At 58.5% G+C, this 56892-nt stretch carries 56 protein-coding genes and 1 pseudogene (2 of these 57 running past the window's edge); 32 read left to right on the forward strand and 25 right to left on the reverse strand.

Going from position 1 to position 56892, the window contains the following annotated elements; genetic code table 11:
* A protein-coding gene (apbC, locus tag EC915_RS07130; protein WP_133749828.1) for an iron-sulfur cluster carrier protein ApbC crosses the window boundary here: on the forward strand, positions 1–263 show its end. 832 nt of this gene lie to the left of the window's left edge; 263 of the gene's 1095 nt are visible here — the last part of the coding sequence; its start codon lies off the left edge, out of view; its stop codon occupies positions 261–263.
* Positions 264–464: 201 nt separating this feature from the next.
* Here the strand turns inward: apbC and EC915_RS07135 are convergent, their stop codons facing one another.
* Positions 465–674, reverse strand: coding sequence for a cold-shock protein (locus EC915_RS07135; protein ID WP_002554837.1), 210 nt, complete (start codon positions 672–674; stop codon positions 465–467).
* A gap of 312 nt (positions 675–986) precedes the next feature.
* Here EC915_RS07135 and dcd point away from each other — a divergent pair, with 312 nt between their 5' ends.
* Together dcd and EC915_RS07145 are read left to right on the forward strand one after the other, a co-directional pair.
* Positions 987–1553, forward strand: a complete 567-nt coding sequence (dcd, locus tag EC915_RS07140; RefSeq protein WP_133749829.1) for a dCTP deaminase — start codon at positions 987–989, stop codon at positions 1551–1553.
* Positions 1554–1663: 110 nt separating this feature from the next.
* Positions 1664–1885 carry a hypothetical protein gene (locus EC915_RS07145; RefSeq protein ID WP_133749830.1) on the forward strand — a complete coding sequence of 74 codons (222 nt, stop codon included), beginning with the start codon at positions 1664–1666 and terminating at the stop codon, positions 1883–1885.
* A gap of 64 nt (positions 1886–1949) precedes the next feature.
* Here EC915_RS07145 and pdeM read toward each other — a convergent pair whose 3' ends face one another.
* The 13 genes from pdeM to EC915_RS07210 form a co-directional block, all read right to left on the reverse strand.
* Complete coding sequence (gene pdeM, locus EC915_RS07150; RefSeq protein WP_133749831.1) at positions 1950–2606, reverse strand: ligase-associated DNA damage response endonuclease PdeM; 657 nt, start codon at positions 2604–2606, stop codon at positions 1950–1952.
* Positions 2603–5095: a ligase-associated DNA damage response DEXH box helicase gene (locus tag EC915_RS07155; protein WP_133749832.1), complete on the reverse strand. Its 2493-nt coding sequence runs from the start codon at positions 5093–5095 to the stop codon at positions 2603–2605. Before EC915_RS07155 ends, pdeM begins: the two co-directional genes overlap by 4 nt.
* Positions 5096–5311: 216 nt before the next feature.
* Entirely contained in the window at positions 5312–6076 is a 765-nt protein-coding gene (locus tag EC915_RS07160; RefSeq protein WP_133749833.1) for an ABC transporter ATP-binding protein, read from the reverse strand.
* 13 nt (positions 6077–6089) lie between these two features.
* Complete coding sequence (locus EC915_RS07165) at positions 6090–7208, reverse strand: succinylglutamate desuccinylase/aspartoacylase family protein (RefSeq protein WP_133749834.1); 1119 nt, start codon at positions 7206–7208, stop codon at positions 6090–6092.
* Between the two features lie 9 nt (positions 7209–7217).
* The gene (locus EC915_RS07170; protein WP_133749835.1) at positions 7218–7928 is read right to left on the reverse strand and encodes an ABC transporter permease; all 711 of its coding nucleotides are present in this window, start codon (positions 7926–7928) and stop codon (positions 7218–7220) included.
* Positions 7925–8653 carry an ABC transporter permease gene (locus tag EC915_RS07175; protein ID WP_133749836.1) on the reverse strand — a complete coding sequence of 243 codons (729 nt, stop codon included), beginning with the start codon at positions 8651–8653 and terminating at the stop codon, positions 7925–7927. The genes EC915_RS07170 and EC915_RS07175 overlap by 4 nt, the downstream gene beginning before the upstream one ends.
* 136 nt (positions 8654–8789) lie before the next feature.
* Positions 8790–9572, reverse strand: a complete 783-nt coding sequence (locus EC915_RS07180) for a transporter substrate-binding domain-containing protein (RefSeq protein ID WP_133749837.1) — start codon at positions 9570–9572, stop codon at positions 8790–8792.
* A gap of 438 nt (positions 9573–10010) precedes the next feature.
* Positions 10011–11726, reverse strand: coding sequence for an ATP-dependent DNA ligase (locus EC915_RS07185; protein ID WP_133749838.1), 1716 nt, complete (start codon positions 11724–11726; stop codon positions 10011–10013).
* Entirely contained in the window at positions 11723–12760 is a 1038-nt protein-coding gene (locus EC915_RS07190) for a ligase-associated DNA damage response exonuclease (RefSeq protein WP_133749839.1), read from the reverse strand. The genes EC915_RS07185 and EC915_RS07190 overlap by 4 nt, the downstream gene beginning before the upstream one ends.
* 256 nt (positions 12761–13016) lie before the next feature.
* Positions 13017–15503 carry a penicillin acylase family protein gene (locus EC915_RS07195; RefSeq protein ID WP_133749840.1) on the reverse strand — a complete coding sequence of 829 codons (2487 nt, stop codon included), beginning with the start codon at positions 15501–15503 and terminating at the stop codon, positions 13017–13019.
* A 173-nt stretch (positions 15504–15676) separates the two neighbouring features.
* Complete coding sequence (locus EC915_RS07200; RefSeq protein WP_133749841.1) at positions 15677–15880, reverse strand: SEC-C metal-binding domain-containing protein; 204 nt, start codon at positions 15878–15880, stop codon at positions 15677–15679.
* Positions 15881–16160: 280 nt separating this feature from the next.
* On the reverse strand, positions 16161–16412 hold the full coding sequence (locus EC915_RS25550) for a DUF1654 domain-containing protein (protein WP_133749842.1): 252 nt from the start codon (positions 16410–16412) through the stop codon (positions 16161–16163).
* Positions 16413–16636: 224 nt separating this feature from the next.
* Positions 16637–17287 (reverse strand): LexA family transcriptional regulator, encoded by a 651-nt coding sequence (locus EC915_RS07210; RefSeq protein ID WP_133749843.1) that lies wholly within the window; start codon positions 17285–17287, stop codon positions 16637–16639.
* A gap of 198 nt (positions 17288–17485) precedes the next feature.
* Between EC915_RS07210 and EC915_RS07215 the strand changes: the two genes are divergently transcribed.
* The 18 genes and pseudogenes from EC915_RS07215 to EC915_RS25025 all read left to right on the forward strand — a co-directional run bounded on the left by EC915_RS07215 (position 17486) and on the right by EC915_RS25025 (position 34839).
* Complete coding sequence (locus tag EC915_RS07215) at positions 17486–18190, forward strand: hypothetical protein (RefSeq protein ID WP_133749844.1); 705 nt, start codon at positions 17486–17488, stop codon at positions 18188–18190.
* 379 nt (positions 18191–18569) lie between these two features.
* Entirely contained in the window at positions 18570–18896 is a 327-nt protein-coding gene (locus EC915_RS07220; protein WP_133749845.1) for an MFS transporter, read from the forward strand.
* Positions 18893–19252, forward strand: coding sequence for a hypothetical protein (locus EC915_RS07225; RefSeq protein ID WP_133749846.1), 360 nt, complete (start codon positions 18893–18895; stop codon positions 19250–19252). The genes EC915_RS07220 and EC915_RS07225 overlap by 4 nt, the downstream gene beginning before the upstream one ends.
* Before the next feature lie 199 nt (positions 19253–19451).
* Positions 19452–19862: a phage tail terminator-like protein gene (locus tag EC915_RS07230; protein ID WP_133749847.1), complete on the forward strand. Its 411-nt coding sequence runs from the start codon at positions 19452–19454 to the stop codon at positions 19860–19862.
* A gap of 67 nt (positions 19863–19929) precedes the next feature.
* On the forward strand, positions 19930–20583 hold the full coding sequence (locus tag EC915_RS07235; protein WP_133749848.1) for a phage tail protein: 654 nt from the start codon (positions 19930–19932) through the stop codon (positions 20581–20583).
* 3 nt (positions 20584–20586) lie between these two features.
* Positions 20587–20970 (forward strand): phage tail assembly chaperone, encoded by a 384-nt coding sequence (locus EC915_RS07240; RefSeq protein ID WP_133749849.1) that lies wholly within the window; start codon positions 20587–20589, stop codon positions 20968–20970.
* Between the two features lie 62 nt (positions 20971–21032).
* Complete coding sequence (locus tag EC915_RS07245) at positions 21033–21281, forward strand: DUF1799 domain-containing protein (RefSeq protein WP_133749850.1); 249 nt, start codon at positions 21033–21035, stop codon at positions 21279–21281.
* A gap of 10 nt (positions 21282–21291) precedes the next feature.
* Positions 21292–22671 carry a phage tail tape measure protein gene (locus EC915_RS07250; protein ID WP_133749851.1) on the forward strand — a complete coding sequence of 460 codons (1380 nt, stop codon included), beginning with the start codon at positions 21292–21294 and terminating at the stop codon, positions 22669–22671.
* 2 nt (positions 22672–22673) lie between these two features.
* Entirely contained in the window at positions 22674–23012 is a 339-nt protein-coding gene (locus tag EC915_RS07255; protein WP_133749852.1) for a phage tail protein, read from the forward strand.
* A gap of 9 nt (positions 23013–23021) precedes the next feature.
* Positions 23022–23771: a phage minor tail protein L gene (locus EC915_RS07260; RefSeq protein WP_133749853.1), complete on the forward strand. Its 750-nt coding sequence runs from the start codon at positions 23022–23024 to the stop codon at positions 23769–23771.
* 2 nt (positions 23772–23773) lie between these two features.
* Positions 23774–24529, forward strand: a complete 756-nt coding sequence (locus EC915_RS07265; RefSeq protein ID WP_133749854.1) for a C40 family peptidase — start codon at positions 23774–23776, stop codon at positions 24527–24529.
* Positions 24530–24958: 429 nt separating this feature from the next.
* Positions 24959–25570 carry a tail assembly protein gene (locus EC915_RS07275; RefSeq protein ID WP_133749856.1) on the forward strand — a complete coding sequence of 204 codons (612 nt, stop codon included), beginning with the start codon at positions 24959–24961 and terminating at the stop codon, positions 25568–25570.
* A gap of 521 nt (positions 25571–26091) precedes the next feature.
* Positions 26092–26676, forward strand: a complete 585-nt coding sequence (locus tag EC915_RS07285; RefSeq protein WP_133749857.1) for a tail assembly protein — start codon at positions 26092–26094, stop codon at positions 26674–26676.
* Between the two features lie 58 nt (positions 26677–26734).
* Positions 26735–29624, forward strand: a pseudogene (locus EC915_RS25160) (host specificity protein J); the annotation flags it as partial.
* Between the two features lie 2408 nt (positions 29625–32032).
* The gene (locus EC915_RS25165; protein WP_256658683.1) at positions 32033–33070 is read left to right on the forward strand and encodes a DUF1983 domain-containing protein; all 1038 of its coding nucleotides are present in this window, start codon (positions 32033–32035) and stop codon (positions 33068–33070) included.
* On the forward strand, positions 33067–33447 hold the full coding sequence (locus EC915_RS07295; protein WP_133749859.1) for a hypothetical protein: 381 nt from the start codon (positions 33067–33069) through the stop codon (positions 33445–33447). The genes EC915_RS25165 and EC915_RS07295 overlap by 4 nt, the downstream gene beginning before the upstream one ends.
* Before the next feature lie 436 nt (positions 33448–33883).
* On the forward strand, positions 33884–34330 hold the full coding sequence (locus tag EC915_RS07305; RefSeq protein ID WP_133749861.1) for a structural protein P5: 447 nt from the start codon (positions 33884–33886) through the stop codon (positions 34328–34330).
* 29 nt (positions 34331–34359) lie between these two features.
* Positions 34360–34839 (forward strand): lysis system i-spanin subunit Rz, encoded by a 480-nt coding sequence (locus EC915_RS25025; protein ID WP_218568070.1) that lies wholly within the window; start codon positions 34360–34362, stop codon positions 34837–34839.
* A gap of 339 nt (positions 34840–35178) precedes the next feature.
* Here the strand turns inward: EC915_RS25025 and EC915_RS07315 are convergent, their stop codons facing one another.
* On the reverse strand, positions 35179–35664 hold the full coding sequence (locus EC915_RS07315; protein ID WP_133749863.1) for an LEA type 2 family protein: 486 nt from the start codon (positions 35662–35664) through the stop codon (positions 35179–35181).
* Between the two features lie 109 nt (positions 35665–35773).
* On the opposite strand from EC915_RS07315, the gene EC915_RS07320 reads away from it, so the two are divergent.
* Entirely contained in the window at positions 35774–36379 is a 606-nt protein-coding gene (locus EC915_RS07320; protein ID WP_133749864.1) for a hypothetical protein, read from the forward strand.
* Between the two features lie 72 nt (positions 36380–36451).
* On the opposite strand, the gene EC915_RS07325 is transcribed toward EC915_RS07320, so the two are convergent.
* Both EC915_RS07325 and EC915_RS07330 read right to left on the reverse strand, forming a co-directional pair.
* Positions 36452–36925 (reverse strand): YchJ family protein, encoded by a 474-nt coding sequence (locus EC915_RS07325; protein ID WP_133749865.1) that lies wholly within the window; start codon positions 36923–36925, stop codon positions 36452–36454.
* A gap of 10 nt (positions 36926–36935) precedes the next feature.
* Positions 36936–37433, reverse strand: coding sequence for a DUF6231 family protein (locus tag EC915_RS07330; RefSeq protein ID WP_133749866.1), 498 nt, complete (start codon positions 37431–37433; stop codon positions 36936–36938).
* A gap of 244 nt (positions 37434–37677) precedes the next feature.
* Here EC915_RS07330 and EC915_RS07335 point away from each other — a divergent pair, with 244 nt between their 5' ends.
* From EC915_RS07335 to EC915_RS07345, 3 genes are all read left to right on the forward strand, one after another.
* On the forward strand, positions 37678–38385 hold the full coding sequence (locus EC915_RS07335) for an OmpA family protein (RefSeq protein ID WP_133749867.1): 708 nt from the start codon (positions 37678–37680) through the stop codon (positions 38383–38385).
* Positions 38386–38581: 196 nt separating this feature from the next.
* The gene (locus EC915_RS07340; RefSeq protein WP_133749868.1) at positions 38582–38857 is read left to right on the forward strand and encodes a DUF1145 domain-containing protein; all 276 of its coding nucleotides are present in this window, start codon (positions 38582–38584) and stop codon (positions 38855–38857) included.
* Positions 38850–39623, forward strand: coding sequence for a collagen-like protein (locus EC915_RS07345; RefSeq protein ID WP_133749869.1), 774 nt, complete (start codon positions 38850–38852; stop codon positions 39621–39623). Before EC915_RS07340 ends, EC915_RS07345 begins: the two co-directional genes overlap by 8 nt.
* Positions 39624–39753: 130 nt before the next feature.
* Here the strand turns inward: EC915_RS07345 and EC915_RS07350 are convergent, their stop codons facing one another.
* Positions 39754–40218, reverse strand: coding sequence for a DUF2269 family protein (locus tag EC915_RS07350; RefSeq protein WP_133749870.1), 465 nt, complete (start codon positions 40216–40218; stop codon positions 39754–39756).
* A 125-nt stretch (positions 40219–40343) separates the two neighbouring features.
* Here EC915_RS07350 and dinG point away from each other — a divergent pair, with 125 nt between their 5' ends.
* The 6 genes from dinG to EC915_RS07380 all read left to right on the forward strand — a co-directional run bounded on the left by dinG (position 40344) and on the right by EC915_RS07380 (position 49008).
* Entirely contained in the window at positions 40344–42488 is a 2145-nt protein-coding gene (dinG, locus tag EC915_RS07355) for an ATP-dependent DNA helicase DinG (RefSeq protein ID WP_133749871.1), read from the forward strand.
* 244 nt (positions 42489–42732) lie between these two features.
* Entirely contained in the window at positions 42733–45075 is a 2343-nt protein-coding gene (locus EC915_RS07360) for a beta-agarase (RefSeq protein ID WP_133749872.1), read from the forward strand.
* A gap of 189 nt (positions 45076–45264) precedes the next feature.
* A complete protein-coding gene (locus tag EC915_RS07365; RefSeq protein WP_133749873.1) occupies positions 45265–46413 on the forward strand; it encodes a serine hydrolase domain-containing protein in 1149 nt (382 codons plus the stop codon).
* A gap of 151 nt (positions 46414–46564) precedes the next feature.
* On the forward strand, positions 46565–47668 hold the full coding sequence (locus EC915_RS07370; protein ID WP_133749874.1) for an OmpA family protein: 1104 nt from the start codon (positions 46565–46567) through the stop codon (positions 47666–47668).
* Positions 47669–47716: 48 nt separating this feature from the next.
* A complete protein-coding gene (gene pdxH / locus EC915_RS07375; RefSeq protein ID WP_133749875.1) occupies positions 47717–48364 on the forward strand; it encodes a pyridoxamine 5'-phosphate oxidase in 648 nt (215 codons plus the stop codon).
* A gap of 179 nt (positions 48365–48543) precedes the next feature.
* Positions 48544–49008 (forward strand): glycine zipper 2TM domain-containing protein, encoded by a 465-nt coding sequence (locus tag EC915_RS07380; protein WP_133749876.1) that lies wholly within the window; start codon positions 48544–48546, stop codon positions 49006–49008.
* A 105-nt stretch (positions 49009–49113) separates the two neighbouring features.
* On the opposite strand, the gene nhaA is transcribed toward EC915_RS07380, so the two are convergent.
* The 4 genes from nhaA to EC915_RS07400 form a co-directional block, all read right to left on the reverse strand.
* Positions 49114–50304 carry a Na+/H+ antiporter NhaA gene (gene nhaA, locus EC915_RS07385; protein ID WP_133749877.1) on the reverse strand — a complete coding sequence of 397 codons (1191 nt, stop codon included), beginning with the start codon at positions 50302–50304 and terminating at the stop codon, positions 49114–49116.
* Between the two features lie 246 nt (positions 50305–50550).
* On the reverse strand, positions 50551–52164 hold the full coding sequence (locus EC915_RS07390; protein ID WP_133749878.1) for an NAD(P)/FAD-dependent oxidoreductase: 1614 nt from the start codon (positions 52162–52164) through the stop codon (positions 50551–50553).
* A gap of 242 nt (positions 52165–52406) precedes the next feature.
* A complete protein-coding gene (locus EC915_RS07395; protein ID WP_133749879.1) occupies positions 52407–53087 on the reverse strand; it encodes a COG3650 family protein in 681 nt (226 codons plus the stop codon).
* A gap of 62 nt (positions 53088–53149) precedes the next feature.
* Complete coding sequence (locus EC915_RS07400) at positions 53150–53749, reverse strand: short chain dehydrogenase (protein WP_133749880.1); 600 nt, start codon at positions 53747–53749, stop codon at positions 53150–53152.
* Positions 53750–53853: 104 nt separating this feature from the next.
* On the opposite strand from EC915_RS07400, the gene EC915_RS07405 reads away from it, so the two are divergent.
* On the forward strand, positions 53854–54762 hold the full coding sequence (locus EC915_RS07405; protein WP_133749881.1) for a LysR family transcriptional regulator: 909 nt from the start codon (positions 53854–53856) through the stop codon (positions 54760–54762).
* A gap of 366 nt (positions 54763–55128) precedes the next feature.
* On the opposite strand, the gene EC915_RS07410 is transcribed toward EC915_RS07405, so the two are convergent.
* The 3 genes in view from EC915_RS07410 to EC915_RS07420 are tightly spaced (each overlapping or abutting the next) and all read right to left on the reverse strand, a layout consistent with a single transcriptional unit that may run on beyond the window.
* On the reverse strand, positions 55129–55830 hold the full coding sequence (locus tag EC915_RS07410) for an ABC transporter ATP-binding protein (RefSeq protein ID WP_133749882.1): 702 nt from the start codon (positions 55828–55830) through the stop codon (positions 55129–55131).
* Positions 55831–56598 carry a high-affinity branched-chain amino acid ABC transporter ATP-binding protein LivG gene (livG, locus tag EC915_RS07415; protein ID WP_133749883.1) on the reverse strand — a complete coding sequence of 256 codons (768 nt, stop codon included), beginning with the start codon at positions 56596–56598 and terminating at the stop codon, positions 55831–55833.
* On the reverse strand, positions 56598–56892 hold the final stretch of the coding sequence (locus EC915_RS07420) for a high-affinity branched-chain amino acid ABC transporter permease LivM (protein ID WP_133749884.1). The gene runs 968 nt beyond the window's last position; only the last 295 of its 1263 coding nucleotides appear in the window; its start codon lies beyond the right edge, outside the window — the gene reads right to left on this strand; it ends in the stop codon at positions 56598–56600. Before EC915_RS07420 ends, livG begins: the two co-directional genes overlap by 1 nt.

A 56892-nucleotide genomic window follows, 5' to 3' on the forward strand; every position in this document is an offset into this window, starting at 1 on the left:
AGTGTGGACATGCCGAGCATCTGTTCGGTGAGGGGGGAGGTGAGAAGCTGGCGTCGCAGTACGATGTCGAGTTGTTGGCTTCTCTGCCATTGTCCATGTTGATTCGCGAGCAGGCCGACGGCGGCAAACCCACGGCGATTGCCGAGCCGGAGAGCCAGATTGCCATGGTCTACCAGGAGTTGGCCCGTCATGTAGGCGCGCGCATCGTGTTACAGGAGGCGGCCTCGCCCGTGATGCCGAATATCTCTGTAAGCGACGATTGATTTACAAGATGGCCAGCGGCGGCGCTGGTCATGTGATCTGTCAAACCCAGGGGTAATGCGTTCGCGAGGCGTCAGGCAATGCATTGCCAGCGTTTGCCGAGTATTACAGGAATTTTCTCGATGTGCATGCGGAATCAAAACCTGCAGGCGTAAAAAACCCCGCTTTTGAGGGCGGGGTTTTTCAAAGCGAATCAGTGCAAGTTAGATAACTTGAACTTCTTCAGCTTGCATGCCTTTCTGACCGCGGGTAGCGATGAAAGAAACCTGTTGGCCTTCTTTCAGGCTTTTGAAGCCGTCGGATTGGATAGCTTTGAAGTGCACGAACAGGTCGTCACCGGATTGTGGGGTGATGAAGCCGAAGCCTTTTTCATCGTTGAACCACTTAACGGTACCAGTTTGGCGATTAGACATGGTGTATCTCCTTGGACAAAGTTAACTGCGACTCAGGAAGAACCCTGGCCGAGACTGAGTGCAAAGAGCAGGAAAAATTCTTGGAGATGGTTGGATCGAAATTCAACATCGTGTAGAGATTCTCAGTGACACAAGCAACACAGTGGACCCACCTTAACCGTTTTTTTTGCATGTGCCAATGCCCTTTTTCCGATTATTTCCACACAGGGGGATAAAGCCTGTGCAAGTGGCACTGCGCAATCTTTGAACCCTGAGCCCCGGCCCGGTAAGATGCCGGATATCTTTTTTCACCTCGCTATTCAGGACACCGCCATGAGCATCAAATCGGACAAGTGGATTCGCCGCATGGCGCAAGAGCACGGCATGATCGAGCCCTTCGTGGAGCGCCAGATGCGGGGCGAGGGCGCTGACCGACTGATTTCTTTCGGTGTGTCCAGCTACGGCTACGACGTGCGCTGTGCCGATGAATTCAAGGTGTTCACCAACATCAATTCGGCGACCGTCGATCCGAAGAATTTCGATGAAAAAAGCTTCGTCGACATCAAAAGCGACGTTTGCATCATCCCGCCAAACTCCTTCGCACTGGCCCGCACCGTCGAATATTTCCGCATTCCGCGCAACGTTTTGACCATCTGCCTGGGTAAAAGCACCTATGCGCGCTGCGGCATCATCGTCAACGTGACCCCGTTGGAGCCGGAATGGGAAGGGCATGTGACGCTGGAGTTCTCCAATACCACTACGCTGCCGGCAAAAATTTACGCCAACGAAGGCATCGCACAGATGCTTTTTCTTGAGTCTGATGAAGAGTGCGAAGTGTCGTACAAAGATCGGGGCGGCAAGTACCAGGGGCAGCGTGGCGTCACCCTGCCACGCACCTGAATTGCACCGTTGGTCGTCTCGAAACTGAATTAGTCTCGAAAAACGCACTCTATTGACTGAACTGTTCCCATCCGCACCATGCGGATGGGGCCAACGCTCAGGAGTGCCCTATGAAGATTCAAGTCAAAACCAGCAACAAGGAAGCCGACCCCGGACAGAATCAGGTCGGGTTGCTGGCGTGGTCGCTGTTAGCGCATCCTCATTTGAACAACATGGTCGCGGGCGGCATTCCGGGCCAGCCAGGTCCTGATGGTCCCAACGAGTTTCCCCAACCCGATGAACCAGGCGTTCCCACCCTTCCGGATGAGCCGCCTCCCGCTCCGGTTGCCTGACATCGATGCCTGCCGGTGCTCAGACATCGGCAGGTTTTTCTCATCTGGCCTCACTTTGCCTTTGCTATACGGCCTCCCAGACGGCCCCCTCGCCAACCACGAACACTCTGCTGTTATCAGCTCTGTCGATGTTCATCCCGCCGGTAAACGCGCCGAATGCAGGCAATAGAGCCATGTTCGATTGCAGGTAAAAACATGGCAGACGCAGACGTTGTCGGCCCTTTCCAAAAAGCCGATAGGCAGGGTGTACGTGACCTGCCAGGACGTGATGAGTCGGGTGTGGGTCAGGCTCGTGTTGCAGGGCAAAGGGGCCCAGTAGCAGCGGTTCCGGCACCACCTGAATGTGTAGACCCGCGGGCGGGTCACCGGCTCGTTTATCGTGGTTGCCGCGAATAAGGGTAATGGCCAGTGAGTGGTGTCGTTCGCGCCAGGCGTGGATCGCCGACAGCGTTCCGGCTGCATGTGATTCCGGGGCGTGCAAAAAGTCACCCAGAAAGATCAGGTGTTCACAGTCGTAGCCTGCCAGCAGGCTGTCCAGGCGTTGCAGATTGTCGTTAGTGGTGCCATGCGGCACCGGCTGGCCTAACTTGCGATAAGCTGCTGCCTTGCCAAAATGCGCATCGGCGATCAGCAGCGTGCGTTCAGCGGGGTAATACACGGCTTTCTCGGCAAGCAGCCATAGTTCTGTGCCGGCCAGTTGAATCGATAAATACGGTCTCACACGTTTACCTCAGGTCCTGCAGCTTTCTCCAGATCGCGCACCATGCGTGCGATCCGGTCAGAGAGTTTTTCGGTACTCAGGCTTTCGCGCATGCGCTCTACCAGTAGCGGAAACGCCATGGGCGTTGGTCTTTTTATCGTGTGCAGGTCCAGGGTACGCCCATTGATACGGCGCAAGGTCTGCTCCAGTCGGTCAACATCCAGCTCCTGGCGCATCACCTCTTCCTGAGCCTGACTGAGCAGCAGATTACCCGCGTCGTATTGCTTGAACACCTCAAAGAACAACCCGCTGGACGCCTGCAGCTGACGATTGCTTTTGGGGGCGCCGGGATAGCCGGAAAACACCAGGCCGGCGATCCGCGCGATTTCACGGAAGCGACGTAGGGCCAGTTCGCCCGCGTTGAGGCTGGCAATAATGTCGGCCAACAGGTTTTCTTCGCTGAACAACGCAGGGTTCAGGCGCTCAGACCAATCCACTGCTGTCGCGCTGAGTAATTCGAAGCCATAGTCGTTAACGGCGATGGAGAAGGTCAGCGGCGTGTCCCTGCTCAGGCGCCAGGCCAGCAGGCTTGCAAGCCCAAGATGCACATGGCGCCCGGCGAAAGGGTAAAGAAACAGATGCCAGCCTTCTCGGGACTTGAGTATCTCGGCCAGCAGCGTGTCCTTGCGCGGCAATGCCGACCATTGGCGCTGCACTTCGAGCAGCGGGCTGACCGTATGCATTTCCGGGCTTTCATAGCGTTTGTGGGCTGCCGCATCGAATTTTTCGACGACTGCGTTAGCCAACTCGTTGGAGAGCGGCATCCGCCCGCCATTCCAGCGTGGGACCGCAGCTTTTTTACTCGTAGCCTTTTTCACGTAAGCGGTCATGTTCTCTACCCGCACCAGTTCGAGCAGTCGACCGCTGAACAGGAAGCCATCCCCTGGCTTTAATCGCGCGATAAAGCCTTCTTCGACACTGCCCAAGGAGCCACCGCCGCCGCCCTTGCTCCAATATTTCACATTGATGCTGGCATCGCTGACGATGGTGCCGACGCTCATGCGGTGCCGACGTGCAAGGCGGGCATCGGGGACGCGCCAGATGCCGTGCTCATCGGGCTCGACACGGCGGTAGTCAGGGTAGGCAGTGAGGGAAAGGCCGCCGTGACGGACGAACGCCAGCGCCCATTGCCATTCTTCATCGGTCAGCTCGCGATAGGCCCAGGCGGTGCGGACTTCAGAAAGCAGTTCGTCAGGCAGAAAGCCTCCGCCCAGCGCCATGCTCACCAAATGCTGTACGAGAACGTCCAGAGGCTTATGGGGCGATTCCCTGGGTTCGATCAGGCGGGCGTTCACCGCATCGCGGGCAGCTGCCGCTTCTACTAACTCCAGGCTGTGAGTCGGCACCAATGTCACGCGAGAAGGGCGGCCTGGGGCATGGCCTGAGCGTCCGGCCCGTTGCATCAGGCGCGCCACGCCTTTGGCAGAGCCGATCTGCAGAACGCGCTCAACCGGTAGAAAATCTACCCCCAGATCCAGGCTTGATGTACAGACGACGGCTTTCAGGTGTCCTTCCTTCAAAGCGCGTTCGACCCAATCGCGCACTTCTCGAGACAGCGAGCCATGATGCAGGGCGATCAGTCCGGCCCAATCGGGCCGCGCCTCCAGCAGGGCCTGATACCAGACTTCCGACTGCGCCCGGGTATTGGTGAACAGCAGGCAACTGGTGCTGCTATCCACTTCGGCCAGCACTTGCGGCAGCATGCGCAGACCCATGTGGCCCGCCCATGGAAAGCGTTCGACGCCTGGCGGAATCAGTGTGTCGACGATCAGCTCTTTGACCACCTTGCCTTGCACGGTTGTGCCGCCGTCGCCCACCAGCACCTGTTGGGCGTGCTGTTGATTGCCCAGAGTTGCCGACAGCCCCCAGATGACCAGTTGCGGATTCCACTGCCGCAAACGCGCTAACGCCAGTTGCAACTGCACCCCACGTTTATTGCCGATCAGCTCGTGCCATTCGTCAACCACAATCATTTTCAGGGTCGAGAAGGTGGCCTGCGCATCGGCTCGCGTGAGCAGCAGCGTCAGGCTTTCGGGGGTGGTGATCAGCGCGGTCGGCAGGCGGCGACCCTGTTTGGCCCGCTCGCTGCTGCTGGTGTCGCCGGTTCGCAAGCCGACGCTCCACGGGATTTGCAGATCCGACAGTGGCGCCTCAAGGGCGCGTGCGGTGTCAGCCGCCAGGGCACGCATGGGCGTGATCCATAGAACGCTTAGCGGCGGGGGCGGGGTTTTGCGTTTGCCAGGCTTGGCGTCGATGGGCGTATCGACAGCCCTGGCGAAGCGATTGAGCGCCGCAAACCACACCGAATAGGTCTTGCCAGAGCCTGTGCTCGCATGTAGCAGGCCTGATTCGCCCCGTGCAACCGCCGACCACACGTCCTTTTGAAAAGCAAACGGTTTCCAGCCACGGGCGGTAAACCAGCGCTGGGCAAAATTGACGGTTTTGGGCATGCGCGGGCTCTGATGAGTGGTTAATTCAGAGACCGCCGGCGGAGGGGATTAGTTTGGTCGGGATGATTGTTTGTGTTGCTGCGCTGGGTGAACTCCTGTGGGGGTGAATTCATTCGCGACAGAGTGTTCAGGCGAAAGAGATCAGTCGACTGTATAGCCTCATTGCGAATGAGTTCGCTCCCACAGAGGGCCGCGCCCGTCTGCAGGTGCGACGGGTTACTTCAAATTCCCGCTGAGAAACTGTTTCAGCCGTTCGCTCTTGGGGTTGCCCAATACATCGTCCGGGTGACCGATTTCTTCGATCTGGCCCTGATGCAGGAACACCACCTGATTGGCGACCTTGCGCGCGAAGCCCATCTCGTGAGTCACCAGAATCATGGTGCGACCCTCTTCGGCCAGGCCTTGAATCACTTTTAGCACTTCGCCCACCAGCTCAGGATCAAGGGCCGAGGTCGGTTCGTCGAACAGCATGATTTCCGGCTCCATCGCCAATGCCCGGGCGATTGCCACACGCTGCTGTTGGCCGCCGGAGAGGAACGCCGGGTATTGATCGGCAACACGTGCCGGCAGTCCCACTTTTTCCAGATACTTGCGGGCACGGTCTTCGGCTTCGACTTTGGAAACGCCCAAGACGCGACGTGGCGCCATGGTGATGTTTTCCAGCACCGTCATGTGGCTCCACAGGTTGAAGTGCTGAAACACCATGGCCAGGCGGGTGCGAATGCGCTGTAATTCAGCGGGGTCGGCCACCCGCATGCCGTTGACGTCGCTAACCATGCGGACCTGCTGGCCGTCCAGGCTCATGGCGCCGTCGTTAGGTTGTTCGAGAAAGTTGATGCAGCGCAGGAACGTACTCTTGCCCGAACCGCTGGCGCCGATCAGGCAGATCACGTCACCGACGTTGGCCTTGAGCGACACGCCTTTGAGCACTTCGTGGTCACCGTAGCTCTTATGCAGGCCATCGATGGTCAGTTTGTACATGACTGGCAAATCCTTAAGGAGAAAGTAAGTAGCCGCTGCGGAAGGCTTCGGTGCCGGCGACATGGGCGACGACCATGCCAGCGGTCGCCATGCGTCGCAATGAGCGGGCGTACATTAGGCCGGCATTGGCGGCGTTTATCGGCGTTACTGCATCGCTGATCGGGTCGATGATTTCAGCGATCAGTTGCCCGGCCTCGACGTATTCGCCCGGCAGTGTGCAGAACACCAGCAGGCCGCCGACGGGCGTGGCGACCGGTTCGACCGCTGCCAGTGGCGTCGCCGGATAAATCAATTGGGGCTGGGGTGCCGGTTCCCCGGAAATGGCCCCGTACTGCATCAGGTAGCTGATGATCGCCTGGCAATCGCGACTGCCAAGGGCGTGATTCACATCGCCCTGACCACGCAATTCCAGCGTCACGGAAAAACTGCCGAGCGGAATCGGGAAGCGTTTTTCGAAGCGTTGCTGCAGCTGCCACCAAAGCAGCGTGAAGCATTCATCGAACGACTGCCCGCCGGAGTCGGTCGCCAGCAAGCTGGCCTGGGCGCCGAGGTAGCGCGAGAGCGGCTCGACCTGCGACCACGCCTCGGGCGTGGTGTACAGGTGTTCCACCGATTCGAAGTCGCAATGCAGGTCCAGCACCATGTCGGCATCGCACGCCAGGCGTTGCAAGGTCAGACGTTGCGATTCCAGTTGAGTCGTACCTGAACGTCCCCGAAGCGCGGCGAGCAGGTGCTTGCGGATCAAATCAACGTTGTGCTTTGGGTCGTCGCTCAGCAGCGACTCAACCTCGTCGCCTACCTGTACGCTTAGATCGACGAACCAACGATTGAAGTTCTGCCCGCTCTCCAGTTCGTAGCGGCCCAGCGGGATGTCCATCAGTACCTGTTCCAGGCCGGTCGGGTTGGCCACCGGCACCACGACGACTTCGCCCAGCAACTGGCCAGCGCTTTCCAGCTCGGCCAGGCGCTGCTTCAAGTACCAGGACACCAGCATGCCGGGCAATTCGTCGGCATGCAGAGACGACTGAATGTAGATCTTGCAGGCGCCGTTTTCCGGGCCGTAGTGAAAACTGTGAATCTGCCGCGCGGTGCCTGGCACCGGCGACAGCAAATCATGGGTCTGATGTCGCATGGTCAAGTCCTAGTGAGACGGGCCGAGGAAGGCCAGCCAGCGGCGTTCTGCCAGTCTGAACAGGCCGACCAGGATGAAGGTGACCGTGAGGTAAATCAGCGCGGCGATGCCAAACGACTGGAACGTCAGGAACGTGGCCGAGTTCGCATCGCGGGCCACCTTGAGGATGTCCGGCACGGTCGCGGTGAAGGCCACGGTGGTCGAATGCAGCATGAGGATCACTTCGTTGCTGTAGTAGGGCAACGAGCGACGCAGTGCCGACGGCATGATCACGTAAGCGTACAGACGCCAGCCGGTCAGGCCATAGGCCTTTGCCGCTTCTACTTCGCCGTGGTTCATGCTGCGGATGGCACCGGCGAAAATCTCGGTGGTGTAGGCGCAGGTATTCAGAGCGAAGGCCAGAATGGTGCAGTTCATCGCATCGCGAAAGAATGCGCCCAGCATTGGTTGTTCACGCACGGCGGCAATGCTGTAGATGCCGGTATAGCAGATCAGCAGCTGGATATAGAGCGGCGTGCCACGGAACAGGTAGGTGTAGAACTGCACCGGCCAGCGCACCAGCGGATTACGTGAAACCCGGGCGATGGACAGCGGAATCGAGACGATGAAACCGATGGCGATGGAGGCGCTGAGCAGCCAAAGGGTCATGGCTAATCCGGTGATGTTCTGGCCGTCCGTATAAAGAAAAGCGCGCCAGTATTCTTGGAGCAATTCGATCATCGTTGAGCCTCCCGGCTGCCTGCGGCGTAACGCCTTTCAGCCCAGCGCAGGGCAACGTTGGAGACGCTGGTAATGGCCAGATAGATCACTGCCGCAAGCACCAGGAAATAGAACAGCTGATACGTGCTTTTGCCCGCATCCTGAGAAGCCTTGACCAGATCGGCCAGACCGATGATCGACACCAGCGCAGTGGCCTTGAGCACCACTTGCCAGTTGTTGCCGATACCGGGAAGTGCAAAGCGCATCATTTGCGGGAAGACCACGAAACGGAAACGCTGGGTGCGACTCAAGCCGTAAGCGGTGGCCGCTTCGACCTGTCCGCGGGGCACCGCGAGGATCGCGCCACGGAAGGTTTCGGTGAAGTAGGCGCCGTAGATGAAGCCCAGTGTGATGACACCGGCAGCGAACGGGTCGATTTCGATGTAGTCCCAATCCATGGCTTCGGTAAGGCTCGTCAGCCAGGTCTGCAGGCTGTAGAAAATCAGCAGCATCAGCACAAGATCAGGAATACCGCGAATCAGCGTTGTGTAGACCTGCGCCGGAATTCGCAGGAACGCGGTCTTTGAGAGCTTGGCGCTGGCGCCCAGCAGGCCGAGCACGATGGCCAGCAGCAGCGACATTACCGACAGTTTGACGGTCATCCAGGTGCCCTGAAGCAGCAACGGGCCGAAGCCCTTGAGGCTGAACGCGGACAGTCCCAGGTTTTGCAGAAGAGTATCGAGCATGTGGAACCTATACAGTCAATAAAAACGCCCTGCGACTTCAGCGCGGGAGAGGAGCTGTCGCGTTTCACCACGAGCCGTGTTGAAGCGCCAAACAGCTCCTCGTGAGGATCGCTGAAATCGACGGGCGTTTGCGTTGTTACTTACCGCTGTACAGGTTCAGATCACCGAAATGCTTTTTCTGGATCTCGGCATACTTGCCGTCATCGTGTAACGCTTTGATACCTTTATCCAAAAGCGCTTTCAGGTCTTTGTTACCTTTCGAGATACCGACGGCGGTTTTGGCTGGCAGAAGGGGGTCTTCGATAGGCTTGCTGACTTCGTAGTCAGCACCTTGTGGCGATTTCAGGAAGCCCAGTTCGGCCTGCAACATGTCCTGTACCGAAGCGTCCAGACGGCCCGATACCAGGTCAGCGTACACCTGGTCCTGATTGGCGTAGGCCTGGGTTTTCACGCCCGCCTTGTCCAGGATAGCCTTGGCGTAGGCTTCCTGAATGGTGCCTTGCTCGTAACCAACGGTTTTGCCTTTCAGGGTCGCTGGATCTTCGGTGAAGCCTGCGCCTTTCTTGAACACTAGAGAGGTAGGGCCTGAGAACAGTTCGTTAGAGAAGTCGATGACTTTCTCGCGCGCCGGGGTCACCGTCATCGATGAGATCACGCCGTCGAATTTGTTGGCTTTCAGGCCCGGAACCATGCCGTCGAAATCGCTCTCGACCCACTTGCACTTGACCTTTAATTCCGCGCAGATCGCGTTGCCCAGGTCGATGTCAAAGCCCACGAGGTTGCCGTCTGCGGCTTTGGACTCGAAGGGGGCGTACGAAGGATCGACGCCAAAACGCAGCTCCTTGTATTCCTTGGCCATTGCGTTACCCGCGGCCAGACAGATGGCGAGTGCGGAAAGGGTCAGCCATGCTTTTTTCATCGTTCAGTCCTTAAAACCAAATTGAGCGTTGGGAACACGCGAAGGCTTGCTACCGGCAGGTGCCAGACCGCAAAAAGATAGCAATTTCCGAACCAAAGGGACGAACGTGCGTTTTGGATGTACGGAGTTGTCGCAATGATGACTTTGAGCCATCTCTTGTCTTTTTGCTGATGCCGCAGGCTCGAGGAGAGTATCTGGAACGGGTCAAAAGTGCGCGGGAAAATTCCGTCACGCCGTGCTTCCTGAAGGCGCGGCATAAACTCATAGGGAAAGGGCCAGGAAACGGTAACAAGTGGCCCGCCAGAGATTGTTAATCGCAGATCAACACCGAAGTTATGACGAGTCGTTGCCGCTCATATCAAGCTTAACGACGCTAAGGTGCACGTTCATGGTGCGGCACGGGTGGGCGCCTATGGGGCGAGCGCACTGCAGTGGTGCTTACGACAGGAGATCCTGCAAGGTCGCCAGGCTGTCTGCTTCCGCCACTGGCTTGTCGACTCGCCACCTGAGCATTCTCGGAAACCTTACTGCGATCCCGCTCTTGTGGCGTTTTGAAAGGGCAATGCCCTCAAAACCCAGCTCGAACACCAGAGTGGGAGTCACGCTTCTGACCGGGCCAAATTTTTCGACGGTGGTCTTGCGAATGATTGCATCGACTTTGCGCATTTCCTCGTCTGTCAAACCCGAATAGGCCTTGGCGAAAGGGACAAGGGTACGCTCACTGGACTGCGGCGGGCCGTCCCACACTGCAAACGTGTAATCGCTGTAAAGACTGGCTCGGCGCCCGTGACCGCGCTGCGCGTAGATCAACACGGCATCGACGCTGAAGGGATCGATTTTCCACTTCCACCACACGCCCATGTCCTTGGTTCGACCGACGCCATAGAGAGAGTCCCGCGCTTTGAGCATCATGCCCTCCACGCCCAGGCTGCGGGACGCTTCACGCTGCTGGCCAAGGTCCAGCCAGTCCTTGCCGCTCAGTACCGGCGAGGGCAGCAGCACCGGACTCCGGGCTTCGGCGACCACCTGCTCCAGTTGCGTGCGCCGTTCATGTTGCGGCCGGCTGCGCCAGTCGTGGCCTTGCCACTCCAGCAAGTCATAGGCGAGAACCACCACCGGGACATCCTCAAGGATCTTCTTGCCCAGTGTCTTGCGACCGATGCGTTGTTGCAGGAGAGCGAAGGGCTGAACCGACGGTGTCGATTCTCCAGGTGTACCCGGGGCGGGAGTGTCGAGCTCGAAGGCGTCGTCGGCAACGGATTCTGCCGCCGCAGCTTTCCAGACCACGATCTCACCATCGATCACCGTGCCGTCCGGCAGGCATTGGGTCAGACTGTGCAACTCCGGGAATCGATCGGTCACCAACTCTTCGCCGCGGGACCAGATCCACAGGCGTCCCTCGCGCTTGACCACCTGCGCGCGAATGCCATCCCACTTCCATTCCACCTGCCAGTTTTCGGCGGGGCCAAGCAGCGTCTCGAACTGGTCCACCGGCTGTTGCAGCGAGTGGGCGAGGAAGAACGGATAAGGCTGGCCGCCGCGCTGAGCATGCTCGTCTTGCGATTCTTCGGCGATGAGTTTCAGATAGCCTTCGGCGCTTGGTCGGTGAGACAAATCGGTGTAGCCCACCAGACGCTGGGCCACGCGTTTGCTATCGATGTCAGCCAACGCAGCAAGGGCGCGAGTGACCAGTAGTTTGGAGACCCCCACGCGAAAGCTGCCCGTGATCAGCTTCAGACACACCATCAGGCTCTGGCGATCCAGTTGTGACCAAAAGGTCGGCAGTCGCTCCAGCAGTTCTTCATGAGGCAGGCCGCGCAACGGCAGCAGCTTGTTTTCCATCCAGTCCGCCAGGCCTTCCTCCGAACTGTGCTCGGCTTGAGGCAGCAGCAGTGACAGGGTTTCAGCGAGATCGCCGACGGCCTGATAACTCTCTTCGAACAGCCATTCAGGCAGCTCGGACAGCAGCATCGCCTGCTCGCGCAGCAGACGTGTCGGCACCAGTTGCCGTGGGCGACCGCCCGACAGGAAGTACACCGCCCAAGCTGCGTCCTGGGGGGCGGCCAGGGCAAAATAGTGCTGCATCGCCGCAAGTTTGGCATTGCTGGAAGTGGTGGCGTCCAGCAGCGAGTACAGCTCGGCGAAAGCTTTCATGACGACGCCTCCTGAGTCGCGGGTTCCTGTTTGGCAGAGGCGTCGTCTTCTTCCTCCCCGTATTCGGTGGAGAAGCCCTGAGCATCAAGGCCCAGCTCGCGCAGGTAGCGCACCAGCACCGCCACCGAGCCGTGGGTGACCATTACCCGTTCGGCTCCGGTGTTTTCGATGGCCCATAACAACCCGGGCCAATCGGCATGGTCAGAGAGGGCAAAGCCGCGATCCACACCACGCCGCCGACGTGTGCCGCGCAGCATCATCCAGCCACTGGCGAAGGCGTCGCTGAAATCGCCAAAGCGGCGCATCCAGGTGCTGCCGCCCGCTGAGGGGGGCGCTACGATCAAGGCCTGGCGCAGGGCTGGGTCGGTCTTTTTGAAGTCGCCGGCGTATTGGGTTTCGGGAATCCGCACGCCGGCTTCGCGGTAAACGCGGTTCAGCGGCTCGACCGCGCCGTGAACCAGAATCGGCCCGATGCCGGGGTCAATGCCGTGCAGGATGCGCTGAGCTTTGCCGAAGGAATAGGCGAACAACACGCTGGCCTTGCCCACTGCGGCGTTGGCGCGCCACCAGTCGTTGATGCCGGTGAAGATTTCAGACTGAGGCTGCCAGCGATAGATCGGCAACCCGAAAGTGGATTCGGTGATGAAAGTGTGGCAGCGCACCGGTTCGAACGGTTCGCAGGTGCCGTCGGGTTCCACCTTGTAATCCCCTGATGCGACCCAGACCTCGCCCTGATATTCAAGCCGGACTTGAGCTGAGCCCAGTACGTGACCTGCAGGGTGCAGGCTCAGCTTCACGCCATGGTGAGTGATGGATTCGCCATACTTCAGGGTTTGCAGATTGATGTCCTGGCCCAGCCTGGAGCGCAGGATACCTTCGCCAGGGGCGGCGGCCAGGTAGTGCTGGTTGCCGGTACGTGCGTGGTCGCCATGGCCGTGAGTGATAACCGAGCGTTCAACCGGACGCCAGGGATCGATATAGAAATCTCCCGGCGGGCAGTAAAGACCTTCGGGGCGGGCGATGACAAGATCCATGGACATGACCGGTTTGGGGACTTGTCAGGTAGAGCAGTGAAAATCGAGGGAAGTTCGGTTTGTTTTTTGGGGCTCGGGTCGCTGATGGTCAGGTGGATATCCACTGCCTTTCACGTCAGCCGCCGAACACCTTGATCTGTTCCAGGTGTCAGCGGTTTACCGAGATATGTCCACGCGAAGAGTTCTTCAAGCTACCCAGATTTGGCAGCACACAGGTCGCGAATTGAGGATGGGCCGAAGCCCTCTGGAGCCTGCTCTATTTCCCAGGCGTCAACGTCAGCCGCTGCTTTCCATATACCTTGTCGAAATTCGCTGGCTGCATCGGTATCGACATATACACACCCTTGGCCCACGGATCGATCCCATCGGCGAAATGCGGACTGGCCGGGTTACCCGATTGTCCCGCTGCATTTTGCGCCATCATCGGTTCCTGCTGAGCAAAGTCGACGATCATGCGCATCGCCGGGATCACCGCCGCGTCGAAATCCTGCCCCCAATGAAAGCCAGAGGCGTTGAGCGTCGTATGATCGCCCCCTGCCGCCATCGGCCCTTTGACGACGCTGGCCTTGCTGCCACCGATCGCTGCCGTCAACTGAGCGCTCTGCGTCGTCCACTTGTACTGATGCAATTTGCCCCACTGCCAGGTCTTGTGATCGCTACCCAGCTGGCTCTCTCCGGCGCTGATGGCCGCTGCAAGGCTGCGCGCCAGAATCGTTGGTTTGTCTTCTTTTTGCGGCGTTTTCACGTCGTCCCAATACGGACTGTCTTCGCGTCCAAGCAGGTGGTCGGCCTGAGGGGAGTAGGAAAGGTCGGCGCTTTGCACCAGTGCTTTCCAGGCAGGACTGGTTTCCGGGCCCAGTTCGTCGAGGAAGATCTGTCTGGCGCTCTCTTGCAGAAACAGCTCGTAAATTGCTGCATCGGCTGAGACCGGCGACAAGCGACCGTCGAACGCCATCAAGCGGTTCAGCGCTTCGCGTGCCTTGTCCCGATCCGCCGGGGCCAGCGCGTCAATCGCCTGCTTCAGCGGTTTGGCCATGCCCGGCGCGTCGAACATCTTCTTCAATTTAGCGGCAAAGGTCGTGGTCTGGTCGTATTGCATGGCGACCGTGCTGCGAGTGTCTTGCTTGCCGCTATTGGCTAACTCCGCGATTCGCTCGGCGCGCTCCGGGTAGTCCCAGGAGTTCGACAGTTGCATTCCGTAGCCCTTGGGTACGGAGCGCTGGTTAGCCGTGCCAATCCAACCCTGCTGCGGGTCTTGGTCATACGGGTGCAGCATGGCGTCGGCGTAACCGTCCCAGTCGAAACGGCCATCCCAGCCCGGCGAAGGGATCAGGCCCAGACCATCCCGACGATTCGGATAGCGTCCGGTAACCTGCCAGCCGGTGTTCGATGCGTCGGCGAAGACCATATTCAGATTAATGGCGCGAATTTCCCGAGTCGTATCGAAAGCCCGCTGCACGTTCTGTGCACGTGTCAGGTCGAACAGCGCATCGAGAGACTTATCGTCCTTGGCGCTCGGGGTCTGCAGTGCGAGGCCGAGGCCGAGGCCGTTGGCCCGTTGCGCAGAGCTGGCGTTCAGTAGCGGTCCGTGACGGGTTTCATAGGCAGCTTCGCGCACCGGGCTCTGGCCCTTCACGAAATAGGTTTCTTCGTGGGCCCCTGCGGCGACCCATTTGCCGTCGGCCATGACCATCAGGCGATTGTTTTCGCGTTTGAGCTTTTCCAGAAACACGTCCTGGTTGTCGCCCATTGCCGGGCCCATGCCCCAAGCCAGCTTGCCGTTGAAACCCGACAGCACCAGCGGCAGACCGGCCACTGTTGCACCTGCAGCCTGATACTTCGGCGCGCGGATCTGCACGAAATTCCACATTGACGGCAGGGTGGCTGGCAGTTGGCTGTCAGTGGCCAGCAGACTTTTACCTGCACGCGCGCGTTGCGGGGTGATGACCCAGTTGTTGGACGCCGACACTCCCAGCAGATTGAGATCGGCGAGTTGCCGCGCGACCTTGTCCAGGTCGGCCAGCCCCGGCAGTTCGCCGCCCAGATTCAGACCTTTGAGTTTGTCGGCCTCAGCGAACGGCAGTTCTTCGTCAGGGTAGGTCGGTAGCAGCCAGGCGAGCTTGTCAGCCCCAACCTTCTGCGCCAGCACCAGCGAGGAAATTTCCTCCTGCAGGTTCACCGACAGGCTAAAGTTCAACAGACTGAAAATCAGTGCAGAGTCTTCGGGTTTCCAGTATTCAGGCTTGTAACCGGCGTCCGCGAGATCGGCCGGCAGCTTGTCTCGATAGCGGAACAGGTAGGCATTGACGCCGCGGGCATAGACTTCAAAGAAACGTTTCAAGCGTGACGACGAAGCATTGTAAAGATCGCCCGCCGTTTGCTTGAGATTGGCAGCACGCATCATGCGGTCCAGATCCAGCGCCCCGGCACCGGCGATTTCCGACAGGCGGCCCTGAGCCAGAAGGCGCATCTGCACCATCTGCGAGATACGGTCGCTGGCATGCACGTAACCGAGGGTGAACAGCGCGTCGTGGAAGGTGTTGCTTTCGATCAGCGGCATGCCCAGGTTATTGCGGCGCACGGACACATTTTGCGCCAGCCCCTTAATGACATACACGCCGCTGACAGGGGGCAGGTTGTCATGGTCTTCGCCGCCCAGTTGGCAACCAGCGAGGCTCAAGAGCGCCAACATAGCAGCCGTGTTGAGTCGCGTCTTCACAAATAAAAGGGCTGGCGCAGCCATGTTGTTGCTCCTGCGGGGGTAGGCGTTGGAAACGCGCTACGTTAGAGAGCAGGCGGGCGCTAAGCAAGCGGGGGTACGGAGTTTATTTCAGGATATTGCATGGTCTTGCGAAGGACAAAACCGTTGCGGGAGCAAATGACTTTGCTCCCGCAGGAATCAATGCCTGTTTTTACTCAGGCACCATGACACTTCTTGAATTTTTTCTCGCTGCCACAGGGGCAGGGATCGTTGCGACCCACGTCCTTCAGCGAGTTGCGCACAGGCTCTTGAGGTTCGTGGTTGCAGTGCGGGCCGTGGACATGGCCGTGTTCGTGATGATGGTTGTGGTCGTGATCGTGTTCGCAATCAGGGCCGTGGACATGGGCTTGCTGGTTCATGGGGTTACTCCGGAATCAAATTGCCGGGAATTATGTCGCAATTTCCGTAAATCGCCTAAGGCCCTATATGACGAATGGGTCAAATTTCGTTTAGTACGGCTGGGGCTTTTTGTTGGCCACGATCATGGACATTTGCAACGGCCCTGTCGACAGCTCAGTGCACCCTTGGAAAAATCAAGCGATACTAAGCAATCTGAAATTTCATTGCGGGTGCGCTGGCGGTGGAATTTCAGTGTGCTGAATTATTGTCGTAAGCAGGCCCGCGCCGGGCGGGCCAAAATCATTGCTCACAGTACTCACGCCAACCGACTTTATAGGCATCTCCCTCGATTGCCTCTACCTTGATGCCGGCTGTCCCGCCTATCTCATTCAAGAGCCGAAGCCAGTCGGCGGGGCTCTCATTGGGAAGCCTGGAAATGGTGACACACTGAGTTTTCTGAACCTGGGGGTCGGTGATGATCTGGTGAACCCGATGGCCGATCTGCTCGTAGGTGCGGAGTTTGTTCCGGGTGAAATCAGGTTGCCGAAGCACTGTGAACCTCCTTTTCTAATGCTGTACGAATATACAGTAAAAAGGATTCGGTAGATTGGCAAGGGCGTGTAGGAAAAATCTCCGCATTGGGGCGTGGCCAGCCTTGAAACGGGCGCGGGCCTTGTTCAGGACGAGACCTGATGCTCACGCCTGGCGCGACGGATCAATAGCGCAAGCCAGGCTCGCCGTTGTTTGAGTCAGCTCCATGGTGTGTGCCGAAGGATTCAGAGCTTCATCAGGGCCCGCACCACTACGCCGATAATCCGACAATCGTCCGCACACATTTCCATCGGGTAGGCCGGATTCAGGGGCTTCAGGAACCGCCGGCCGCCATCGTCTACCAGTTTTTTGAATGTCGCTTTGTCACCGCTGGCCAGTTTGGCAATCACCAGCTTGCCCGAGTGGGCATCAGCCTCGGTATCCACGAGGATAAGGCTGCCTTCCGGCACGCTTTGGCCCACTGAGGAGGTCATCGAGTCGCCTTTGACTTCCAGCCAGAATGCCGGGCCTTTCGAATCGTACTCCGACATCTCGTATCGATCTGAGAAACCAGGCGGGTAGGGCTCGACTGCTTCTGCCCACGATCCCGCTGCTACCCAGGAAATAACAGGGTAGCGAAACATCATATTGGGTTGCGCGGCCATCGAAACGTTAGAAGCGGGCTCTTTTTCCGGTCCCTCGCCAATGGCCAGCCATTCGGCGCAAAAGCCTGTCGCCTTCGCGAGAGCATAAAGATTTTCCGGCCTAAGGCTTTTGCTCTCGCCGGTAATCCACTGAGTCACCGCTGAGTTCGCCACTCCACAGGCGGCAGCAATCTCACTCTTTTTCAGCCCGCTCAACTCAATGGCGCGGGTAATGCGTTCGTGTCTATCCATGGGCCGATATTAAGCTCGCTGAATTTAAGTATGCAGCATACTTAAGGTATCTATTGACTTCAAGATTTCAGCATGCTGAAATTATTTCAACCCATTCAGGCATTTTGAAAACACACCTATGTAGCACCCTCGACGCCTTTACCTGGGCACTGAGGCCGAGCACCGAACGAAAATCAATGAATCTAAGGGGAGAGCCGCATGATTTACTCCAATGTTTTGAGCGCCGTCATTTCGGCTCTCGCCACCGACGCGATGGACAACACCAGCAAGCAGGCTTGGCAGAAGCTGTATAACCCGCACAACGAAGGGAGCGCGGATCTGAGCATGCTCTCGTCGTCGAGGCGCGAGGGTATCGACCGCAAGGAGGCCGACTGCTGGATATACGCCCGCCTGCATTCGCAGCTGATCCCTCGGCACTGGAATGCGCTGGTGGCCAAGTTCAGCACACATAAAGGCCTGAAGGTGCAGGCCATCGGCGAGCTGGTCCCGTTGGTTGCATCGCCAGCGCCCACGCTGTTCCGTTACAAAGCGGTGACGACTTGGGCCATACCGCCGCTGCAGGGGCGGCAAAATCGTTCAGGCCGCGAGGTCGCAAGCCAAACCGCCAGGACGGAGGCGGAACTCAAGGCGGTCACAAAGCAGATGCACATTGATAAGGGGCAGGGCGACGAACTGCACCGGGGCGGTAGAGAAACCTCCATCAAACGATCCACCGACATGATTGTGTTGCCCGCCGAGTTCTATGACATGAACACGTGGGACAACGAAGGCCGTCCCGAGTCTACCCGCCGTGAGTGGCGGCGCAAGATTCAGGCAGTGCTGAACGAGATGGTGAATGAAGCGTTGAGCGCGGCCGAAGTTATTCTTGAACAGGAGGGCGTTTTTTTACATCAAACAGCGTAATACCTGTTGACAAGCGCCCATCACGCCGTCATCATTTGTTTCATCCTGTCATTCCTGCGAACGTTAAAGAATGACACATTAAGCCCGACCATTGAGTCGGGCTTTTTATTTCCCGCCAGATTATTCCCCGCCAGAAGCAGCAAAGCCCCGACGAACTCGGGGCTTTTTTTGCGAGCAACTCAGTGAGAGCACGATCCCCGAGCTATCGCCTTTGAGAGGCATGAAAGCTGTGGGCGCTGCCTTCAGTCGCCAAACAAAGCTTTCATGCTGATCTACAAAGAGGATTGCTGATCCGGTGCTCTTGCGCAGGCCTCCTGCTTGCTGACGTTGCGCTTTGCTAACGCCATTATTTTTTCATGCCCAATACGGAGTCGAGCGTATGGAATTCTTTCACCGCCTGCTCGACAAGTTCGACTGGCTTATCGCGGGTCTGTTTGGCGCTTTGGTCGCCACCCGATGGCATAAAGACGACCTCACAGATCGCAGGTCGTGGTTGCTTTTTCTGCTCACAGGCATGGCCTGTGCTCACTACCTGACCGGCATGGTCAGCGCTTATTTTGCAATCATCGAGCCACGCAGCGTCGCCGGCGTGGGCTTCCTGTTGGGCACCTTTGGTGGATCGCTCATGGCAGCCGTAACGAGAGCAATCAAGGCCGCTGACCTGTGGTCAGTCATCCGAAGCAAATTCGGAGGGCCTAGCTCATGACATACGAATACCTCAACGCCTATGCGGCTGGCCTTATAGCCTTCTGGGCGACCTGGTGCGTATTGAGCGGCAAAGTCCAGGATGGCGTCATCGGCAAGCTTCTCTATGCGGTGATCGCCATCAGTGGGTACGCCATTCTTGCCCGGTCCGACCGCTTCTTTTTTACGCCCAACTCAGCTGGAGTAACGATGCACGTAGCGTTGGCCTTGGCCGGATTGCGACACATGTTCATGGTCACGTATTGGCCCCGGGTAAAGCGTTGGATCTGTGTGCGACTCAATTGTGAGGGTTGCCTGCAGGATGACCGCTTCGGCAGCGAGGCAGGCAAGATCGAGCGCCGCAGGCCCTCCCGATAGTCGCGTTATTTTGCTGCGATGAAGACCCGGCAAACCGCGCTTTCATCGTGTTCAGCAGTTCAGCAGTTCAGCAGAACCCCTATCTACCGATCCACCCGCTCAAATTCGTCTACTGCGCTCAAGCCCCTCCGGGCATGGGAAGGATCACGCAGTCCTCTTTTCAGCAGAGGGTGCTGGAAGTCATCAGGAATAATCAGTCATGAGCCATAAAATCATCCGCTCACTGTTCGAGCAGCGTCTTGCTGCATGGGCTGCGGTACGCAACCTGCGTATCGCGTATCAGGGCTATACCTTTGATCCGCAGCCTGGCGAAACCTACCTGGCGGCCTTCACGCTTCCGGCAGCGACCAACACAAGCACGCTTTCCGGCGACCATCGCGTCTATACGGGCGTGTTCCAGATCAATGTCGTCACGCCTGCCGGTAATGGCACAGGCGATGCCGAAGGCATGATTGATGATCTCGACCCATTGTTTGCGCCCTTCCTGCGGCTGAAGGAGGGCGAATTCGAAGTGATGGTACTTACGCCAGTAGGGCCCGGGCCTTTGATTCAAACTGGCAACGCATTGACAGTGTCCGCCTCGTTTCAATACCGCGCTGACACCCACTAACCCGCCCACTGGGCAAACCCGAACCCGCCGAGTGCGGGTTTTTTCATTTCTGTACGAGGACAAACACATGGCTTTCAAACTACCTAACGGCGCAATTCTGGAAATTGCTACCACCCTGGCTGCTGCAAACGCTGTCAGTGCCATCAGCAATGCCAGTCCTGCGGTCGCAACTGCCGCCGCACATGGCCTCAAAGATGGGGATGTGGTTGTTGTGCGCTCTGGCTGGACCCGGTTGAACGATAAGGCAGTTCGCGTCACCGGCTCGGACACCGGTACCTTCAAGCTCGAAGGCATTGATACCACCAAAACCACTGTCTACGCGGCAGGCGCGGGGACCGGCAGCGTCCGAGCAGTCACAGCGTGGGCGCAAATCAGCCAGATTACCGAAGTGGCCTCCACCGGGGGCGAACAGCAATTCGCCACGTTCGGCTTTCTGGAAGAGGACGAAGACCGTCAAGTACCGACCACCAAGTCTCCGGTCAGCATGACCTTCACCGTCGCAGACGATCCGCTTCTGCCATACGTGGCGGTCTGCGAGACCGCGGACCAGGACAAGGATGCCCGTGCGCTGCGCCTGACACTGCCCAATGGCTCGGTCATGTACTACAACGCGTACGTGTCGATCACCTCCACCCCGACCCTGTCGCGCAACAACATCATGACCCGCGTCATTACCCTGTCGCTGGCATCCCGTCCGACTCGTTATCAGGTCGCCGGGTAAACCATGGCGAAGATCAAGATTGCCCAGAACCCTACCTTCAAAGCGAAGGTCGCCATTCCACGGGTGGGCGAAAAGCCTGTGGATGTGGATTTCGAGTTCAAGTACCTGGACCGGCTGGTGCTTTCCACGCTGTTCGATAAATGGAATGCCGCCCGCGAGGAGCACGCAGCCAAGGTGCAGGATGGCAATCTGCCCTGGCAGCAAGCCACGCGCGACGAGATCGCCATGCAGGTCAGCCAAATGAAAGACATCGTGTCCGGTTGGGGCTTCGATGACACGTTCAACGATGAAGCCATGACTGCGCTGGTCACCACCTGCGTGGGCGCGTCTCAAGCCGTCCTGGATGCCTACCAGGGCGCGTACCAATCGGCCCGACTGGGAAACTGACGGCGACGGCCCGGATCCTGTACGAGTCCGGTCCGTCGGACGCCGATCTCGCTGCGTTTCACATGACCAAGTCGGACATCCCGGAAATCGAGCATGAGGTGCTGGCTGATGTCTGGCCGGCCTTTCGCCTGTTCGAAGCGCTGTCCACCCAGTGGCGCGTCGGTATGGGCGGGCCGGTTGGTCTTGACTACGGCGCCATCCCCTCTACCGGCTCCATGCTTGGCATGAAGCGTAAAGAAATCACCGCAGCCTTCCATGACGTTCGCGTCATGGAGGCTGAGGCCCTGCTCATCATGAGCCAATCAAAATAGCGGAGCGAGCATGCCAACCATTGCTGAACTCGGAATCAAAATCGATTCCACCGATGCCGCGAAGGCGAGCTCCGTCCTCGACAAGCTGACAGCGGCGGCCGGGCGAGCGGAGAAAGCTACAGAAGGCGTCGCTCGCGGAGCCGACAAGGCTTCGAAGGCGACCAGGCATCAAACCAGTGAAGTGTCAGGCCTGCTGGGCAAGGTTGACCCAACGTCCAAGGCGTTGGGCCGTCTGGAGGGTCTGCAGTTATCAACGTTCGGGCTTAAATCGGGTCCTTTGAGTCCGTCCACGTTCAGTGAATACCCGAAAAAAACCGACGGTCCGTCGGCAGGTAACGATGAAACTGCGCAACAGCGTGTCCTCAAACAACGGCAGGACACCCTGAGGCGTGAGGGACAACGTGCCGTACTCAACGTGGGACATGGCGACCGTCAGAACAAGCTAAATGGGGAGTTGGATCAACAGGAAGAGCTGTTTGCCAAGCAAAAGTCAGAGCTAAAAAGTAAAGGGTCCGACCCGTCGGGGGGTGGGCTATCCAGTGACCAATACAAGAAACAACTCCAAGATCTGGTCGTTGCCAATGACAAGGCCACCGACCAGATCCATCGGAACTATGCCGACCTGCAGGCCGCTCAAGGTGACTGGACCAATGGCGCAACCGCGGCATTGGAAAACTATGTGGACACCGCCGGGGACGTTGCGGGAAGGACGAAAACCCTGTTCACAGGCGCCTTCAGCTCCATGGAAGACGCGGTGTTCAACTTTGCAATGACCGGCAAGCTTTCTTTCTCGGACCTTGCCAAGTCCATCATCTCGGACATGGCCCGCGTCGCTGCACGGCAGGCGTCTTCATCGCTACTGAGCTCGTTGTTTGGACTTGGGTTGAGCTACTTCACCGGCGGTGGATCAGCGCCCACCGTAACCACAGGCTCCGTGGGCGACACATCGTTTAGTTTCAATCCTCAGCTCGATGTGTCCGGGCTAGCTTACAAGCAAGCCAATGGGGGGGCGTGGTCTGGCGGCGTGCAGATGTTTGCCAACGGCGCAGCCTTTACCAACAACATCGTCAGCACCCCGACTGCGTTCGGTATGGCCGGTGGTCACGCTGGCTTGATGGGCGAGGCCGGGCCTGAGGCCATCATGCCCCTGACCCGCACTTCAAGCGGTGCGCTCGGTGTGCGCTCGGTGGGAGGAGGCGGTTCAAGTGTCCAGATCAGCGCGCCGGTGACGGTGGTCACCCAAGACCGCAGCGGTGAAGGGATGCAGATTGATCAGCAAGTGCTCCAGCAGAATTTGCAAAAACAGATGCAGGCAGCTGCCGAGAAGGCCGTCGCAGAATCATGGCGCGCTGGCGGTGTGAGTTACCGCAATGTCAACGGGAGGGCATGAGTATGGCGATCGAAACATTCATCTGGCCGACACAGTCAGGTGATGCACCTGATATTACCTACCGCAACCGCACGTCACAGTTCGGCAGCGGCTATAAGCAGATAGTCGGGGACGGGCCGAACAACAAGGAAAGCTCGTACCCGATCACCTTCACCGGCTCCAAAGCCAAAGCGCTGGAGATTATGGCGTTCTTTGATCGGCATGCGGGCGCCAAAGCCTTTATCTGGACGACTCCACTCGGTGAGGCCGGGTTCTTTACCTGCCAGAAGCCGGTGCCAACTCCAATCGGCGGCGGCCAGTTCAAAGTCACCACCACCTTCAACCAAGCATTTCACCCATAAGGATTCTCCATGCCATTGATCAGTGACCTGCAGGTTCTCGAGCCTGGCAGTGAAGTGCTGTTGTTCGAAGTGGATGGCTCGGACTATGGCGCTGATATCCTACGTTTTCACGGACATTCAATACCGCACACACCAGCGCAGATCATGTCGGCGGGTGTCGACGCGGATCAGCTTCCAGCCCAATCAATCTGGTGGCAGGGCAACGAGTACGGTGCCTGGCCAGTGCAGGTCGAGGGCATCGAGGCCAATGGCGACGGTACAGCGGTGCGACCAAAGCTGTCGGTTGGCAACGTCAGCGGACGGATCACGGCGCTGTGTCTGGCCTTCGAAGACTTGCTTGGTTTCAAGCTCACCGTGCGGCACACGTTGGCGCGCTATATCGACGCTGGGAACTTCCCGGCGGGCAATTCAGAGGCCGACCCGACGCAAGAGGCTATCGAAGTCTGGTACCTGGACCAGAAAACCAATGAGGACGGTGAAACCGTTTCGTGGGAGCTGGCCAGCCCAGGCGACGTTGGTAGCGAGTCCATAGGCCGCCAAATGACCACGCTATGTCACTGGTGCCTGACCGGCGGATATCGTGGGCCGAACTGTGGTTACACCGGGCCGTACCACGACAAGGATGGCAACCTGACCGACAAACCCGAACTCGACGAATGCAATGGCCTGCTTACGACAGGCTGCGAGCCTCGTTGGGGTGCGAGCAACGAATTGCCCTTCGGCGGTTTCCCGGCCGTCTCTCTGATTGCCAGGAGTTGACCATGCTGAAATACATTTTGAAGTCGGTGCAGGCGCATGCGGCGTCTGAATATCCACGCGAGTCTTGCGGCCTGCTGATTCGCGTTGGCCGTAAACAGCAGTACATTGCGTGCACCAACTCAGCGACCGAGCCCAATGAGGAATTTCGCATTAGCCCGCAGGATTACGCGGCAGCCGACGACCAGGGCGAGGTGATCGGCATCGTTCACTCGCACCCGGACGCTACCAGTAGGCCATCGCCGCGCGACCTTGCCATGTGCGAAGCGACCGCGCTGCCCTGGCACATTCTCAGCTGGCCTGAGGCAGACCTGCGGACCATAGTGCCCACCGGCAACACCCCGCTGCTGGGCCGTCCATTTGTGCACGGTGCCTGGGACTGCTGGCAAGTCTGCGCTGATTGGTACAAGCGCGAATGGGGGCTGGAGTTCGAAGCCTTCAAGCGCGAGGACGGTTGGTGGGAGCAGGCCGATGGCCCGAGTCTGTATGAGCAGGCCTATGACGCAGCGGGGTTCTACCGAGTTGGCACGCCGCAACGCGGCGACATGATCGTGATGGAAGTCGGGCGCACCAAACACCCCAATCACGCCGGGATCTTCCTCGGCGCTGACCCAACCCATCCCTCCGAGTCAGTCACGGTGCATGGCGCCGGGCCGTTCCTCCTGCATCACCTGTGGGGTAAGCCGTCCGAGATCATCGTCTTCGGCGGGCCTTGGCATGAGCGAGCGCGACTGATACTTCGCCACCGTCATGCGCAGTGATAGTCTCGGACTATTTATCACTTGGAGATCATCATGCGAATTTTGATAGGGGCGCTCGCAGTTGCTTTGCTGGCTGGTTGCCTTGCGCGGCCAATGAATGAGGTAAGGCAAGATGGTCCGAATAAGATTCTCTACTCCAAGAAACCGGATCAAGCGGTCGCTCTGTGCGTCCAGTACGAATGGCAGAACCAGTCGTTATTCGGGGTCACGCCTGAAGCAACAATGCAAGCGCGTCGAGAGTCTGGCTATACAGTCTTCACTGCTGCATCTGAATACTTCGTAGACATTCGGCCTGTGGCGTCCGGCTCAGAGGCCAGGTACTACGTCAACGTAGACAACTGGATTGCGAAGGCGAGGCTGGAGAGAATCAACTTCTGTCTCTAATGAAACTTCAAGCCCGCTCCGTTGGGTTTTATCAAGGAAAATTTAATGGGCGCTGACGATACAACTATGACCGTGATTAAGTTGTCAGGGTCGCTTGCAAAGCGTTTCGGCAGAGAGCATCGCCGACTGATTGATAGCCAGAGCGTTCGGGAAGCATTTCGAGCGCTCAAGGCAACGCTTGCTGGATTTGAGGATGAAATTAAGCGCTTAGATCGTCTGGGCCTACGCTTCGCTATCTTTCGAAACAGGGAAAATACTGGCGCGCAGTCCCTTGATCTTTCTGGTACGCGGGAACTCCGGATTGTTCCGGTTTTTGAAGGGAGTAAACGTGGAGGCTCGCTACAGACCATCGTGGGGGCTGTTTTGATCGTTGTTGGCCTGGTGATAACCGGCGGCACATTTGGCGCGGGTGCCCCATTTGGCTCAGCTTTGATTACGCTAGGGGCTTCTATGGTGGCTGGTGGCGTAATCCAGATGCTCAGCCCCCAAGTAAAGGGGCTTAGCCAAAGCGCCGCGCCGGAAAACCTCCCGTCATACGCTTTCGGCTCAGCGAGAAACACCACCGCCAGCGGCAACCCGGTACCGATCTGTATCGGCCGCCGGCGCTGGGGCGGCGCGATCATCTCCGCCTCGATCTACGCCGAAGACAAAGCCTGATCCTTCATGGGTATCCGCTTTGCCAAGGGAAGTTGCAGTCTCCATCACCTGTGCGGTAAGCCGTCCGAGATCATCATCTTCGCCGCCCTTGGCATGACAGAACATGCGCGATTATTTTCTTGATGAGGGATGTTCATGCGAGCTTACCGGACCCTGGCAGTCGCCCTGCTTGTCGGATGCATCGGTCCGGGCGACTTGGCTGAAAACGAGTGGAGCGTCACTGCAACTACAAAAAAGACCCTAAGCGTTACGCGCCATGTGTACTCCCCAGATGGCGAGACGCTCGGACCCATTTATCAACGGCTGAGGCCGAGAACGGATCCTCATTGCTTGTAGCCAGTAACAACATGGCCGACGAGATGCTGGAATCGCCAAGACTGCATGTGGCAGTTCCGTCGATCTTCATCAGCGTATGGCGTGGTCCATGATGCCAGGACGCGCGGTTGAATCGGCGGTGCGATCTGTCTCTGACTAACTCATCCGCCGCCTCCGGGCGACCCTCTTTAATGCTTGGAGCAAAGATGACCCCTGCAACTGCTCATTTCGACCCTGTTACCACAATCATTCTCTCGGGTCCGCTTCGAAAGAAATTCGGGCGCTTACATCGGCGTCAACTCGATAGCGGGCGAGCTTGGGAGGCTCTTAAAGCCCTTACTTGCACGCTCGAAGGTTTTGGAGATGAAATCAAGCGCCTTGCGGGTTTGGGAATGCGTTTCGCAGTTTTCCGTAACGGTAAAAATGTTGGTGTAGAAAGCTTGGATTTGAGTGGCACTCGAGAGGTGAGAATCGCGCCTGTTATGGAGGGGAGCAAGCGGGCAGGCATTCTGCAAACCATAGTGGGTGTAGTGCTGTTGGTGGCGAGCATCTGGTTCCCTTCGCTGGCTCCTGCAGGTATAGCGATGCTCGCTGGCGGGGTTATGCAAATGCTCAGCCCTCAAGCTTCCGGTCTTAGACAAAGCGCTGCCCCGGAAAACCTGCCGTCATATGCTTTCGGCTCAGCGAGGAACACCACCGCCAGCGGCAACCCGGTTCCGATCTGCATCGGCCGACGCCGCTGGGGGGGCGCAATCATCTCTGCATCCATCTACGCCGAAGACAAAGCCTGAACCTTCACTTGGAACCCGAACCGCCCATTGGCGGTTTTTTTATGCCTGGAGAACTAGCATGGGCGTACCCGAACAAATCGACATCCATGGCGCAAAGGGTGGCAGCAGCAGTCCAAAAACGCCGATTGAGGCCGCCGACAGCCTGCGCTCAACCAACCTGGCGAAAATCCTGATCGCCGTGGGCGAGGGGGAGTTCGAGGGCACGCCAACTGCGCGTGACATCTATCTCGATAACACTCCCATTGAGGACGCAAGCGGTAACGTCAACTTCCCGAACGTGAAGTGGGAATGGCGTACCGGCTCGGTGGAGCAGGCCTATATCCCTGGTATTCCATCGGTCGAGAACGAGACGACGGTTAACGTCGAGTTGCGCAGCGATACCACATGGGTACGCTCGCTGACCAATACCCAACTGTCCGCCGTGCGCGTGCGTTTGGCATGGCCGGCACTTCAGCAGCAGGACGACAGCGGTAACGTCGGCGGTTACCGGATCGAGTATGCCGTTGATATCGCCACGGACGGCGGTGCTTATCAACAGGTGCTGGACGAGGCTGTCGACGGCAAAACGACGACCCGCTACGAGCGTTCGCGCCGTATCGATTTGCCCGTGGCGTCCTCTGGCTGGCAGATCCGCGTGCGTCGCATCACGCCGAATCAGAACACCAACAAGATTGCCGACACCATGCTCGTCGCCGGTTACACCGAGGTGATCGACGCCAAGTTGCGCTACCCCAATACTGCATTGCTGTACATCGAGTTCGACGCTGAGCAATTCACTAACATTCCGGCTGTCACCATCGACTGCAGAGCCCGCAAATGGCAAGTGCCAAGCAACTACGACCCACTGGCGCGCACTTATTCCGGGGTCTGGGATGGATCGTTCAAGCTTGCCTGGACCAACAACCCGGCGTGGGTGACATTCGGCATTTGCACCACTGATCGCTTTGGCTTGGGCAAGCGCATCAAACCGTGGATGGTCGACAAGTGGGAGCTTTACCGCATCGCCCAGTATTGCGATCAGTTGGTGCCCGACGGGGCTGGCGGAGAGGAGCCACGTTTCCTCTGTGACATGAACCTGCAGGGCAAGGCAGAGGCCTGGACGCTGCTGCGTGATATTTCGGCGATTTACCGGGGCATGACTTACTGGGCTCAAGGCCAGCTGGTGATGCAGGCCGACATGCCACGGGCTCAAGACTTCGATTATGTATTCACTCGCGCGAACGTCATCGACGGCAAGTTCTCCTATGGCAGCGCCTCGTCCCAGACACGCTACACCCGCGCAATCGTCAGTTACGACAACCCGGCGAATAACTATGACACCGATGTGACAGCCTTTGCCGATCCAGTCTTGCAGCGCCGCTTTGGCGACAAGCCTGTGGAGATCAGTGCGATCGGCTGCACCCGTGCCTCCGAAGCCCAGCGTCGCGGCAAATGGGCGGTGATGAGCAACAATCAGGACCGTACCATTAGCTTCAAAACCGGCATGGAAGGCGCGATTCCACTGCCTGGCTACATTATCCCGGTGGCCGATTCGCTGTTGGCCGGTCGCGAAATTGGCGGGCGTATCTCTGCTGCGACGGGGCGCGTGGTGACGCTGGATCGTGACACGCAGGCCAAGGTCGGTGATCGTCTGATCATCAACCTGCCGAGCGGTAACGCACAAGGGCGTACGGTGCAAGACGTTGCCGGTCGCGAGGTCACGGTAACCACTGCCTACAGCGAAACCCCGACACCTCAACTTCAATGGGCGCTGCATGCTGATGATTTGGCGATCCCACTGTATCGGGTGCTGAGCACCAAGCGCACCACCGATGGCAATTATGAGATCAATGCGCTGCAGTACGAACCGAGCAAGTTCGGGTACATCGACACCGGCGCCCGCCTGGAAGAGCGTTCGATCAGCGTCATTCCGATCTCCGTGGTTTCGGCGCCTGCCAGCGTCACATTAACTTCGAACTCGGCGATTGACCAAGGTATTGCCGTCACCACCATGACCATCGCCTGGCCCGCCGTGAACGGCGCTGTCAGCTATGACGTGGAGTGGCGCAAGGACAATGGAAACTGGATCAGGGTCCAGCGTACTGGCACCACCAGTGTCGACATCACCGGCATCTATTCGGGTGCCTACCTGGCTCGCGTGCGGGCGGTCAGCGCCTACGACATCTCGTCGATTTGGCGCACATCGAACCTGACCCAGCTCAACGGCAAAGAAGGTTTGCCACCGGCGGTCACCTCGCTGACCACTGAGAGCCTGATCTTCGGCATTGGCATCAAATGGACTTTTCCATCAGGTGCAGAGGACACCCAGCGTACGGAGATCTGGTACGGAGAAGCGCCGAAGCTGGAAAGTGCGACAAAGTTGGCGGACCTCCCGTACCCACAGACCGATTACACGATGCAGGGCCTGCGCGCGGGCCAGCAGTTCTTCTTCTGGGCGCGCTTGGTCGACCGTACCGGCAACATCGGGCCGTGGTTCCCCGTCGGCGATTCTGTCGTGGGGGGGCAGGCCAGTGCTGACGCTGACGACATTCTCGACTATCTCGCCGGCCAGATCACCGAAAGCGAACTGGGCAAAGAACTGCTGGGGGAGATTGGCAAGATTGGCGGCGAGGGTCCAGGCTCGGTCAACGAGCGCCTCGGCGAAGTGCGTGGTGAACTGACGGAGGTACAGACTCGTCTCGTTGAGCAAATCACGGCCGTCAATAACACCGTAGCCGAGGTGCAGGGAGAGCTTCAGACGCAAATCGACCAGATTGCCGATCTGGCCGACTCAATGCCTTACAAGGACGATCAGAGCTACACAAGCGGGCAGGGTGTACTCGGTGCCGACGGCGTTATCTATCAGGCCACGAAGAACGTCCCGGCCAACACACCGCCGCCGAATGCGGACTTCTGGCTCAACGTCGGTCAGGCAGTGCAAACGGCAAGCGGTCTGGCCGTGCGCGTTAGCACGTCTGAGCAGAAGATCACCAGTATCGAGGGCGTAAACGCCGCTCAGTCTGAGCAGATCACGGGCCTGAAAACCTCACTGGACGGCAAAGCCGATTCGTCCGTTGTCCAGAGCCTGTCGAGCCGGGTTTCGACCGCCGAAGGTACGATCAGCAGCCAGGGTGCGGCCATCACCGGCCTGAACAATAGCCTGACCTCCACCAACCAGAACGTGATCGCCGCGCAGAATGCAGTAAACGCTGCTAACACGCTGGCGGGCGGTAAGGGCAAAGTCATCGTTCAGTCGTCGGTACCAGCGGCCGCCGATCAGTTGGCGCAGAACCTGTGGATCGATACCAGCAACAATGCGAACACCCCAAAGCGCTGGACAGGGAGCGCGTGGGCAGCGGTTACGGACAAAGCGGCGACCGATGCTGCTGCCGCAGCTTCAACTGCCCTCGCTCAAGTGGCGACCAAAGCCGAGGCGGCAACTGTCCAGGCACTGACCAACACGGTCACGCAGCAGGGTAATACCCTGAGCGCCAACGGCAGTGCGATCACTCAGATCAATACGAATCTGAGCAGCGTTGGCAGCCAAAACATGGTCTACAACCCATCGTTCGACAAAGCCAGTGTGCTTCCTGGCGTTGCCGATGGGTGGACGTTCGACTCGGCAGGCGGGAGCCGTACACCGAGTATGATGGCCTCCACGCTGGTGCCTGGCGGATCGGTCCAGCGGCTCGACATGACAGGCTTGAGTGCGACTGTCTGGAACAGAATCCAGCAGTCAAAACTTATCTTGGTATCCCCCGGATCTTACGCAGCATCGGTATTCATCCGGGCTACCGCAGGTCTGCAAATAAAGATCCAGGTCGTTGGATTCAAGGCAGACGATTCGGTAAGCACCGTTTGGCAGCCCGGGTTAATTCCTGCTGACGGCAACTGGCAGCGCTTGGGCATTGCTGTAAACCCTGCCAGTGATACGGTGAAACTGTACGTAGCAGCCGTGGTATACGGGACCGCCTCCCTGTCCTCCGGGTTTATCGAGCTGGACAATGCGCAGTTCCAAACCGGTTCTGTTGCTACAGGATGGCAAGACAACGCCGACGTCGTAGCGTCCGACCTCCTCGCGCAAGCCTCAGCGACTACCGCGCTTAACAGTCGCGTCACGCAGAATGAAAACGGTCTGACCAGCATTGGCGGTCAGATCACTCAACTGAACAACAACCTAGGCCAGATGGGCGGCGATAACATGCTGCTCAATAGCTCGTTCGAAGTGTTGGCAGCCGACGGAACTCGACCGCAATACTGGCGCAGAGATTACAACTCGGGCGCCCCTCCGGTATTGACTCAGGTGGATTCGCCACTGCCTAGCAGCATGAAAGCTCTACGCGTTTCCAAGAGCGCGCTCGCTAATGGTGACTACATCGGCATCACCTTCGGGAGCGAGGAAGGACCAAGGGCGAAGGTGGTAGCCGGGCAGCCTTACACGTTAAGCACTTACGTGAGGGCCTCAAGTGTTGGCGCTCGCTTCGCCATGTACATCGTATTCGTAAACGAAGCTGGGAACGTGATAACCGCGCCTCAGCTTGCTGAAACGCAGGTAGGAACAACATTCACGCGATTGAGCCTGACCGCTGTGTGTCCTGCTTTAGCCACCCGTATTCAGGTCTATCCCGCGCGCTTGTTTAACCGATCTGGCGCGGGTGCTGATATGTGGATGGAGGTCGATAATACCCAGTTTCAGGAGGGCGCTGTTCTTACCGCTTACAGCCCGTCAGTCCAAGGGACTGCTAGTGACCAGGCTGCAATGTCCGTCGCAGTCGATTCGCTTTCTTCGACTGTGAGTCAGCAAGGCAAAACCCTGACCAGTGTCTCGGCGCGAACTACAACGCTCGAAAATGCGATAAGCAGCACCACGGACGGTCTGGCCAGCAAAGCCAGCGCCTCTGTATTGCAAACGCTTGGCAACAGGGTGACGAGTGTCGAAGGGAAGGTGACGACTCAAAGTTCCGACATTACCAACCTGAAAAACTCAATTGGCACCGCCGCTCCATTTGTCGCCGGGTACGCATGGGAAATGACAGGCTCAACCCGTGGCTGGGTTGCGAATGTCTCGGGTGCGACGATCACGGCGGGACCGCTTTATTCCACCGTTTCAAAGTACACCCAAATCCAGGCAACCAACTCGTTCGGCAATATCAATGGATCGGAGAATCCGTACCTGCGCATCCGTTTGCGCCGCCGCAATACTAGCCGTGCAACGGCGGCAATGTATTGGGCGAATGAGGATGGCGGCTTATCCGAAGCTCGCCGGTTCAATTGGCCAATCAACCTCAACACCACTGATTGGCAGGATATCGAACTGGACCTTTCTGTTCATGCCGGATGGATTGGCAAGACTGCGATTTATGCTATTCGTCTCGATATGAACATCGAGCAAGACCCTAACGCCGTCATAGACATCGCCTACATCGCCGTCGGGCGTCGATCGGCGGCAGGTTCTGCGCAGGCACTTTCTGCGTTGAGTTCCACCGTCACCCAACAAGGTGTCGACATCAGCAGTTCCTCGTCACGCGTGACATCGCTGGAAAACAGCGTGAATAGCACCAGCAACGGTCTGGCGACCAAGGCGAGCACTAAGTCGCTGAACAGCCTCTCTTCGACTGTCACGTCGCAAAGCAACACCCAAACCGCGCAGGCGCGGTCGATCACTCAGTTGCAAAGCACCGTAGGCGAACACACTTCGCAGATATCACAGCTGGCGAACAGCACTGCTGATTCGAACGGGAAGATCTCGGCCACTTATTCGGTCAAGCTCGCCGCCGCGCAAAATGGTCTGCAGTATGTCGCCGGCTTCGGCCTGAGTCTGGACAACAACTCCGGGGTATTTCAATCGCAATTCGTCGTTGCAGCCGACAGGTTTGCGGTCATCCGCGACGTAGCAGGTAACGTCACATCACCTTTCGTTATTGATAATGGCCAGGTATTTATTGCCGACGCGGTAATTGGAACAGCATCCATCACGAATGCCAAGATTGCCAACGGGGCGATTACTACTGCAAAAATTGGCGTTGCCGAAATTGACACTCTCCGCATCCGTGGTAACGCCGTTACGATTCCCACCAGTGCTAGCACTAGCGTAGTTTCACAAGGCTCTGGGATAGGTAGCTGGATAGGTGTCATAGCCGTTGCGGTAACCATGGACCAGCCTGGTCATATTCAAGTTAACTTTAGCTGCACGCAGAGCTTCGGACATGGAATCAGGGACTACGGTTTCAGACTGCTTATTAACGGCGGTGTCTATGCTTCATTCTCAGGCACATGGGCCGACGGTTTTCCCGGTATTGCTTACTCTCTTCCAGTGGACGCCGGGACCTATGTAATGCAGGTGGACTGGTATGGGCAAGATGCCAACGTGTCCATCGCAAACAAAAATCTATTTGCAATGGGGGCAAAACGATGACCGATATGGCTAAATTCGCAGCTTACGATGCCGCAGGAAGAATTTTGTTTGTTGTCAGTTGCTCGGATGATATGGCCGAGCTCAATATGCGAATTAACGGTTTCACTCAATTCGCCAAGGCTCCCCTGCAAGTTCGGTCCGATGAATATTACATGCCGGAGGGGATACTCAAACAACGTCCAAAAATGGCGACAGAGCTGAATGGAAATACTCTTGCAGGCGTACTTGCAGGTGCCACTGTCACGATTGAAGGTCATGACTATGCAGCGGACGGTACAGATGTTGAACTGGAGTTTACTTCGGCTGGAGAGCATCTGGTGAAAGTAATACTATGGCCCTATCAAGATCAGGAGTTTAAAGTTGAGAATCCAGCATAAGAGCGATCACGTTCCACGGCGCGCAGTTGAGTATCCATCTGTAGCGGACCAACTGGATATGTTGTGGCATGCGATGAACGAGGGTACAGCAGCCAAAATCGAACCTTTTTATTCCTCAATCAAGACTGTAAAGGATAGCTATCCCAAGTCGCACCGCGAAACATTCAATTAACCCGCAGCATATTTGACGCTCGAAGTAGCCGCACTGCTACAGGTGCGAGGAAGCGGGTGACAGTTTGTTGGCCGACCATGCTATCTGCCGCGCCGTTCTAGTCGTTTAGCGTTTTCCCCGTGCCACCGCCTGAGCTGGAGGCAGTCAGGCAGGTTAGAACGCAAAATCGCATTCGGGCATTCGTTTGTCGTTAATGCCCGCACGGTAATCCTTTGCTCACCGAGCCCGCCCAGTGCGGGTTTTTTTTCGTCTGGAGAAACGTGAATGACACTCATCACCCGAGGGATTCGGAACAACAACCCCGGCAACATCGATTACAACCCGCGCAACCAATGGCAGGGCCAGCTCCCGCCAGACCCGGCAATCGAGAAACGCTTCGCCCGATTCGACACCGCCGAAAATGGCATCCGTGCACTGGCCAAGCTCTTGCTGGCGTACCGGGGTAAGGACGGGGTGCCTGGCGTGGGTGGCCCCGGCATCGACACTGTGCGGGAGATCATCAGTCGGTGGGCGCCGGGCGGGGAGAATGACACCGAGGCGTACATTAGGGCCGTGGCCGCAGATGTCGGCGTTCAGCCCAATCAGCCGATCGACATCCGCAACTTCAGAACGCTGATCGCCCTGACCACCGGGATCATCCGGCATGAAAACGGCGCAGTTCCTTATGCTGCGTCGGTGATTGCTGAAGGCGTGCAGAGGGCGCTGGCGTGACGGATGTCCGCGTCAAGCTGCTGGCCTACATGCTGGCAGTCATCGCGCTTATCAGCATCGGGTTCGCGGCTGCCTGGTTCTGGCAGGCCAATGCGTATGGGCAGGTGATCGCCAGCGCTCAATCAGATCACCAGAAAGACTTGGCCACTGTCTCAGCCGCTGGCACAAGGCAGGCCCGCGAAGCCTTGGCAAAGCAGCAGGCCGTCGAACAAAAGCTCGCTGCACTCGACAAAACCGGCACTGAAGAGAAGGGGAAACTCAATGCTGAAAATGACACTCTGCGCCGGGCTGTTGCTGATGGCACTCGCCGGTTGCGCATCGCGGGAAGTTGTAGTGCCCGTGACGGGAACGTGTCCGGTACCGCCAGCGCCGCCGGCGTGGGTAATGCAGGCACCATCGAACTCAATCGGGAAACTGGACAAGCTGTTCTCGATCTCCGCCGGGACATCATCGCCGATCAGGCAGCCTTAAGAGCTGCCCAGTCGTATATCAAGAACGTGTGCCGTTAATGCGCGGTGACAGGCTGAGCGCTGGTCCAATCAGGCGTACAACACCAATGAAGTTAACGGGCGTTGGTTTTTCTTTTTCGGCCCCATCCTGCGTCTCTCATCGGAGACCGACTGTTTCGGTCCACCGAGGAGGCGTCAACTTCTACCGCTTGATCGGCCAGTGGCCGTAACTATCAGGTGACCATTATAGAAGTGCATCTCCTTTGGGTCGTTATCGGCTGTTTGGTAAACCGAGTAATGTCCACTAAGAAGGAAATGCCACTGAAGATGACGTGATGTACTTCGGATCGATGAATCAGTTTGCAGATCGCGGAGCAGGCCAGGCCCAGGATTCATTGCTTATTCCACCGGTATCAACGCACCCGGCGTTATCTCGCCATTACGCCCGATACGCATGCTGTGTCCAAATACGAATCCGGTCCTGAGCTTGCCGTCCAGCCGGTAAGGTACGGCCTGATTGGGCTTGCCGAGCATCCGCGCGACGTCCTTGAGATGTTCCCAAAGGTTGGTGCGGATCGGTATCGAGAAATTGCGGTGGCTGTTGCCCTTGACCACAAACCAGTCGCTGTAGTCGCCATCTGCGATCAGGATGTCGTCGAGCAACACCTTGTAGCGCAGCCCGCGCACCAGCACGCTGGAGTCGTTGGGGTTGTCCACGCGAAAGCGCAGCTTCAAGTCCTGCTTGAGCAGCCTGGCCTTGACCACGTCGACTTTGAGAAGCTTGACGTCGAGGTCCTGGTTGCCACCGGTGATCAACGACGAACAGCCCGATAGTGTCAGCGCCATGAACAAGGCGACGACTCTGATTATGCTTGCCTGAAACATTGTTTTACTCCCGTCGGGCCTGAGTATAGCAAGTGGCCAGCCCGCGGGCACTCGCTGTTACATAAAGCCTGCGCCATACTGACGCCATGTGTCGAAGGAGTATTGACCCGTGAAGCTGTACGAAATTGTTTTTTCTGGACAATTGATACCGGGCGCGCAACTTGATCGGGTCAAGGCCAACCTGGCGAAACTGTTTCAGGCCGACGCCCAGCGCCTCACGCTGCTGTTTTCTGGTCGGCGATTGGTGCTCAAGAACATGCTCGATCAGGTGGGCGCCGAGAAGTATCGGTCCACTCTGGAGCGCGCTGGTGCGCTGGTGGAAGTCGTGGCGATGGCGGAGCAGGTCGCCCCCGAGACTGAAACGCAACAGGTCGAAATCGAAGAAGTCGAGCTCGCTCCACCACCGGATGAGCCGAACTGGACACGCCGGTCATCGTTATCTTCGGTGTCGACCCGTGCCGGGGAGGCAAAGCGGCTACTCACGACGAAGACCGAGCCGCGAGATGTGTACATGGCCGCATTTGTCGATGTCGAGGCACCGGACTTGAGCATTTCTGAGCTTGGGCAGGACGTACAGGACCCCAAGGCGGCGCCGGTCGCGCCTCGACTGGATCTGTCAGGTCTGAGCCTGGCGCCTGAGGGCAGCGACATGGGCCAGATCAAATCGGTCGAGCATGTGCTGATCCCGGATATTTCGCACATCAAACTTGTGTGATGAAACGCTGCCTGACTGAGCTCGATAGGGTTTCGAATGCGCTCAGGCCGCACGTATCCATAGGCGGCGAGATCACGCCATATAAGCCGAACAGCATTTCTTGAATTTCTGCTCGCTGCCACAAGGGCACGCATCGTTGCGTCCGGCCTTCAGTTGCACGGTCGGGTCGATGAAATACCAGCGCCCGTCGTTCTGAACAAACGCCGAACGCTCCCGGTGACTATGCTCTGCGACCGCGTCATGCCAGCGCGCCGTGAAGGTCACAAACGCGTGCTCCGGCTTGCCGCCCAACAACTCGGCACTCTCCACCTCAAGCCCCAGCCAGGTACTTTGCGCACTCCATTGGCTGATCGACTCACGGTCCAGGCTGTTTTTCTGGGCCGGCAGCGTCGTGTCGAGCAGGTAATCCACAAAGCCTAGGACGTAGGCACTGTAGCGCGAACGCATCAACGCCTCTGCGCATGGCGCGGGTGTGCCGGCATGATAGCGACCGCAGCAGCCGTCCGAAAGGTTGCCGCTGCCACAGGGACAAATTGCACTGCTCATGTTGCAGATCTCACCACCAGTACTTGCCAAAATTTTCCGGATTGGCCCAGAACTTCGCGTTCAGCCAGTCCGGTACTTGTTTGTATTCGCGAAGGTCGTAGGTGAAGAGTGTCAGCACCTGTCCGTCCCTGACGAAACGTTCGCTGGCCTGTAACGCCAGTGAGTAAAAGTCCGTGGTCTGCCATCCACACGCCTTCATATCGGCCAGCACGGCGATGCGACTGGCATTGAGGTTGCGGATCCCGCCCAGCAATTCCAGTCCTGCGCGTTTCGGCATGTGCTCCAGGCAATCAACGACCAGCGCCAGATCGAAACGCTGGGCAGCAATGTCTGCAGGCAGTGCACCCGGCGCCGCGTGCGTCAGTTCAGCATTCGGATGCGCGTCCTGAAAAGCTTGCAAGGCTGGAAAACCGCTGGCGCCGATCAACAGCAAACGCTTGGGCGCATAGCGGTCCAGGAGGGCGGCCAGCGCTTGTTGTGGCGTGCGGGTGGATACACTGTCGGTCATCGAAATCCCTCAATTAAGCCTGCAAGGTTAGCCTGCTGAATTCTGGTGGCCTAGTGCTTGAGCTTTTTAATTGCACGTTATGGCAACGCCTACGAAGTGCAGGCAAAAGGCTTTTTCTTAAAGAGCACGCCCGTCTACGTGCTTAAAACCCATCAAACGACCTGGATCGGATTGGCAAATGGAAGCTGCGGCGTCTTTACTGCATTTCAGTCGGATTTAGCCGATACCAAAGGAGAAGAACTGTATGAGCATGATTCGGACAGCGTTACCTCTGATTTTGGTTGCCAGTGTATTGACAGGCTGTGCTGGCTTGCAAAAGACCGACTGGCCTTTGTGTGCGGCAGGGGGTGCGCTCAGCGGTGCTGCCGTCGGGGCGTTCCAGTCCGCCTCCGTCGCGGCGGGGCTGGGTGGTGCGGTGGGTGTAATGGCGGGTGCTTATTGCTGGGCGCATGGTGATGGCGATGATGACGGCGACGGTGTGCTGAACAGCGTCGACAAATGCCCGAATACACCCAAAGGTACGCCGGTCGATGCCGCAGGCTGTCCGATCGTAGCGCCAGCTCCTGCGCCGGAGCCGGTGCCTGCTCCGGTTACGCTGCCTAAAGAAGAAGTGATCACCATTCGTGACGTGCATTTCGAGTTCAACAAGGCGACGTTGACGCCAGGCGACAAGCAGCAGTTGGATCGGGTGGTAACCAAACTGAAAGCTGAAGCGGCCAACGTTCAATTGCATGTCAGTGGACACACGGACAGCGTGGGCGGCGATGCCTATAACCAGAAGCTGTCTGAAAAACGTGCGCATTCGGTAACGGATTATCTGGTCAGCGCAGGTATTGCCCGCAGTGCGTTTGTCTCGGTGGAAGGGGATGGTGAGAGCCGTCCTGTCGCCGATAACAAAACGGCTGAAGGCCGTGCGTTGAACCGTCGTGTCGAGATCAAGATTAATCGCTGATCGACAGTTAAGCATTAGAGAAAGCCCCGGACTTTGCGTCGGGGTTTTCTTTTTCCCGAGCCAGATAGCCTCTCACCCGCATCGCCATCAAACCTGCGGCATTTGAAGTCATCCTCTGGCATAGTCGCTCCCGTCGCCGTACTGTGCGCAAAGCATTTTTTGCAGCACGGAAATAAAAAAACAGCAGGGGCGTGTCATGAAGTTGGTTTGGGGGTTAGGGAAAGTTTTGACGCTGGGGTTTTGGACAGTGGTGCTGGTCAATCAGACCGCTGTTCTGCCGGTGCCCTTCGATATGTTGATCAAACTGGCCGGCAGTCTGTTGCTGCTGACCCATGTAATGGAACTGCTTCTCTTCAACGGTAGCCTGCGGGGGCGTGCGCACCCTTGGCTTGATCGTATACAGATTCTGGTTTTCGGTATTTTCCACCTGCAATCCTTTGGTCGCCGCCAGGCGGAGGTTCACCATGCGTAACGTGTTACTAATGACGGCGGGCCTGCTGTCGGCGCTAAGCAGTCCTCTGATCATGGCCCAGAGCATCTCGGTGGAGTCGCATTCGCTGATGCGCCTGCCGAGCAACGCCAGCGTCATGCAGCTGGATCGTCTGGAAGTGGCCGATTACGGAACCCTGCTGATCCCGGCCGGTGTGACCGATGTGCGAGTCGGGCAGTTGGTCATGGGCCATGAGTCGCGAATCGCTATCGTGCCTGGCGCCGACACGCTCAATTTGCAGGTCAAACAGGGCGATCTGGGCAGTGGTGCTCAAATCACCGCACGTGGCGCGCCGGGCACTTTCGAGAAGGCGCCGTCGCCAGGACGCAGCCTCAACCTGCGGATCGAGGCGTTGAATGCCGACCTGCTGTCCATCGACGCCCGTGGCGGCGCGGGATCGCCCGGGTATGCGGGCCTGGACGGTGGCAATGGCCAGGAACCGGGTTGTACCTGGGGATCGGCAAGCCGTGGTTTCGATGGCGATAACGGCGCCAATGGCCATGAAGGCGCGCCCGGGGCACTGGTACGCCTGGAACTGCCACAAGCTTTCCCGGATGAACAGGTGAAGGTCAACGTGCAGGGCGGCGCCGGCGGGATTGGCGGGGAAGGCGGTCGCGGCGGCAAGGGCGGTGCGTCCAAAGGCTGTCTGGTGTATCGCGCTGATGGTGCCAAATCCGGCCGAGAGGGTGAAAAAGGCCAACCAGGTTCCGTTGGACCAGCAGGCTCTGTGAGCGTGCGCAAGTTGTAGGATCAAACTCTCATCTCTGTAGGAGCGAATTTATTCGCTAGAGGCCAAGGCAAGCGAGATACCTTCATCGCCTGCATGCCTTCGTGAATGAATTCACTCCTATAGAGTTCACCGCATGACTGGCAAGTACTTAAAACCCCGGCCGGGCGGCCGCAATCGCAATCACAGCGATCCCCACCAGCACGTTGACTCCCACCACTCGCCGGATCCCGGCAAGCGTTACTGCACCTTCAGCCCACTGCTCGGCTTCCACGGCTTTGCGCAATCGCGGCAGGTTCAGCGTTGAAACCCTCAGAAACAGGGCCACCATCACCACATACAGCCCGATCATCACCTGCACGTAACGTGGAGCAGTCTGGAAACCGCTGAAGTTGATGTTGATCATGCCGATTCCGGTCACCGGCAACAGGATCACCGCACACCACACCCAGACAAAAAAGCGTTGAAAAACCTGCAACCACAGCTTCAGTCGTGCCGGGCCCTCGAGTGCGGCGATGACCGCTGGTCGCAGGATCATCCATGAGAAAAACATCCCGCCTACCCATAAAACAGCGGCCAGTACATGCAGGACGTAGACAAAGGCTACAGGGGACATCGAGAACTCCGATCTGCGCAGAAAGAATTAGCGCGGTATGATAGCCGCCCGCTGCAACCACTGATAATTTATCCAGCGGTTTTTTCACCTGTAAATCCTGTGACGCCGAGCCAACGACCCAGCCCATGATCAGTACCGAACTCAAATCCCAGATTCAGGGCGCTTATTCGCGTTTCCTGGAAGCCAAAAGCCTCAAGCCTCGCTACGGCCAGCGTCTGATGATCGCCGAGGTAGCCAAGGTGCTGGGTGATATCGACACCGACGAAGAAGGCCGCCGCTCGGGCGACCCGGCGGTGGTCGCAGTGGAAGCGGGGACAGGTACCGGCAAGACCGTAGCCTATGCGATCGCCGCGATTCCGACCGCCAAGGCAGCGGGCAAGCGCCTGGTCATCGCCACGGCAACCGTCGCGCTGCAGGAGCAGATCGTCCACAAGGACCTGCCCGACCTGATGCGCAACAGTGGATTGAGTTTCACCTTCTCCCTGGCCAAAGGGCGCGGTCGTTACATGTGCCTGTCCAAACTCGACGTGCTGCTGCAGGAGGGTAACGCCCAGACCGCTACTGCCCAGTTGTTCGAGGAAGAAGGTTTCAAGATCGAGGTCGACGAGGCCAGTCAGAAGCTGTTCACCACCATGATCGAAAAACTTGCCGGCAACAAATGGGACGGCGACCGTGACAGCTGGCCTCAGGAACTGGCGGATCAGGACTGGGCGCGGCTGACCACCGATCACAGCCAGTGCACCAACCGACATTGTCCGAATTTTCAGCAATGCGCCTTCTATAGAGCTCGCGAAGGCATGGGAAAAGTCGATGTCATCGTCACCAACCACGACATGGTCCTCGCTGACCTGGCGCTGGGGGGCGGTGCTGTGCTGCCCGACCCGCGCGAGACGCTGTACGTGTTCGACGAAGGCCACCACCTGCCGGACAAGGCCATCGGTCATTTCGCGCATTTCAGTCGCCTGCGCTCAACCGCCGACTGGCTGGAGCAGACCGCCAAGAACCTCACTAAATTACTGGCCCAGCACCCGCTGCCCGGTGATCTGGGCAAATTGATCGAGCAAGTGCCGGAACTGGCCCGCGAAATCAAGACACAGCAGCAATTCATGTTCACTGCCTGCGAGCAATTGGCCGATTTCAAGGCCGGTGAGGACATGGAGGGGCGTGAGCGTCCGCGGCATCGTTTCGTTGGGGGCGTAGTGCCCGAACACATGCGCGAAATGGGCATCGAGTTGAAGAAAGGCTTTGCCCGGCTCGACGACCTCTTCACCCGCCTCACCGAGCTGCTCAAGGAAGGCATGGATGGCGAGGTCAATATCGGTATTGCCAGCCACCAGGCCGAAGAGTGGTATCCGCTGTTCGGCAGCCTGCTGGCCCGGGCACACGGCAATTGGGAGCTGTGGACCGCATTCACTGCCGAGGATCCGGAAAACAGCCCGCCCATGGCGCGCTGGCTGACCCTGGCCGACAGCGGCTCGTTGTTTGATATCGAAGTCAACGCCAGCCCGATCCTCGCGGCCGAGATGCTGCGTCGTAATCTGTGGAACGTGGCCTATGGCGCGCTGGTCACCTCTGCCACCCTGACTGCGCTGGGCAAATTCGACCGCTTTCGTATGCGCGCCGGCCTGCCCAAAGACGCGGTTACCGCAGTGGTGCCCAGCCCGTTCCATCACGCCGACGCCGGTGTACTGCGGGTGCCGGATCTTAAAGCCGACCCGCGCAATGCTGCCGAGCATACTGCGGCGATCATTCGCGAACTGCCGGGTTTGGTAGAAGGCTCAAGGGGCACGCTGGTGCTGTTCTCCTCGCGTAAACAGATGCAGGAAGTCTTTGACGGACTGGAGCGCGACTGGCGCAAGCGCGTGTTCATTCAGGGCAACCTGTCCAAACAGGAGACGCTCAACAAGCACAAGGCTCGGGTCGATGGCGGCGATGAAAGTGTGCTGTTCGGCCTTGCCAGCTTCGCTGAAGGTGTGGACCTGCCGGGTGCTTACTGCGAACACGTGGTCATTGCCAAGATCCCGTTTGCCGTGCCCGATGACCCGGTCGAGGCCGCGCTGGCCGAATGGATCGAAGCCCGGGGTGGCAATCCGTTCATGGAAATCGCTGTGCCCGATGCCTCGCTGCGTCTGATTCAAGCCTGTGGTCGGCTGCTGCGGACCGAGCAGGACCGCGGCACCATCACTCTGCTGGATCGGCGTGTGGTCACCCAGCGCTACGGCAAGGCGATCCTCAATGCTCTGCCGCCGTTTCGTCGGGAAATTTCCTGACACGTGCGGGGGATTAAATGCGGCCGATCAGGTCTTATCTGTCGCCGACTGATTTGATGCTGTCGAGTCAGTCATGGCCTCGTTGTGATCATGCTCACCCCACAGTGCACATATCGGTCAAACTGCATCTCATGCACCCGTTTTGCGGGAGTGAGCTTATTTGCGAAAGCGATGTTCGCCTCTCTTCAGATCATATATTGACCTGGGGGCGAGGTCCGCCGATGACCATGGAGCAACCGATCACATGATTCGCCGTTCATTGTCTGCCATCCTTGCCGTTGCCTGCGCAGGGCCCGTCCATGCCGCGCCCAACGGCCAGCAGACGCTGTTCAATTTCGTCCGGCCCGCCGATGTCGTACAGGTCACTATCCAGGACGCGAGCCTGCCTCAGGCCAATGCCGAGCAGACAGCCGAAGGTGAAGTGCTGCGTCGCGTGACATTCAATCCGGTTGCCAAACCCAACCTGCGGCTGTCGCCGCAATCGGGCGTCTGGGACTGGACGGGTGAAAGCGCAATGACCCTGCGCCTGCAAAGCGCGATGGACTGGGCCCTGACGCTGTATGTGCAAATCCAGAGCAGCGACGGCAAATCCCTCACCAGCCGCATCGACCTGCCCGCTGGCCCAGCGCAAACCCTGATTTTACCGCTCAAGGCCAGTTCCGCATTGAGCGAAGGCATGCGTGTGGGCCCGCCGATGCCATGGAACTATGAGGGCCAGCGTGTGTTGCTGGCTAATACCGACGGCGAGCTGGACGCCAGCCACGTGACGTCTGTCACGCTATCCATGGCGCAGCCCAACGTGCCGCAGAGCATTCTCATCGAGAAATTCGGTGTGCAGGAGGACGACACGATTCAAAAGGCTGCGTACAGCAATCTGCTTGACGGTTACGGCCAGTACACCCGCGGCAAATGGCCGGAAAAGATCACCAGCGACGATCAGCTCAAGGGTCTGGCGAGCAAGGAGCAACAGCAACTCAAGGCCTGGCTGAAGGATCGTCCGCCGCACGATAAATATGGCGGGCTGCTCAAGGGGCCGAACTTCGAAGCCAAAGGTTTCTTCCGCACCGAGAAGCGCGACGACCGCTGGTATCTGGTGACGCCGGAAGGTCATCCTTTTTATTCGCTGGGCGTTAACGCCATCGCCGCCGATGACAGCCAGACGTATGTCGAAGGTCGCGAATCGATGTTCGCCAGCCTGCCAGCCAGTGATGATTCGCTGGCGGCGTTTTACGGTTCCGGTGATGACAATCGCAACACCGGGGCCAACAAGGATCGGCAGTTCGATCAGGGCCGCTGGTTCGATTTCTATGGCGCCAACCTGCAGCGCACCTATGGTGTGGCCAAGTGCGTCGAAGTGGTAAGACCTGCACCTGCGGTGGATGAGGATGACGAGGCGGATGCGTCGGTAAGCGCCGCTACTGACGATCAGAAAACTTCCACCCCTCCGCCTGAAAAGCCAGCGGTACCGCCCCCCGCCGTTGAATGCAAGGCAGTGAGCTTCGACAGTAAGCGCTGGGTGGACCACACCCTGCAACGCCTTCAGGCCTGGGGCTTTAATACCATCGGCAACTGGAGCGAATCCGCTCTGGAAAACAAGGATCGGGTCCCTTATACGCTTCCACTGTCCATCGTTGGCGATTACGTCAGCATCAGCACTGGCCACGATTGGTGGGGCGGCATGCCTGATCCGTTCGATCCGCGCTTTGCCATGGCCACCGAGCGAGCAGTGGCCATTGCCGCCCGCGATCATCGGGACGATCCGTTTCTGATTGGCTATTTCGCCGACAATGAACTGGCGTGGGCGGCTCCTGGTGATGACCCGAAAGATCGTTACGCGTTGGCCTACGGCACTTTGAAACTGACCACGGATGTCCCGGCCAAGCGGGCTTTCCTCAAGCAACTGCGCGACAAGTACCGTAATCAGCAGGGGCTATCCAAAGCCTGGGGCATCGACTTACCGGCGTGGGAGTTGATGGAGGATCCGGGGTTCGAGCCGCCCTTGCCAAACCCCGAACACCCGGAGATTGAAAATGACCTCAAATACTTCCAGCGTGTGTTTGCCGAAACCTACTTCAAGACCATTTCCGATGCGTTGAAGTGGCACGCGCCGAACCATTTGCTGCTGGGCGGTCGCTTTGGTGTGAGTACGCCGGAAGCTATCGAGGCGTGCGCCAAATATTGTGATGTCCTGAGCTTCAATCTCTACACCCCCAAGCCGCAGGACGGCGTGGATTTCAGCAAACTGCGCGTGCTGGATAAACCGGTGCTGGTCAGTGAATTCCATTTCGGTTCGCGTGATCGCGGACCTTTCTGGGGTGGCGTCATGGAGGTGGCTCGTGAAGAAGACCGTGGTCCCGCTTACGCCAACTTCCTGAAGGGCGCTCTGTCGGAACCGTCCATCGTTGGCGTGCACTGGTTTCAGTATCTGGACCAGCCCGCGTCCGGTCGTATGCTTGACGGCGAAAACGGACACCTTGGGTTAGTGGGTATTACCGATGTGCCGTATCAGGGTTTCATTGATGCCGTGCGCAAGGCCAACGGGCAGGTGGGGGATGTGGTTGGCAATGTTGCTGCCAAAGCGCCCTGATTAACCAATCCGTTGTATGAGCGCGCTTGCCCGCTAAAGCGTCAGACCCGGTACATAAGCTTCTGCGGATAACTGGTTCGCGGCCAAGCGTATTCCTACAACCTGAATGGCTGCGGGAACGGTTTCCAAATCCGCCAATCGCTGGAACAATGCACGACATTTTTCAGCCCGTACCCGGAGAGCGATGCCGTGCAAATTCAAGGTCACTTCGAACTTCAATTTGAAGCCGTGCGCGAGGCATTTGCGGCCCTGTTCGACGATCCGCAAGAACGTGGCGCAGCCCTGTGCGTGCAGGTCGGCGGTCAGACCGTGCTTGACCTGTGGGCGGGGACTGCCGATAAGGACGGCGCAGAGGTTTGGCACAGCGACACTATCGCCAACCTGTTCTCTTGCACCAAGACATTCACGGCTGTCGCCGCCTTGCAACTGGTCAACGAGGGCAAACTGAATCTGGACGAGCCCGTCGCGCATCTGTGGCCCGAGTTTGCCGCCGCTGGCAAGCAGTCGATCACCTTGCGCCAGTTGCTGTGTCACCAGGCCGGTCTGCCGGCCATCCGCGACATGCTGCCCGCCGAGGCGCTTTACGACTGGCAAGCCATGACCGATGCGCTGGCTGCTCAAGCGCCTTGGTGGACGCCGGGGCAGGGTCATGGATACGCCGCTATCACCTATGGCTGGCTGGTCGGTGAAGTCATTCGCCGCGCTGATGGTCGTGGTCCGGGCGAGTCCATTGCCGCACGCATCTCCCGTCCGCTGGGCCTGGATTTCCATGTCGGCCTGGACGATGCGGAGTTCTACCGCGTGGCCCATATTGCTCGGGGCAAAGGCAAGGTCGGGGATGAAGCTGCCCAGCGTTTGTTGCAAGCCACACTGCACGAGCCCGCCTCCATGACCGCAAGGGCTTTTACCAACCCGCCATCGATCATGACCAGTACCAACAAACCGGAGTGGCGGCGCATGCAACAACCTGCCGCCAACGGTCACGGCAACGCCCGCAGCCTGGCTGGCTTCTACAGTGCACTGCTCGACGGCAGCCTGCTCGACGCCGAGTTGATCAACGAGATGACTCGCGAACACAGCCTCGGCCAGGACAAGACACTGCTCACCCAGACTCGTTTCGGTCTGGGCTGCATGCTTGACCAGCCTGCGGTGGGCAATGCGACGTTTGGATTGGGCGGGAAATCCTTCGGCCATCCAGGCGCAGGCGGTTCGGTGGGGTTCGCCGATCCCGACCGGGAGGTAGCGTTCGGTTTTGTGACCAACACGCTAGGCCCCTATGTCCTGATGGATCCTCGAGCACAGGGCCTGGTGCGGGTGCTTGGTGAGTGTTTGCAATAGGTATCGCTTATAAGTGCTTGTTCTACCGACTGTCAGGTAAATCGCCCATATCGGAACCGTAGAGCGGTTTCCTTTTCCAAAACGATGTTTATGCGTGTTATATGGGCGCTGCTTCGTTCATTTTCTGATCAATTATTTGTGTGAGTCACCCATGTCTGCCAATAAAAGTCTCGCCTTTGCCCTGTGCCTCGCCGTCACCGGCTGTGCACAAACCCCTCAGAATCAGTCGGCAAGCAACGATCATTGGTGGTCGTTCGGTGCCGGCAAAAGCACCGACGCTGCTGACAGGCCAGCGGCGGTCAAACCTGCTGTAAATCCGGCCGCTGCGGAAGTTGCCAAGACCGAAGCCGAAAGCGGTACGCATTGGTACTGGCCATTCGGTTCCGACCATGGCACGCCTGACAAGAAGCCTGAGCTTGCGGCCACTCAGCCGGCGGCCAAGCCTGCGGTGGCCAAAGCGGATGACGGCGGCAAGTGGTGGTGGCCTTTCGGCAACAGTGAAGCCAAAAAAGACGCAGCGCCTGTGGTGCCCAAGGTTGACCCAAAGGTCACCCAGGCCTGGCTCGACCAGTACGAGCCTAAAGTGCGTGAAGCAATCAAAGACAGCAAATTCCAGTTCGAACGCCGCGAAGACGTGCTGGTCGTGACAGCTCCGGTGGACAGCACGTTCAACCCGGATCGTCCGGAGATGCTGTTGCCGATCAACCTGGGTCCGATCACGCGCATGGCCAAGGTCGTTGAAGGCGATCAGAAAGCCGCGATTCTGGTTCTGGGCCACAGTGATGTTTCCAGCGATACCAATCTCAAGATCAGCCAGCAACGTGCGCAGTCGGTGGCCTCAATTTTTCGTCTGAGCGGCCTTGAGCGCAATCGTCTGAACCTGCGCGGTATGGGCGCCGTCATGCCCCGGGCGGCTGACGACAGCGCCGTAGGTCGAGCTCTGAATCGCCGAGTGGAAATCATCATGACGCCGCAGGACACCATGGTTGCGTTGATGGCCAGATACAACCTGCCACCTTCGCCAACCCTGGTCGCCGTGCAGCAAGCCAAGCCTGCCGTGACACCGGCTCCTGCCGCACCGGCCAAGTCGGCAGCACCAGCGAAGAAGGCTGCCCCTGCAAAAGCACCTGCCGCCAAAAAGGCTCCGGTGAAAAAAGCAGCGCCCGCCAAAGCCAAGGCGGTACCTGCCAAGACCGCGCCAGCCAAGGCGGCGACCAAGAAACCGGCCGCCAATGCCCAAGCGAACGCCAACTGAGGGTAATATCGGTGTCCCGCTCTCGGATACCGATTAAGGAAGGCAGTGATGAGCCAGCGTCTGGCTGATATGCGTCGTAACTACGCCCGCGAAGGTTTGGCCGAGGCGCAGGCGCCGGAACAACCCTTTGCGTTGTTCCATCAATGGTTCGACGAAGCGGTGAAAACCGAACAGGCGCCTGTCGAGGCCAATGCCATGACGCTTGCGACTGTCGACTCCGATGGTCGCCCTCACTGTCGGGTCCTGCTACTCAAGGGCCTCGATGCTCAGGGCTTCACCTTCTTCAGCAATTACCTGAGCGCCAAGGGGCAGCAGTTGCAAAACAGTCCCTTTGCGGCTATGACCTTTTTCTGGCCTACCCTTGAGCGTCAGGTGCGTATAGAAGGGAAGGTCGTCAGAGTCTCTCACGAGGAGTCCGACGCCTACTTTCAGGTCCGTCCGCTGGGTAGCCGTCTGGGGGCTTGGGCATCGCCGCAGAGCCAGGTGATCGCTGATCGTGCTGAACTCCAAGCCTTGCTCAAGGCGACCGAAGAGCGTTTCAGCGATACTCAGCCCGATTGCCCGGATCACTGGGGCGGCTACCGTCTGCTCCCGGACCGCATCGAATTCTGGCAAGGTCGCCCCAGCCGTCTTCATGACCGCCTGAACTATCGTCTGCTTGATGGACAGTGGACGCGCGAGCGTCTTGCGCCGTAACTTTTTGGCGGTTTGAGCGACGTTTCTTTGAATCTCTGCAGCGAATTTTCGTCCATACTGCGTAGACGCAGGCGGTTTCTGTATAGCGCCTGAATGAACGTAAATTATCGGTACAGGGTCGTGACACCGTTTGGTGACGCAGAGTCTAATGACTACCTGTTCCTCTGGAGGCAAATGTTATGCGTAAGTCTGTTCTGTTGGTTGCGTCGTTCACCGCCATGGCGTTGACCTTGGGCGGCTGTACTTCGAGCCTGACCGGCGACTCGTATTCCCGTGATGAAGCTCGCCAAGTGCAGACCGTGCGCCTGGGTACAATCGAATCGCTGCGTCCGGTGAAAATCGAGGGCACCAAAACACCGATCGGTGCCGGTGCCGGTGCGGTCGTAGGTGGTTTGGGTGGTAGCGCCATTGGTGGCGGACGCGGCAGTATCGTGACTGCGGTCATTGGTGCAGTTGCCGGCGGCTTGCTCGGATCGATGACCGAAGAAGGTCTGACGCGCACTCAGGGTGTGGAAATCACCGTGCGTGAAGACGACGGCAGCATGCGTGCGTATGTGCAGCAGGTTCAGGAAAACGAAGTTTTCCGCATCGGCGACCGTGTACGCGTCATGACAGTGAATGGCACCAGCCGCGTCACTCGCTGAATCACCTCCGAGTAGACTGAGCGGTTTGGATCTAATACCCGCTTTCACTAAAACGCCCCGATTTATCGGGGCGTTATTGTTTCCGGGTCAGCGGCTTCTCGCCGGTCACTTATGTTTGGCGGACGCTGATTTACGGCTCGCCATTGCGGTCACTCCATAGCCGATCAAGGCTGCCAGCACAGATCCGGTCAGGATGCCCATTCGGTCCATCCCTGCGTACTCGCTCTCTGCGGGGACGAAGGCTAGCGAGCCAACGAACAGGCTCATGGTGAAGCCAATCCCGCACAGGATCGACACGCCCATGACCTGACCCCAGTTAGCGCCTGCAGGCAGCGTCGCAAGGCCGGTCTTGATTGCCAGCCAGGTCAATCCGAATACGCCCAGCGTCTTGCCCAGCAGCAGTCCTGTCGCGATGCCCATCGGTACGTGATGGGTGAAACTCTGCAGAGTAACGCCGCTGAGCGATACCCCGGCGTTGGCAAAAGCGAACAGCGGCAGAATGCCGTAAGCGACCCAGGGGTGCAGGCCGTGCTCAAGTTGTTGCAAGGGCGAGGGTACGTCTTTGCCTGTCTTGAGGGGGATGCAGAACGCCAGGATTACGCCTGCGAGTGTGGCATGCACGCCGCTTTTGAGTACGCAAACCCATAACACCAGACCTACCAGCAGATACGGCGCAAGTTTCACCACACCCAGTCTGTTCATGGCAATCAATGTGGCTATCGACGTAGCCGCCAGTGCCAGTGACAGGTTGGACAGCTCGCCCGAGTAGAACAACGCGATAACGATGATCGCGCCCAGATCGTCGATGATAGCCAGCGTCATCAGGAACAGCTTGAGGGATACCGGTACGCGTTTGCCAAGGAGCGCCAGCACACCGAGCGCGAACGCAATGTCGGTCGCCATGGGAATGGCCCAGCCGCTCATCGCTGCGGGATCGTTTTTGTTCAGCGCCCAGAAAAGCAGCGCGGGCACCACCATGCCGCCGATAGCTGCGGCGCCGGGAAGCACGATCTGCGAGGGGCGGGACAGATGACCCTGAATGACTTCACGTTTGACTTCCAGGCCGATCAACAGGAAGAACAAAGCCATCAAGCCGTCGTTGATCCAGAGCAGTAACGGCTTGGCGATTTTCAGCGCGCCAATCTGTGCCACGACCGGCACGTCGAGCAGGCCGTTGTAAAGCCATGACAGGGGGGAGTTATTGACCAGCAGAGCCACCGCGGCCGCCGCGATCAGCAACAGACCGCCAGCCGCCTCCAGCTGGAAAAAACGCTTGAATGTATTGCGTACGGGCAAGGTCACTCTCCATGGACATGCGCAAGGGGAGCGACACCGTACCCTGTGTTCTTGTTTCTGAAAACAAAATTTATATTCGATTTTGTTATTAAAAATCGATGATAAACCTGTATACAGAACGTCTGCAATTATAGTTACAAAATTCTGCGGGGCTTATTCTACGGGGTGTGCAGGAGATTCGAATCTATCTTGTAGGAGTCGACCTGCTGCGCCCGCGACAGCAAGGCGGATCCTACAAGTTGAGCGTCACTCAGTAATCCCTAACATGCTCCTGGCGACTGCCTCTGCGATGCGAATCCCGTCGACTCCTGCCGAGAGGATTCCACCGGCATAGCCTGCACCTTCGCCTGCCGGAAACAGCCCCTTGACGTTCAGGCTCTGCATGTCGGCGTCGCGGGTGATGCGCAGCGGCGACGAGGTCCGGGTTTCGATACCGGTGAGCACTGCATCGTGCTGCGAGAAGCCTTTGATCTGCCGGTCGAACGCTGGCAACGCCTCACGAATCGCCTCGATAGCGAAGGCGGGAAGCGCATCGGCGAGGTCGGTCAGTTTCACGCCCGGCTTGTAGGAGGGCTCCACTGCCCCCAACTGTGTCGAGGCTTTGCCTGCGATGAAGTCGCCTACCAGCTGTGCAGGCGCATCGTAGCTTTCGCCACCCATGATGTAAGCATGCGATTCCAGCCGCTCCTGCAGCTCGATACCCGCAAGCGGGCTGCCGGGATAATCCTCGTCTGGCGTGATGCCGACCACGATGCCCGAGTTGGCGTTACGCTCGTTACGCGAATACTGGCTCATGCCATTGGTGACGACGCGGTTGGGCTCGGACGTCGCCGCCACCACCGTACCGCCAGGGCACATGCAGAAGCTGTAGACCGAGCGACCGTTTTTCGCGTGGTGCACCAGCTTGTAGTCGGCGGCACCCAGTTTCGGGTGACCGGCGTATTTGCCCAGGCGTGCACGGTCGATCAGCCCTTGCGGGTGCTCAATGCGCAAACCCACCGAGAACGGTTTGGCCTCCATGTATACGCCGCGGCCGTGAAGCATGCGGAAGGTGTCGCGGGCGCTGTGGCCCAGCGCCAGAATCACATGCCTGGAGTCGATCTGCTCGCCACTGTCGAGGACCACGCCCTGCAGTTGACCCTCCTCGATCAATACATCGGTGACGCGCTGCTGGAAGCGTACTTCGCCACCCAATGCTTCGATCTGCTGGCGCATGTTTTCAACCACGCCGGTCAGGCGGAACGTACCGATGTGCGGCTTGCTGACGTAGAGAATTTCCTCGGGGGCGCCGGCCTTGACGAACTCATGCAGGACCTTGCGACCGTGAAATTTCGGGTCTTTGATCTGGCTGTAGAGTTTGCCGTCGGAGAAGGTGCCTGCGCCGCCCTCGCCGAACTGCACGTTGGACTCAGGGTTGAGCACGCTTTTGCGCCATAAGCCCCAGGTATCTTTGGTGCGTTGACGCACTTCCTTGCCGCGTTCGAGGATGATCGGCTTGAAGCCCATCTGCGCCAGCAGCAGGCCGGCGAAAATGCCACACGGACCGAAACCGACCACCAGCGGGCGTTCGGCCAGATCGTCCGGGGCGTGGCCAACGACTTTGTAACTGACATCCGGCGCCGGGCCGACATGCTTGTCGTGGCTCAAGCGCTTGAGCAAAGCAGCTTCGTCGCGCACCTGAAAATCGATGGTGTAGATAAATTGCAGTTCGCTGGATTTCTTGCGCGCGTCGTAGCTGCGTTTGAATAGAGTGAAATCCAGCAGCTCGGCACTGTCGATGCCCAGCCGCTGCACGAGTGCAGGGCGCAGCTCTTCGTCCGCGTGGTCCAGCGACAGTTTGAGTTCGGTGATTCGTAACATTGAAAGGTCCGGTTTCGGGCCGCAGGGTCGGCCTGGTAGCGCTAAGAACCGGCGATTATAAGCTACATCGAGGGGCGAGCGGTGACCGGAGCGACGACGAAGCCACGCAGTGCCCGTTCAACCCTGCGCAGAACCGCTATGGAGCGAGCTTGCTTGCGAATGCGGGGGGCAGTCGAGTAAAAACCGGCTGCGATTACGCTTTCGAGCGGATGTTGTTGTGTGTGGCTGACGGCGCAAAACGATCAATCGTTACGCATCGCCCCAAAATACGCGCAGCCACGCTGAACCTTACCATTGACCCGCAGTTCGGCGGTCAGGTACTGCACCGAGCCATTGACCGGATCGACACAGCGCTGCGGGGCGACGTACAACTCCAGATGCTGGTTGTTGGCGTCGGTGATCAGATTGAAGCGGCCTTCGGGCATCTGCTCTTCCATATACGGCACCGCAAACGGCTCCTGGCCTTCACGCTCCAGGACCAGACCCTTGCCGCTGGCATTCAGGTTCCATTTCGGGCCGTTGCCGCTGGCGTGAATCGTCAAACGCTTGAAGTTCGGGTCTTCGCAAGCGCCGCTCGGACGCTCTACACGGTACAGCTGATACACATCAGCCTGGCCATCGCTGCCTTGCGCCCTGCTGGCGACGAAATTGCCGCGCACGTCGGCGAAGGCCTTGCCAGCACTGTCGACCACTGAAGCGGCTTCCTGCAGAACGCCGGTGTTGCCTTTGTCGGTTACGGCATAGCGGCGCTGCTCACTGCACGGCTGGAAGAACAATTTGCCAGCGTCGCCGCTCAAGATGCCCTGCATACGGATCATGCCTGCAGTGGATACTGTGCTGTCGGCAGATTTCGAGGGCAGCAACTGGCAGCCAGCGAAGAGGGGCAGCAGGGCGAACATCAGGACAGGGCGGGCAGCGAACATGAGGCGGTCTCCAGACAAGTGCCGCCACGTTACTCAGGCTTCTCATTCATCACAAGAGGTGATTAACCGACGTGGTAAGTCTGCCCGGTCTGCAGGCCTTCGACACTTTTCGCGTAGGCCAGGGCCACATTCGCTCCCGAAACCGGTTTGAAACCGCGGAAATACGTTGCGTAGCTGCCCATGGCTTCGACCAGGACGGTCGGGCTGACCGAGTTGACGCGCATGCCTCGCGGCATTTCGATGGCCGCTGCCCGTACGAACGCATCGATAGCCCCGTTGACCAGACTGGCAGATACTCCGCTGCGGATGGGATCGTGGCTGGTGATGCCTGTGGTGAAGGTGAAGGAGGCGCCATCGTTAGCGAACTCGCGGCCAATCAACAGCAGATTGACCTGGCCCATCAGCTTGTCGCGCAGACCCAATGCGAAGGCGTCTTCGGTCATCTCGCCCAGCGGCGCGAAAGTGACGTTGCCCGCAGCGCAGATCAACGCATCGAAAGGACCTGTTCGTTCGAACAGTTTGCGGATCGATGCGCTGTCACTAATATCGACGTGCTCGTCAGCACTGTTGCGGCCGATGCGCACGATGTCGTGGCGCGTCGCCAACTCCTTCTCGATCGCCGAGCCAATGGTGCCGCCGGCGCCAATCAATAGAATCTTCACGATGCAGTCCCTGGATGAGTGGATCAGGCGCTCAGTGTGAACCGCGTTTTCCCGCAGATAAATGGGCTAAACGGCAATCACGGTTTGTCGATAAGGAAACAATCATGAGCGAAATGGATGATCTGACCGCGTTTGCCATGCTGGTGCAAGCCAATAGCTTTACCTTGGCGGCACAATGGCTGGACACCAGTACAAGCCAGCTTTCCAAGCGCATCAGCAAGCTGGAAAAGAGTTTTGGCGTCACGCTGTTGCATCGCACGACCCGCAGCCTGACGTTGACTTCGGCCGGCGCGATTCTGCTGCCCGAGGCACGAGCTTTGCTGGCGCAGCGCGACCGGGTGCGCGACGCCATGGCCTGTCTGAGCGAGAGTCTGGTGGGGTGCGTGCGGATGACGGTGCCGGTGTCATTGGGCGAGACGTTCTTGGAAGGGCTGCTCGACGAGTTTGCCGCGCGGTATCCCCAGCTGCAGATGGAACTGGATTTGAACAATCAGTTCTGCGATATGCGCAGGGATGGCTTCGATCTGGGCATCCGTTCCAGCGTCGGCGTCGATGAGCGGCTGGTGGCCAAGCCGCTGCTCTCCCTGCAGGAGCTGACCTGCGCCAGTCCTGAATACCTCGCCGAGCACGGCACGCCGCATACGCCGGAGTCGCTGCGCGTGCATCGGTGCCTGCTGAACAGTCATTACGCCGGTCGCCAGACGTGGGTCTATCACCAGAGTCACGAGCTGAGCAGAGTCAACGTGCGGGGCACCTTTGCCAGCAACCACTATGGTCTTTTGAAAAAAGCGGCCCTGGTGGGGGCAGGGATCGCGCGATTGCCTTCGTACATGGTGCACAACGAACTCAATGACGGTCGGCTGGTGTGGCTGCTGCGTGATTACCAGACGCCGGTGTCGTCGCTGTTTCTGGTGCATCCGTTCGAAGGGCATCTGCCGAGACGAATCCAGGTGATGGCCGATTATCTGAGCGAGTGGTTCGAACGCAGCAACGCGGCGTTGCAGAAGCTTTGATGCGGGTGTTGAGGTCAGAAAGGGCGGCTTGGCAGCCCCACCGCATTCGCTGCCGTCGTCACCTCCGGCGTCTCCACAGGACTGGACTGTCCCCAAGAAGTTGGACATTAATTCCATTCTGGGGGTGTTCACATGATCAAGTATTCCGACCCGTAACCTCCGGCGCCTCACACAAGCTTGGAGTCACGCCGAAGACGGGTGACCAACTCCTGCAGTGCTGAGTCAGTCAGGGCTATTTGGAGTGCTATCTACCCTGTGGGAGACGCCGGAGGTGACGACGGCAGCGAGGGCAGTGGGTCAGCCACACATAAACTCACTGACCCACCGCTGTCACGGCAAGCGCACACCTACAAGTGAGCGCCACCATTAACCACCCAGATACGCATCCCGCACTTTCGGATCGACCAGCAGTTCTGCGCCAGAGCCCTGCATCACCACTCGACCATTCTCCAGCACGTAGGCACGGTCGGCGATTTTCAGGGCCTGATTGGCATTCTGCTCGACCAGAAACACGGTCACACCGTCGCGGCGCAGCTGTTCGACGATTTCGAAAATCTGCTGAATGATGATCGGCGCCAGGCCCAGAGAAGGCTCGTCGAGCAGCAGCAGCTTGGGCTTGCTCATCAGCGCGCGGCCGATAGCAAGCATTTGCTGTTCGCCGCCGGACATGGTGCCGCCGCGCTGGTTGAAGCGTTCTTTCAGGCGCGGGAACAGCTCCAGCACCTTGTCCATCTGCTCCTGATAATCACCCTTGTCGGTGAAGAACCCGCCCATGGCCAGGTTTTCTTCCACGGTCAGGCGGGCAAACACGCGGCGGCCTTCCGGCACGACCGCGATGCTCTTGCGCATGATCACCGAAGACTCCAGCCCCACCAGCTCCTCACCCATGTAGCGAATGCTGCCGCCGTGGGCCCGGGGCGAACCGCACAGAGTCATCAGCAGGGTGGATTTGCCCGCACCGTTAGCGCCGATCAGGGTGACGATCTCACCCTGTTGCACATCGATGCTGACCGCGTGCAGCGCCTGGATCTTGCCGTAAAAGGTGGAAACGTTGTCGAACTGCAGCATTTACGCTTCCCCCAGGTAGGCTTTGATCACTTCAGGATTGTCACGGATCTGCTCGGGCGTGCCATCAGCCAGAGGCGTGCCCTGGTTGATCACCACGATGTGGTCGGAAATGCTCATGACCAGCTTCATGTCGTGCTCGATGAGCAACACCGTGGCGTTGTATTCATTGCGCAGCACGCCGATCAGCGCCTTGAGGTCTTCGGTCTCCTTGGGGTTCAGGCCTGCCGCCGGCTCGTCGAGCATGAGAATGCGCGGGCGCGTCATCATGCATCGGGCGATTTCCAGACGGCGTTGCTGACCATAGGCCAGGGTGCCGGCGGGGCGGTTGGCGAAGGCTTTGAGGTCAACCGCTTCGAGCCAGTGCTCGGCGTAATCCATGGCTTCGCGCTCGCTTTTGCGATACGACGGGGTCTTGAACAGGCCAGACAGGAAGTGGGTGTTCAAGTGACGATGCTGGGCCACCAGCAGGTTCTCCATCGCCGTCATTTCCTTGAACAGACGCACATTCTGGAAGGTCCGCACCACGCCCTTGCGGGCGATCTGGTGACCGGCCAGACCCTGAATCGGCTCGCCATCCAACAAGATGGTGCCCGAGGTCGGCCTGTAGAAACCCGTGAGGCAGTTGAACACGGTGGTCTTGCCGGCGCCGTTGGGGCCGATCATCGACACCACCTGTTTTTCGTTGACGGTCAGACCCACGCCATTGACCGCCAGCAGGCCGCCAAAGCGCATGCACAAGCCCGAGGCTTGCAGAAGTGGACGGCTCATCAGCGCTCCCCCTTGAGTTTCATGACGGGACGCTGCATGGGCAGGAAGCCCTGAGGACGCCAGATCATCATCAGCACCATCAAGGCGCCGAAGCCCAGCATGCGGTATTCGCTGAACTCCCGAAGCAGTTCAGGCAGCAGGATCATCACGATCGCCGCGAGAATCACGCCCAACTGCGAACCCATGCCGCCCAGCACCACGATAGCGAGAATGATTGCCGACTCCAGGAAGGTAAACGATTCCGGGGTGATCAAGCCTTGGCGCGCGGCGAAGAAGCTCCCGGCGAAACCGGCG

The organism is Pseudomonas sp. LP_7_YM (assembly GCF_004364435.1).
Classification (GTDB): domain Bacteria; phylum Pseudomonadota; class Gammaproteobacteria; order Pseudomonadales; family Pseudomonadaceae; genus Aquipseudomonas.

Excerpts from the sequence above, each read along its gene's own strand:
- EC915_RS07135 (WP_002554837.1), bottom strand. The coding sequence starts at position 674 with ATGTCTAATCGCCAAACTGGTACCGTTAAGTGGTTCAACGATGAAAAA.
- dcd (WP_133749829.1), top strand. The coding sequence starts at position 987 with ATGAGCATCAAATCGGACAAGTGGATTCGCCGCATGGCGCAAGAGCAC.
- EC915_RS07145 (WP_133749830.1), top strand. The coding sequence starts at position 1,664 with ATGAAGATTCAAGTCAAAACCAGCAACAAGGAAGCCGACCCCGGACAG.
- EC915_RS07155 (WP_133749832.1), bottom strand. The coding sequence starts at position 5,095 with ATGCCCAAAACCGTCAATTTTGCCCAGCGCTGGTTTACCGCCCGTGGC.
- EC915_RS07160 (WP_133749833.1), bottom strand. The coding sequence starts at position 6,076 with ATGTACAAACTGACCATCGATGGCCTGCATAAGAGCTACGGTGACCAC.
- EC915_RS07165 (WP_133749834.1), bottom strand. The coding sequence starts at position 7,208 with ATGCGACATCAGACCCATGATTTGCTGTCGCCGGTGCCAGGCACCGCG.
- EC915_RS07170 (WP_133749835.1), bottom strand. The coding sequence starts at position 7,928 with ATGATCGAATTGCTCCAAGAATACTGGCGCGCTTTTCTTTATACGGAC.
- EC915_RS07175 (WP_133749836.1), bottom strand. The coding sequence starts at position 8,653 with ATGCTCGATACTCTTCTGCAAAACCTGGGACTGTCCGCGTTCAGCCTC.
- EC915_RS07180 (WP_133749837.1), bottom strand. The coding sequence starts at position 9,572 with ATGAAAAAAGCATGGCTGACCCTTTCCGCACTCGCCATCTGTCTGGCC.
- EC915_RS07185 (WP_133749838.1), bottom strand. The coding sequence starts at position 11,726 with ATGAAAGCTTTCGCCGAGCTGTACTCGCTGCTGGACGCCACCACTTCC.
- EC915_RS07190 (WP_133749839.1), bottom strand. The coding sequence starts at position 12,760 with ATGGATCTTGTCATCGCCCGCCCCGAAGGTCTTTACTGCCCGCCGGGA.
- EC915_RS07195 (WP_133749840.1), bottom strand. The coding sequence starts at position 15,503 with ATGGCTGCGCCAGCCCTTTTATTTGTGAAGACGCGACTCAACACGGCT.
- EC915_RS07200 (WP_133749841.1), bottom strand. The coding sequence starts at position 15,880 with ATGAACCAGCAAGCCCATGTCCACGGCCCTGATTGCGAACACGATCAC.
- EC915_RS07210 (WP_133749843.1), bottom strand. The coding sequence starts at position 17,287 with ATGGATAGACACGAACGCATTACCCGCGCCATTGAGTTGAGCGGGCTG.
- EC915_RS07215 (WP_133749844.1), top strand. The coding sequence starts at position 17,486 with ATGATTTACTCCAATGTTTTGAGCGCCGTCATTTCGGCTCTCGCCACC.
- EC915_RS07220 (WP_133749845.1), top strand. The coding sequence starts at position 18,570 with ATGGAATTCTTTCACCGCCTGCTCGACAAGTTCGACTGGCTTATCGCG.
- EC915_RS07225 (WP_133749846.1), top strand. The coding sequence starts at position 18,893 with ATGACATACGAATACCTCAACGCCTATGCGGCTGGCCTTATAGCCTTC.
- EC915_RS07230 (WP_133749847.1), top strand. The coding sequence starts at position 19,452 with ATGAGCCATAAAATCATCCGCTCACTGTTCGAGCAGCGTCTTGCTGCA.
- EC915_RS07235 (WP_133749848.1), top strand. The coding sequence starts at position 19,930 with ATGGCTTTCAAACTACCTAACGGCGCAATTCTGGAAATTGCTACCACC.
- EC915_RS07240 (WP_133749849.1), top strand. The coding sequence starts at position 20,587 with ATGGCGAAGATCAAGATTGCCCAGAACCCTACCTTCAAAGCGAAGGTC.
- EC915_RS07245 (WP_133749850.1), top strand. The coding sequence starts at position 21,033 with ATGACCAAGTCGGACATCCCGGAAATCGAGCATGAGGTGCTGGCTGAT.
- EC915_RS07250 (WP_133749851.1), top strand. The coding sequence starts at position 21,292 with ATGCCAACCATTGCTGAACTCGGAATCAAAATCGATTCCACCGATGCC.
- EC915_RS07255 (WP_133749852.1), top strand. The coding sequence starts at position 22,674 with ATGGCGATCGAAACATTCATCTGGCCGACACAGTCAGGTGATGCACCT.
- EC915_RS07260 (WP_133749853.1), top strand. The coding sequence starts at position 23,022 with ATGCCATTGATCAGTGACCTGCAGGTTCTCGAGCCTGGCAGTGAAGTG.
- EC915_RS07265 (WP_133749854.1), top strand. The coding sequence starts at position 23,774 with ATGCTGAAATACATTTTGAAGTCGGTGCAGGCGCATGCGGCGTCTGAA.
- EC915_RS07275 (WP_133749856.1), top strand. The coding sequence starts at position 24,959 with ATGGGCGCTGACGATACAACTATGACCGTGATTAAGTTGTCAGGGTCG.
- EC915_RS07285 (WP_133749857.1), top strand. The coding sequence starts at position 26,092 with ATGACCCCTGCAACTGCTCATTTCGACCCTGTTACCACAATCATTCTC.
- EC915_RS25165 (WP_256658683.1), top strand. The coding sequence starts at position 32,033 with ATGAACATCGAGCAAGACCCTAACGCCGTCATAGACATCGCCTACATC.
- EC915_RS07295 (WP_133749859.1), top strand. The coding sequence starts at position 33,067 with ATGACCGATATGGCTAAATTCGCAGCTTACGATGCCGCAGGAAGAATT.
- EC915_RS07305 (WP_133749861.1), top strand. The coding sequence starts at position 33,884 with ATGACACTCATCACCCGAGGGATTCGGAACAACAACCCCGGCAACATC.
- EC915_RS25025 (WP_218568070.1), top strand. The coding sequence starts at position 34,360 with ATGCTGGCAGTCATCGCGCTTATCAGCATCGGGTTCGCGGCTGCCTGG.
- EC915_RS07315 (WP_133749863.1), bottom strand. The coding sequence starts at position 35,664 with ATGTTTCAGGCAAGCATAATCAGAGTCGTCGCCTTGTTCATGGCGCTG.
- EC915_RS07325 (WP_133749865.1), bottom strand. The coding sequence starts at position 36,925 with ATGAGCAGTGCAATTTGTCCCTGTGGCAGCGGCAACCTTTCGGACGGC.
- EC915_RS07330 (WP_133749866.1), bottom strand. The coding sequence starts at position 37,433 with ATGACCGACAGTGTATCCACCCGCACGCCACAACAAGCGCTGGCCGCC.
- EC915_RS07335 (WP_133749867.1), top strand. The coding sequence starts at position 37,678 with ATGAGCATGATTCGGACAGCGTTACCTCTGATTTTGGTTGCCAGTGTA.
- EC915_RS07340 (WP_133749868.1), top strand. The coding sequence starts at position 38,582 with ATGAAGTTGGTTTGGGGGTTAGGGAAAGTTTTGACGCTGGGGTTTTGG.
- EC915_RS07345 (WP_133749869.1), top strand. The coding sequence starts at position 38,850 with ATGCGTAACGTGTTACTAATGACGGCGGGCCTGCTGTCGGCGCTAAGC.
- EC915_RS07350 (WP_133749870.1), bottom strand. The coding sequence starts at position 40,218 with ATGTCCCCTGTAGCCTTTGTCTACGTCCTGCATGTACTGGCCGCTGTT.
- dinG (WP_133749871.1), top strand. The coding sequence starts at position 40,344 with ATGATCAGTACCGAACTCAAATCCCAGATTCAGGGCGCTTATTCGCGT.
- EC915_RS07360 (WP_133749872.1), top strand. The coding sequence starts at position 42,733 with ATGATTCGCCGTTCATTGTCTGCCATCCTTGCCGTTGCCTGCGCAGGG.
- EC915_RS07370 (WP_133749874.1), top strand. The coding sequence starts at position 46,565 with ATGTCTGCCAATAAAAGTCTCGCCTTTGCCCTGTGCCTCGCCGTCACC.
- pdxH (WP_133749875.1), top strand. The coding sequence starts at position 47,717 with ATGAGCCAGCGTCTGGCTGATATGCGTCGTAACTACGCCCGCGAAGGT.
- EC915_RS07380 (WP_133749876.1), top strand. The coding sequence starts at position 48,544 with ATGCGTAAGTCTGTTCTGTTGGTTGCGTCGTTCACCGCCATGGCGTTG.
- EC915_RS07390 (WP_133749878.1), bottom strand. The coding sequence starts at position 52,164 with ATGTTACGAATCACCGAACTCAAACTGTCGCTGGACCACGCGGACGAA.
- EC915_RS07395 (WP_133749879.1), bottom strand. The coding sequence starts at position 53,087 with ATGTTCGCTGCCCGCCCTGTCCTGATGTTCGCCCTGCTGCCCCTCTTC.
- EC915_RS07405 (WP_133749881.1), top strand. The coding sequence starts at position 53,854 with ATGAGCGAAATGGATGATCTGACCGCGTTTGCCATGCTGGTGCAAGCC.
- EC915_RS07410 (WP_133749882.1), bottom strand. The coding sequence starts at position 55,830 with ATGCTGCAGTTCGACAACGTTTCCACCTTTTACGGCAAGATCCAGGCG.
- livG (WP_133749883.1), bottom strand. The coding sequence starts at position 56,598 with ATGAGCCGTCCACTTCTGCAAGCCTCGGGCTTGTGCATGCGCTTTGGC.